At 38.1% G+C, this 57671-nt stretch carries 58 protein-coding genes and 2 tRNA genes (1 of these 60 only partly in view); 40 read left to right on the forward strand and 20 right to left on the reverse strand.

Annotated elements, in window-relative coordinates:
* The 3 genes from BTO21_RS01380 to BTO21_RS01390 all read left to right on the forward strand — a co-directional run.
* The coding region (locus BTO21_RS01380; protein ID WP_105026661.1) for a Crl family RNA polymerase assembly factor at window positions 1–324 on the forward strand (324 nt) is incomplete at its 5' end.
* A 248-nt stretch (window positions 325–572) separates the two neighbouring features.
* Window positions 573–1727, forward strand: coding sequence for a glutamate 5-kinase (proB, locus tag BTO21_RS01385; RefSeq protein WP_045026875.1), 1155 nt, complete (start codon window positions 573–575; stop codon window positions 1725–1727).
* Between the two features lie 61 nt (window positions 1728–1788).
* Window positions 1789–3045, forward strand: coding sequence for a glutamate-5-semialdehyde dehydrogenase (locus BTO21_RS01390; RefSeq protein WP_181314160.1), 1257 nt, complete (start codon window positions 1789–1791; stop codon window positions 3043–3045).
* Window positions 3046–3139: 94 nt separating this feature from the next.
* Here the strand turns inward: BTO21_RS01390 and BTO21_RS01395 are convergent, their stop codons facing one another.
* The 4 genes from BTO21_RS01395 to BTO21_RS01410 form a co-directional block, all read right to left on the reverse strand.
* On the reverse strand, window positions 3140–3682 hold the full coding sequence (locus BTO21_RS01395) for an NUDIX domain-containing protein (protein ID WP_045026878.1): 543 nt from the start codon (window positions 3680–3682) through the stop codon (window positions 3140–3142).
* On the reverse strand, window positions 3675–3887 hold the full coding sequence (locus BTO21_RS01400; RefSeq protein ID WP_065193053.1) for a DUF2897 family protein: 213 nt from the start codon (window positions 3885–3887) through the stop codon (window positions 3675–3677). The genes BTO21_RS01395 and BTO21_RS01400 overlap by 8 nt, the downstream gene beginning before the upstream one ends.
* Window positions 3888–4105: 218 nt before the next feature.
* Complete coding sequence (gene dapE / locus BTO21_RS01405; RefSeq protein WP_045026880.1) at window positions 4106–5236, reverse strand: succinyl-diaminopimelate desuccinylase; 1131 nt, start codon at window positions 5234–5236, stop codon at window positions 4106–4108.
* Between the two features lie 13 nt (window positions 5237–5249).
* Complete coding sequence (locus BTO21_RS01410; RefSeq protein ID WP_045026882.1) at window positions 5250–5603, reverse strand: ArsC family reductase; 354 nt, start codon at window positions 5601–5603, stop codon at window positions 5250–5252.
* A 246-nt stretch (window positions 5604–5849) separates the two neighbouring features.
* Here BTO21_RS01410 and BTO21_RS01415 point away from each other — a divergent pair, with 246 nt between their 5' ends.
* Window positions 5850–6131, forward strand: coding sequence for a winged helix-turn-helix domain-containing protein (locus BTO21_RS01415; RefSeq protein ID WP_045026883.1), 282 nt, complete (start codon window positions 5850–5852; stop codon window positions 6129–6131).
* 116 nt (window positions 6132–6247) lie between these two features.
* Here BTO21_RS01415 and BTO21_RS01420 read toward each other — a convergent pair whose 3' ends face one another.
* Both BTO21_RS01420 and narQ read right to left on the reverse strand, forming a co-directional pair.
* Complete coding sequence (locus BTO21_RS01420) at window positions 6248–6874, reverse strand: response regulator (protein WP_045026885.1); 627 nt, start codon at window positions 6872–6874, stop codon at window positions 6248–6250.
* Between the two features lie 4 nt (window positions 6875–6878).
* Entirely contained in the window at window positions 6879–8573 is a 1695-nt protein-coding gene (gene narQ / locus BTO21_RS01425; protein ID WP_045026886.1) for a nitrate/nitrite two-component system sensor histidine kinase NarQ, read from the reverse strand.
* 306 nt (window positions 8574–8879) lie between these two features.
* Between narQ and napF the strand changes: the two genes are divergently transcribed.
* From napF to BTO21_RS01455, 6 genes are all read left to right on the forward strand, one after another.
* Complete coding sequence (napF, locus tag BTO21_RS01430; protein WP_045026889.1) at window positions 8880–9362, forward strand: ferredoxin-type protein NapF; 483 nt, start codon at window positions 8880–8882, stop codon at window positions 9360–9362.
* A 24-nt stretch (window positions 9363–9386) separates the two neighbouring features.
* Entirely contained in the window at window positions 9387–9659 is a 273-nt protein-coding gene (locus tag BTO21_RS01435; RefSeq protein WP_045026890.1) for a chaperone NapD, read from the forward strand.
* A complete protein-coding gene (napA, locus tag BTO21_RS01440; protein ID WP_045026892.1) occupies window positions 9656–12142 on the forward strand; it encodes a periplasmic nitrate reductase subunit alpha in 2487 nt (828 codons plus the stop codon). The genes BTO21_RS01435 and napA overlap by 4 nt, the downstream gene beginning before the upstream one ends.
* 68 nt (window positions 12143–12210) lie before the next feature.
* Entirely contained in the window at window positions 12211–12729 is a 519-nt protein-coding gene (locus tag BTO21_RS01445) for a nitrate reductase cytochrome c-type subunit (protein ID WP_045026893.1), read from the forward strand.
* Between the two features lie 30 nt (window positions 12730–12759).
* Window positions 12760–13335: a NapC/NirT family cytochrome c gene (locus BTO21_RS01450; protein WP_045026895.1), complete on the forward strand. Its 576-nt coding sequence runs from the start codon at window positions 12760–12762 to the stop codon at window positions 13333–13335.
* 14 nt (window positions 13336–13349) lie between these two features.
* Window positions 13350–13487: a TIGR02808 family protein gene (locus tag BTO21_RS01455; protein ID WP_065193058.1), complete on the forward strand. Its 138-nt coding sequence runs from the start codon at window positions 13350–13352 to the stop codon at window positions 13485–13487.
* A 92-nt stretch (window positions 13488–13579) separates the two neighbouring features.
* Here the strand turns inward: BTO21_RS01455 and BTO21_RS01460 are convergent, their stop codons facing one another.
* Entirely contained in the window at window positions 13580–14050 is a 471-nt protein-coding gene (locus BTO21_RS01460) for a DUF1499 domain-containing protein (RefSeq protein ID WP_232572765.1), read from the reverse strand.
* Window positions 14047–14397: a DUF2956 domain-containing protein gene (locus BTO21_RS01465; protein ID WP_065208612.1), complete on the reverse strand. Its 351-nt coding sequence runs from the start codon at window positions 14395–14397 to the stop codon at window positions 14047–14049. Before BTO21_RS01465 ends, BTO21_RS01460 begins: the two co-directional genes overlap by 4 nt.
* 443 nt (window positions 14398–14840) lie before the next feature.
* Here BTO21_RS01465 and BTO21_RS01470 point away from each other — a divergent pair, with 443 nt between their 5' ends.
* Both BTO21_RS01470 and BTO21_RS01475 read left to right on the forward strand, forming a co-directional pair.
* The gene (locus tag BTO21_RS01470) at window positions 14841–15287 is read left to right on the forward strand and encodes a DUF2919 domain-containing protein (protein ID WP_045026900.1); all 447 of its coding nucleotides are present in this window, start codon (window positions 14841–14843) and stop codon (window positions 15285–15287) included.
* Between the two features lie 19 nt (window positions 15288–15306).
* The gene (locus BTO21_RS01475) at window positions 15307–15723 is read left to right on the forward strand and encodes a hypothetical protein (RefSeq protein WP_232572766.1); all 417 of its coding nucleotides are present in this window, start codon (window positions 15307–15309) and stop codon (window positions 15721–15723) included.
* Window positions 15724–16332: 609 nt separating this feature from the next.
* Here BTO21_RS01475 and crr read toward each other — a convergent pair.
* The 5 genes from crr to cysZ all read right to left on the reverse strand — a co-directional run bounded on the left by crr (window position 16333) and on the right by cysZ (window position 21255).
* Window positions 16333–16842 (reverse strand): PTS glucose transporter subunit IIA, encoded by a 510-nt coding sequence (gene crr, locus BTO21_RS01480; protein ID WP_045026902.1) that lies wholly within the window; start codon window positions 16840–16842, stop codon window positions 16333–16335.
* A 43-nt stretch (window positions 16843–16885) separates the two neighbouring features.
* Complete coding sequence (ptsI, locus tag BTO21_RS01485; protein WP_045026903.1) at window positions 16886–18610, reverse strand: phosphoenolpyruvate-protein phosphotransferase PtsI; 1725 nt, start codon at window positions 18608–18610, stop codon at window positions 16886–16888.
* Window positions 18611–18664: 54 nt separating this feature from the next.
* Window positions 18665–18952 (reverse strand): HPr family phosphocarrier protein, encoded by a 288-nt coding sequence (locus tag BTO21_RS01490; protein ID WP_045026905.1) that lies wholly within the window; start codon window positions 18950–18952, stop codon window positions 18665–18667.
* Window positions 18953–19271: 319 nt separating this feature from the next.
* On the reverse strand, window positions 19272–20240 hold the full coding sequence (gene cysK / locus BTO21_RS01495) for a cysteine synthase A (protein ID WP_045026906.1): 969 nt from the start codon (window positions 20238–20240) through the stop codon (window positions 19272–19274).
* Between the two features lie 253 nt (window positions 20241–20493).
* On the reverse strand, window positions 20494–21255 hold the full coding sequence (gene cysZ / locus BTO21_RS01500; protein ID WP_045026908.1) for a sulfate transporter CysZ: 762 nt from the start codon (window positions 21253–21255) through the stop codon (window positions 20494–20496).
* Window positions 21256–21608: 353 nt separating this feature from the next.
* Between cysZ and zipA the strand changes: the two genes are divergently transcribed.
* The 4 genes from zipA (at window position 21609) to BTO21_RS01520 (ending at window position 27552) form a co-directional block, all read left to right on the forward strand.
* Entirely contained in the window at window positions 21609–23021 is a 1413-nt protein-coding gene (gene zipA, locus BTO21_RS01505) for a cell division protein ZipA (RefSeq protein WP_105026663.1), read from the forward strand.
* A 143-nt stretch (window positions 23022–23164) separates the two neighbouring features.
* Window positions 23165–25180 carry an NAD-dependent DNA ligase LigA gene (ligA, locus tag BTO21_RS01510; RefSeq protein WP_045026911.1) on the forward strand — a complete coding sequence of 672 codons (2016 nt, stop codon included), beginning with the start codon at window positions 23165–23167 and terminating at the stop codon, window positions 25178–25180.
* Between the two features lie 538 nt (window positions 25181–25718).
* On the forward strand, window positions 25719–26783 hold the full coding sequence (locus BTO21_RS01515) for a porin (RefSeq protein WP_045026913.1): 1065 nt from the start codon (window positions 25719–25721) through the stop codon (window positions 26781–26783).
* A gap of 73 nt (window positions 26784–26856) precedes the next feature.
* The gene (locus BTO21_RS01520) at window positions 26857–27552 is read left to right on the forward strand and encodes a DUF2057 family protein (RefSeq protein WP_045026914.1); all 696 of its coding nucleotides are present in this window, start codon (window positions 26857–26859) and stop codon (window positions 27550–27552) included.
* A gap of 85 nt (window positions 27553–27637) precedes the next feature.
* Here the strand turns inward: BTO21_RS01520 and BTO21_RS20010 are convergent, their stop codons facing one another.
* Complete coding sequence (locus BTO21_RS20010; protein WP_170064491.1) at window positions 27638–27808, reverse strand: hypothetical protein; 171 nt, start codon at window positions 27806–27808, stop codon at window positions 27638–27640.
* Between the two features lie 369 nt (window positions 27809–28177).
* Here BTO21_RS20010 and gltX point away from each other — a divergent pair, with 369 nt between their 5' ends.
* Both gltX and BTO21_RS01530 read left to right on the forward strand, forming a co-directional pair.
* The gene (gene gltX / locus BTO21_RS01525; RefSeq protein WP_045026916.1) at window positions 28178–29602 is read left to right on the forward strand and encodes a glutamate--tRNA ligase; all 1425 of its coding nucleotides are present in this window, start codon (window positions 28178–28180) and stop codon (window positions 29600–29602) included.
* 134 nt (window positions 29603–29736) lie between these two features.
* A tRNA-Ala gene (locus tag BTO21_RS01530) sits at window positions 29737–29812 on the forward strand.
* Window positions 29813–29863: 51 nt separating this feature from the next.
* On the opposite strand, the gene BTO21_RS01535 is transcribed toward BTO21_RS01530, so the two are convergent.
* A complete protein-coding gene (locus BTO21_RS01535) occupies window positions 29864–30400 on the reverse strand; it encodes an LA_2272 family surface repeat-containing protein (protein WP_045026918.1) in 537 nt (178 codons plus the stop codon).
* A gap of 881 nt (window positions 30401–31281) precedes the next feature.
* Between BTO21_RS01535 and BTO21_RS01540 the strand changes: the two genes are divergently transcribed.
* The 13 genes from BTO21_RS01540 (at window position 31282) to wecA (ending at window position 47518) form a co-directional block, all read left to right on the forward strand.
* Window positions 31282–33399: a polysaccharide biosynthesis tyrosine autokinase gene (locus tag BTO21_RS01540; RefSeq protein WP_045026919.1), complete on the forward strand. Its 2118-nt coding sequence runs from the start codon at window positions 31282–31284 to the stop codon at window positions 33397–33399.
* Window positions 33400–33468: 69 nt separating this feature from the next.
* On the forward strand, window positions 33469–34368 hold the full coding sequence (locus BTO21_RS01545) for an ATP-grasp fold amidoligase family protein (RefSeq protein ID WP_045026921.1): 900 nt from the start codon (window positions 33469–33471) through the stop codon (window positions 34366–34368).
* A gap of 150 nt (window positions 34369–34518) precedes the next feature.
* Window positions 34519–35730 (forward strand): hypothetical protein, encoded by a 1212-nt coding sequence (locus BTO21_RS01550; RefSeq protein ID WP_146107821.1) that lies wholly within the window; start codon window positions 34519–34521, stop codon window positions 35728–35730.
* An 18-nt stretch (window positions 35731–35748) separates the two neighbouring features.
* On the forward strand, window positions 35749–37137 hold the full coding sequence (locus BTO21_RS01555) for a lipopolysaccharide biosynthesis protein (RefSeq protein WP_065194966.1): 1389 nt from the start codon (window positions 35749–35751) through the stop codon (window positions 37135–37137).
* Between the two features lie 59 nt (window positions 37138–37196).
* On the forward strand, window positions 37197–38264 hold the full coding sequence (locus tag BTO21_RS01560; RefSeq protein ID WP_105026665.1) for a glycosyltransferase: 1068 nt from the start codon (window positions 37197–37199) through the stop codon (window positions 38262–38264).
* A gap of 57 nt (window positions 38265–38321) precedes the next feature.
* On the forward strand, window positions 38322–39476 hold the full coding sequence (locus BTO21_RS01565; protein ID WP_105026666.1) for a glycosyltransferase family 4 protein: 1155 nt from the start codon (window positions 38322–38324) through the stop codon (window positions 39474–39476).
* A gap of 227 nt (window positions 39477–39703) precedes the next feature.
* Window positions 39704–40714, forward strand: a complete 1011-nt coding sequence (locus BTO21_RS01570) for a sugar-transfer associated ATP-grasp domain-containing protein (protein ID WP_045026933.1) — start codon at window positions 39704–39706, stop codon at window positions 40712–40714.
* 374 nt (window positions 40715–41088) lie between these two features.
* Window positions 41089–42102 carry a sugar-transfer associated ATP-grasp domain-containing protein gene (locus BTO21_RS01575; protein WP_105026667.1) on the forward strand — a complete coding sequence of 338 codons (1014 nt, stop codon included), beginning with the start codon at window positions 41089–41091 and terminating at the stop codon, window positions 42100–42102.
* A gap of 9 nt (window positions 42103–42111) precedes the next feature.
* A complete protein-coding gene (locus BTO21_RS01580) occupies window positions 42112–42984 on the forward strand; it encodes an ATP-grasp fold amidoligase family protein (RefSeq protein WP_045026937.1) in 873 nt (290 codons plus the stop codon).
* Complete coding sequence (locus BTO21_RS01585; RefSeq protein ID WP_045026939.1) at window positions 42984–43991, forward strand: NAD-dependent epimerase; 1008 nt, start codon at window positions 42984–42986, stop codon at window positions 43989–43991. The genes BTO21_RS01580 and BTO21_RS01585 overlap by 1 nt, the downstream gene beginning before the upstream one ends.
* A 4-nt stretch (window positions 43992–43995) precedes the next feature.
* Complete coding sequence (locus tag BTO21_RS01590; RefSeq protein ID WP_045026940.1) at window positions 43996–45108, forward strand: glycosyltransferase family 4 protein; 1113 nt, start codon at window positions 43996–43998, stop codon at window positions 45106–45108.
* A 9-nt stretch (window positions 45109–45117) separates the two neighbouring features.
* On the forward strand, window positions 45118–46284 hold the full coding sequence (locus BTO21_RS01595; protein WP_045026942.1) for a nucleotide sugar dehydrogenase: 1167 nt from the start codon (window positions 45118–45120) through the stop codon (window positions 46282–46284).
* A gap of 154 nt (window positions 46285–46438) precedes the next feature.
* Window positions 46439–47518, forward strand: a complete 1080-nt coding sequence (gene wecA, locus BTO21_RS01600) for a UDP-N-acetylglucosamine--undecaprenyl-phosphate N-acetylglucosaminephosphotransferase (protein WP_045026943.1) — start codon at window positions 46439–46441, stop codon at window positions 47516–47518.
* A 200-nt stretch (window positions 47519–47718) separates the two neighbouring features.
* Here the strand turns inward: wecA and BTO21_RS01605 are convergent.
* A tRNA-Arg gene (locus BTO21_RS01605) sits at window positions 47719–47794 on the reverse strand.
* A gap of 134 nt (window positions 47795–47928) precedes the next feature.
* Window positions 47929–49065: a flagella assembly protein FlgT gene (locus tag BTO21_RS01610; RefSeq protein ID WP_045026945.1), complete on the reverse strand. Its 1137-nt coding sequence runs from the start codon at window positions 49063–49065 to the stop codon at window positions 47929–47931.
* Between the two features lie 147 nt (window positions 49066–49212).
* On the opposite strand from BTO21_RS01610, the gene BTO21_RS01615 reads away from it, so the two are divergent.
* Together BTO21_RS01615 and BTO21_RS01620 are read left to right on the forward strand one after the other, a co-directional pair.
* On the forward strand, window positions 49213–49848 hold the full coding sequence (locus tag BTO21_RS01615; protein ID WP_045026946.1) for a FlgO family outer membrane protein: 636 nt from the start codon (window positions 49213–49215) through the stop codon (window positions 49846–49848).
* An 11-nt stretch (window positions 49849–49859) separates the two neighbouring features.
* Window positions 49860–50306, forward strand: coding sequence for an LPP20 family lipoprotein (locus BTO21_RS01620; RefSeq protein ID WP_045026948.1), 447 nt, complete (start codon window positions 49860–49862; stop codon window positions 50304–50306).
* Between the two features lies 1 nt (window position 50307).
* Here the strand turns inward: BTO21_RS01620 and BTO21_RS01625 are convergent, their stop codons facing one another.
* The 3 genes from BTO21_RS01625 to flgA form a co-directional block, all read right to left on the reverse strand.
* A complete protein-coding gene (locus tag BTO21_RS01625; RefSeq protein ID WP_045026950.1) occupies window positions 50308–50736 on the reverse strand; it encodes a flagella synthesis protein FlgN in 429 nt (142 codons plus the stop codon).
* A gap of 107 nt (window positions 50737–50843) precedes the next feature.
* Complete coding sequence (flgM, locus tag BTO21_RS01630) at window positions 50844–51155, reverse strand: flagellar biosynthesis anti-sigma factor FlgM (RefSeq protein ID WP_045026951.1); 312 nt, start codon at window positions 51153–51155, stop codon at window positions 50844–50846.
* 135 nt (window positions 51156–51290) lie between these two features.
* Window positions 51291–51998 (reverse strand): flagellar basal body P-ring formation chaperone FlgA, encoded by a 708-nt coding sequence (flgA, locus tag BTO21_RS01635; RefSeq protein WP_082056772.1) that lies wholly within the window; start codon window positions 51996–51998, stop codon window positions 51291–51293.
* Between the two features lie 120 nt (window positions 51999–52118).
* On the opposite strand from flgA, the gene BTO21_RS01640 reads away from it, so the two are divergent.
* From BTO21_RS01640 to flgF, 7 genes are all read left to right on the forward strand, one after another.
* Window positions 52119–53060 (forward strand): chemotaxis protein, encoded by a 942-nt coding sequence (locus tag BTO21_RS01640; RefSeq protein WP_045026954.1) that lies wholly within the window; start codon window positions 52119–52121, stop codon window positions 53058–53060.
* 50 nt (window positions 53061–53110) lie between these two features.
* Window positions 53111–53938 (forward strand): CheR family methyltransferase, encoded by an 828-nt coding sequence (locus tag BTO21_RS01645; protein WP_045026956.1) that lies wholly within the window; start codon window positions 53111–53113, stop codon window positions 53936–53938.
* 247 nt (window positions 53939–54185) lie between these two features.
* Window positions 54186–54581 carry a flagellar basal body rod protein FlgB gene (flgB, locus tag BTO21_RS01650; RefSeq protein ID WP_045026957.1) on the forward strand — a complete coding sequence of 132 codons (396 nt, stop codon included), beginning with the start codon at window positions 54186–54188 and terminating at the stop codon, window positions 54579–54581.
* Window positions 54582–54584: 3 nt separating this feature from the next.
* Window positions 54585–54995, forward strand: coding sequence for a flagellar basal body rod protein FlgC (gene flgC / locus BTO21_RS01655; RefSeq protein WP_045026959.1), 411 nt, complete (start codon window positions 54585–54587; stop codon window positions 54993–54995).
* Window positions 54996–55012: 17 nt separating this feature from the next.
* Window positions 55013–55759 (forward strand): flagellar hook assembly protein FlgD, encoded by a 747-nt coding sequence (gene flgD, locus BTO21_RS01660; RefSeq protein ID WP_045026963.1) that lies wholly within the window; start codon window positions 55013–55015, stop codon window positions 55757–55759.
* An 8-nt stretch (window positions 55760–55767) separates the two neighbouring features.
* On the forward strand, window positions 55768–57120 hold the full coding sequence (gene flgE / locus BTO21_RS01665) for a flagellar hook protein FlgE (RefSeq protein WP_105026668.1): 1353 nt from the start codon (window positions 55768–55770) through the stop codon (window positions 57118–57120).
* Between the two features lie 160 nt (window positions 57121–57280).
* Window positions 57281–57671 carry the 5' portion of a flagellar basal-body rod protein FlgF gene (gene flgF / locus BTO21_RS01670; protein ID WP_045026965.1) on the forward strand. The gene runs 359 nt beyond the window's last position, so 391 of the gene's 750 nt are visible here — the first part of the coding sequence; the start codon lies at window positions 57281–57283; its stop codon lies beyond the right edge, outside the window.

A 57671-nucleotide genomic window follows, 5' to 3' on the forward strand; every position in this document is an offset into this window, starting at 1 on the left:
ACGCCACAACGGTTCTTTTTTGATTGTCTAGCCAGTTGTGTTAATGCTGAAAAAGACCCTGAACTGCGTGAATTTTGGGGCTGGTGGTTGGTAATGACAGCCACAGAAACGGGCTATGAATATGAATATGATTTTGGTCGTTTTAACGCAGCAGGTGAGTGGGCTAATGGTAAGTTACCCGCTAAACATCGTGATGCGGTATTAAAAACCTTGGTTGATTTCTACCCTAAACTGACCCCCTTTATTGTGGATGAGTGTGAGTTAACATTAGTACCAGCAGCAACCTTAACGCAAACACCACTTGCTGAATTATTAGCGAAATAAAACAATTTTTGCCTAAAAATAGATGTCATTACCACTAGCGACATTGGATTGTGATTTTATTGAATTACAATAAATAAGTCGTAATATTGTCGCTATGTGGTGGTGTGATTATTAATTTTGAGTGTTTATGCCTCAACAACCCGCTAAAGCCCATTAATATTGATTTTGTCATTGTTTTTTTCTTGTGCTTTCCGGTAGGGATTGATACAACAAAGGACATTTATTATTTCAATCTATTGTTTGATCCCATGGCTGATTCAAAAAAATCTAATGCTCAAAAGCAAGACGTTGCCGCTGGTGCAGCAACCCATACAATTGTTGTCAAACTAGGTACTAGCGTGCTAACAGGTGGCACACTAAAACTTGATCGTGCTCATATGGTTGAGTTAGTGCGTCAATGCGCTATGTTACGTAGTCAAGGGCATAAAATTATTATTGTTACTTCTGGCGCAATTGCTGCTGGTCGTGAGCATTTAGGTTACCCCGAACTACCCAAAACCATGGCGAGTAAGCAACTACTTGCTGCTGTTGGACAAGGACGCTTAATTCAAGAGTGGGAAACCTTGTTTGGCATTTATGGGATCAACATTGGTCAAATGCTATTAACCCGCGCTGATTTAAACGATCGTGAGCGTTATTTAAACGCGCGCGATATGTTAGTGGCATTATTAGATAATGGTATTGTTCCGGTTGTAAATGAAAACGATGCCGTAGCAACCACAGAAATTAAAGTCGGTGATAATGATAATCTATCTGCACTCGTGGGTATTTTAGGCGGTGCTGACAAACTATTATTAATGACTGATCAAGCTGGCTTATTTACAGCAGATCCACGTAGTAACCCTGATGCTGAATTGATCCATGAAGTGCATACCATTGATGATAAATTACGTAAATTAGCTGGCGGTACCGTTGGCGGTTTAGGTACGGGTGGTATGGCAACCAAGCTACAGGCCGCTGAAGTGGCTTGTCGTGCTGGCATTGAAGTGATTATCGCAGCTGGACGTCGAGTTGATGTGATTGTTGATCTTGCGGCAGGTAAAGCAGTGGGTACACGTTTTCTACCATTAGAATCACCGCTTGAAGGTCGTAAACAATGGATCCTTGCCGGTCCTCCGCCAGCAGGCGATATTGTGATTGATAATGGTGCAGCTATTGCGGTACAACAAAAAGGCAGTAGCTTACTTGCTAAGGGTATCACACAGGTTAAAGGCACATTTGAACGTGGCGAAGTTGTGCGAATCTTTGATGACAAAAATGTATTACTAGCACGTGGTATTAGCCGTTATTCAAGTGATGATATGATTAAAATTTCGGGTAAGCATAGTCATGATATTCATCATATTTTAGGTTATGAATATGGTCATGCCGCGATTCACCGTGATGATATGGTTGTTATTTAATAGCTGTGGTAAGTCACATCGTTAACTCATCAGTCGATTCGAATTTAAGTAAGGAATTATTGTGAATCTTGAAATAATGGGACAAGCGGCGCAGCAGGCTGCGTTTGAATTAGCTACCACAGCAACGGCAGTAAAAAATACTGCATTGGCGATTATTGCGGATGAATTAGAAGCGAATCAAGCGACGATTCTTGCGGCAAATAAACAAGACATTGATGCGGCTATTGCAAGTGGTATGTCAGATGCGTTAATTGATCGTTTATTACTCAATGATGATCGCATCAGTGCGATTGCCAATGATGTCCGTAATGTGATTAATTTAAATGATCCCGTTGGTGCTGAACTCGATAGCCGTGTACTTGAAAATGGCATGCGTTTAAGTCGTCGTCGAGTGCCATTAGGTGTTGTTGGTGTGATTTATGAAGCGCGTCCTAATGTAACCATTGATATTGCAGCACTCTGTCTTAAAACAGGTAACGCGAGTATTTTACGTGGTGGTCGTGAGACTTTCCATTCCAATATGGCATTAGTTAAAGTGATTCAAGCGGCATTGGCTAAAGCGGGTTTACCTGCGGCATCAGTGCAATATATTGAACAACCTGATCGTGAATACGTATCGCAGTTATTAAAGTTAGATCAATACGTTGATATGATTATCCCTCGTGGTGGCGCTGGCTTACATAAGATGTGTAAAGAAAATAGCACTATTCCAGTGATCATTGGTGGCTTTGGTATTAGCCATATGTATGTTGATGACAGTGCGGATTTATCACGCTCGTTAGATGTGGTTGAAAACGCGAAAGTGCAACGTCCTTCTGCATGTAATTCATTGGATACATTGCTGGTTAACGAGCAAATTGCTGCGACATTCTTATCACGTTTAGTTGAATGTATGAATAAAGCTCAAGTGACATTAGTGGCTGATGATGCTGCGTTTAATTTACTTGAAGGTAAAGCAAGCCTGTTACGTAAAGCGGAAGCGGGTGATTTTGATACCGAATGGCTAAGTTATACGTTAGGCGTGAAAGTGGTTGCGAACGTCGATGAAGCTATTTTCCATATGCGTAAACATAATGCTAGCCATTCAGATTCGATCTTAACCAATAATTTGCAAGCAGCAGAGCGGTTTGTGAATGCAGCAGGCTCAGCAGCGGTATACGTTAACGCATCAACTCGTTTTACTGATGGTGCGCAATTTGGTTTAGGTGCAGAAGTGGCGGTTTCAACGCAAAAACTGCATGCTCGCGGCCCTATGGGCTTAGAAGAATTGACCAGTTATAAGTGGGTCGGTATTGCTGATTACCTAAGCCGCCCGTAACGAATACCAGAAGCGAATAAATATCAAAAAAGCTGCCGATAAAATGGCAGCTTTTTTATTGTTTTTTGATTGGCGTAGATTAACGTTTAATCACTTAGATCACTTGTTTAAGTTTTGCAAGCCCATACGCGGCAATCGTAACGCAGTCTTTTAATTCGCCATTGATGATCATTGCTTCAAAGTCGGCAATAGCAAAAGATTGGCTGATCAAATCTTCTTCTTCAACATCTCGGTGTTGCTCAGGCGCAGTATGTAATTGGGTTGCTAAATAGATATGGCAGGTTTGGTTTAAAAAACCATAAGCAATAAATTGGTTACCTAAATAGGTCATTTCATCTGCGACTAATCCCGTTTCTTCTTGCAATTCGCCTTTGGCAAGATCAAGGTGATCGGCATCAGGATTTGCCTCCCAAGCACCTTGTGGAATTTCCCAGCATCGTTGTTGAATGCTATAGCGAAATTGTTGTACCAAATGAATATAGCCATTATCAATGGCTAAAATAGCGGCACAATCAGGTTTTTCTACTACCCCATAAATACCTTCGGCACCACTTTGACGCTGGATTTTATCTTCGCGTACTGTCATCCATTTATTTTGATACACAATACGACTGTCTAGTGTTTTGATATCAGTCATTTTTATCCTGCGAGTTATTTTTATCTAACGTATGGTTATTGTCAGCGCTTTTTGATGGTAGAGACTCATCACGTGGTGGCTGTTGCTGGCGTCTTTTTTTGAGTCCGGTACGCATGTAAGCGGTATATTTTAACGCTAATATATTACTGGCAACCACTGCAACTATAATTACACAGATAACCCAAGGGTTAAAAAGCCATTCCATATTCACCTCACAACAATAATCATTATCTCAACACACTGGATGCAATAAGTGTGATTGATTATGAGCCTAAACCATAATAATAGAGTATCAATAATATGCGTTAGCTGCGATGAGTTAGTCATCACAACAATGCATAATTATCTACCAACTATCGCATTATTAGCTGTTCAATAGGGTTACTTGAACAGCTATTCTGTGGATAAAAAATGCGAGCGTGATTATAAGATATTACTCAGAATACGCTGATACATGTCAGTCAGTTTTTCAAGATCAGTGACTTTCACGCATTCATTCACTTTGTGGATCGTCGCATTGACCGGTCCTAGTTCAACCACTTGTGCGCCTGTGCGTGCGATAAAACGCCCATCAGACGTACCGCCAGTCGTGAGTAATTGTGGTGGTGTATGGTTTATCTCAGTGATCGCAGCCACGACTGCATCAACTAACGTACCACTGCCTGTTAAAAACGGATGACCGCTTAAAGTCCATGTTAAATCATAGTCTAAGCCATGCGCATCCAGTATCGAATGAACGCGACGTTTAATATCGGCGTCGGTTAATTCTGTGCTAAAACGGAAATTAAACTGCACCTCAAATTGACCGGGAATGACATTTGATGCGCCAGTCCCTGCGGCGACATTAGGAATTTGAAAACTCGTCGGTGGAAAGAAGTCATTCCCATTATCCCAATGCGTTGTTGCTAACTCAGCCAGAGCGGGCAGTGCTTTATGAATTGGATTATTGGCTAAATGTGGGTAGGCAACATGACCTTGAATCCCTTTGACAATCAGATCGCCAGTAATTGAACCACGACGACCATTTTTAACAATGTCACCCACAGCATGGGTGCTTGATGGCTCACCGACAATACACATGTCTATTTTTTCATTACGCGCTTCAAGTGTATCAATAACGCGAGTGGTACCATTAATGAAAGGACCTTCTTCATCAGAAGTAATTAATAGTGCAATCGAACCGTTATGATTGGGATTTTGTGCGATAAAACGCTCAATCGCCACCACCATACACGCCAGTGAACCTTTCATATCAGCAGCCCCTCGTCCATGCAGGTAGCCATCAATAATAGTCGGTTCAAAAGGAGGGGTATGCCATTGTTCTACAGGGCCAGAAGGCACAACATCAGTATGGCCTGCAAACACAAATAGTGGTGCTTGTGTACCACGGCGCGCCCATAAATTAGTGGTATCTTCATATACCATTGTTTCAATAACGAACCCTAACGCTTGTAAGCGCTCGATCATTACGGTTTGGCAGCCAGCATCTTCAGGGGTCACTGAAGGGCGGCTCATTAAGTCTTTTGCTAGTGTAATAACGGGACTGTCAGACATCCTTGTATCCTTGTTATTTAGTAAGAAAAATAGCGTGGTATTGATCAGGCTTAAAACCTAAGGCGTAATGATCATTGTGTTGCAATAATGGGCGTTTAATCATGGCGGGTTGTTCCAACATTAATTGCAATGCTGTTTCACGGTTTAAGTCGGCTTTTTGTTCTGTGGTTAATTGGCGGAAAGTGGTGCCACGTTTATTGACCATCGCCTCCCAACCTAATGCTGCTTCAAAGGTTTCAAGTAACGTCAGATTAATACCATCGGTGCGGTAATCATGAAATTGATACGCAATATTTTCAGTGGCGAACCATTGCTTCATCTTTTTGATGGTGTCGCAATTTTTTATACCGTAAGCAATTGTAGTCATATTTAGGCCGGCTTTTTTTATAATAAGTAGTGGTCTTTTATAGCGAGATTATTAGGTTATCGCAACCATTGCCCTTTATTGGTAGTTATTTAGCGTAAGTAATAATAATGATGATTATCATAAAAATGAGGTCAAACTCGCTTTTATACGTATTAATAACGATTAAACCGAATGTCTCGTTGATCAAACGCAACATCCTTGTTTAAGAACTGGCAATAATAGACACAGTATATTATGGAGGCCCCAATGGAACTGAATCCAGTTTTTGCCCGTAGACTTTATCTGGCGTTACTTGTTGAACATACAGAACGCCCTAATGTTCCTCGTTTAATTGAGCAAACAGGTTGGCCGCGACGGACAATTCAAGATGTATTAAAAGCCCTACCAGGGTTAGGGATTGAATTGACCTTTATTCAAGATGGACGCCGTCATAATGATGGCTATTATAAATTAAGTGATTGGGGACCTTTTGATCTGCAATGGGTCGAGTCACGAGAGCAGGATTTAATGGCTTCTTTAGCGTTGTAAGCCAGCGCAATGGCAGCGCAAGAGTAATACTGACCGCAGTGTGTTTTTAACTAGAAATAGATCGGTCGCACTGCGGTTTTTTATGGCGTTAGTCATCGACTATTAGTAACGTCATATTAATAACCTAACGTTTGTAAATAAAGTACCGTTGCTGCAGTGCGTGATTTTACTTGTAGCTTACGCAATAAACTTTTCATATGCACTTTGACCGTTGATTCTGAAATAAATAATGATTCAGCAATAACTCTATTACTGTAACCTTTAGCAACTTCTTGTAATATCTGCTTTTCTCTGTCTGTCAGGCTCGAAAAAATCGTATCATTCGTACCGTTATTACTTAAAAAATCCGTTACTACATCACTGTATGCTTTACCGCCAGTTAAGGCATTTTTTAATAATGCCACGAGTTCATCAGGCTCTGTATCTTTAAGTAAATAGCCATCAGCCCCTGCATCAATAAGCGTTTTAATATCGGCATGATTATCTGAAACTGTCAGAATAACAATACAAGCATCAATGGCTTCATTACGTAGCATTATTAGAGTGTCTAAACCTGACATTCCCTTCATGTTGAGATCTAATAAAATTAGGTCTACGGGTTTTTTGTGAGCAAGTGCAATCGCTTCATTACCATTACTTGCTTCACTAACCACATCAAATGCAGTATCAAAACTCAGTAACTGGCCAATGCCTCTGCGCATTAAAGGATGATCGTCAACGATCATTACTTTCCAAGGTGTCATCTTTTTATCCTTCTGATAATGCGAATTGCAACTTAACTTGGCAGCCAAGGCCGATTTGAGAATGAATGATTAATTCCCCTTTTAAGCGAGAGGCTCGTTCTTGCATAATATTTAAGCCATAGTGATTGAGTTTTGAATTTGAAGGATCAAACCCAATTCCATCATCAGCAATTTCAACATTAATGACGTTTTGTTGTTGGTGACAAGCTATTTTAATGTGGCTGGCATCGGCATGCTTGATGGCATTTAATACCGCTTCACGAATAATTTGTAGTAAATGGACTTGATTATGGGCAATCAATGCCATTGAGGGTAATTGGTTATCAACCTGAAATTGCGCCGAGGTTTGATCTTGTAATGACGTCAATAATTGATTGAGTGCCTCACTAAAATTAGCCTCTTTAATGGTTAATCTAAATGTGCTTAATAATTCTCGTAATTGGGTATAAGCATTAGAGAGTTCTTCATCAATGACTTGTACTGTTTGTTGCTGGTTATCATTGGTATTGGTATTGAGTTGCCGTTTTAATATCGTTAATTGGATTTTTAAATACGATAATGATTGTGCCAGAGAATCATGCAGTTCTCGAGCAATAGTGGCACGCTCTTCCATTAACAGTAATTGTTCGGTTTGTTTTTGGGTGCGATTGTAATAAATACCGCGACTTAAAATATTGGCGATATTTTCGATCAAAGCCAGATCAGGGCAGGGTAATTGGTATTGCCACCATAACTGACCCATCATTTCGCCATCAATCAGTAATGGCTGCTGATGCCAAGCTGTTGACTGGTACTCACCCACGGTGATTTTTGTGGTGGTGTCATTGGATTCTTCAATAATCAGTTTGGCTGCCGTTAAACCATCAATGGCAATTAATGTTTCTAGCATATGCTGAAAATGTTGATGTGTTAAACGACTAACGGATAACTGTTGTGAGCAATTGTAGAGTACTTTTAGTGATTCATTCGCATGGCGTAGCCGATGGGTTTTTTCACTAACACTCTGTTCTAGATCTGAATAAAAGTTATCTAGATCCACCGCCATTTGCGTAAATGTACGCGCAAGAATACCGAGCTCATTGTCACTTTTATTATTAATCGTTAAGGCAAACTGATGCTGTTTAATCTGTTTACATCCCGCCATTAATTGATTGAGCGGCACCACTATTTTTCGCTGTGTGAACTGAATCGTAAATAACACCACCATTAAAATCAGCAATAACCCCACCGCACTAATTAATGCCAATAGATACAATTTATTTTCGGATGATTGTTGTAATTCAAACACAAACTGATCAATCCGCTCAACAAACGGCGCGACTTGAGTTAAATATCCATTTTTATCCATTTGATCTAACTGTGAGCGCACCGCCTGCCAAGTAAGAAGTAATTCAGTGTAATGATCCTGTATTTTCTGCGGCACATACCAATGATGCAATGCTTGCATGGTGGGTGATGTTAAGGATTGTTCAAACTCAAGAGTATGAAGGTTAAGTCGCGGTGATTGGGTTTCAATATCAAATGCTAATCGATAACTTTGCATTCTTAACGAGCCCGCAGTATTGATGGCGGCAGCATCGTTAAGGCTCGAAACTAACATGCATAACGCTAAGCTACTCGTGGCAGAAACTAAAAATAGAATGGCCACCATTGAACGACCAATTGTAGTGGTAACCGAATTGACTTTTTGTTGTTGCATTGTGGATTAGCGACCTGTGTATGTGAAAAATTATTAATAGAATGGAGTGGCGGTGATTATTTTTTAGTGTCATTTCTATCATATTAATTTTTCAATGGTGAATTAAGCGATTTTTTTTAGCAAATATTAGCCATTACTGCGTATGTTTTATTGATCCTGATCAATGTATGAAGGCAATTACCCCTTTGTGGGTATGTTCGCAGTTATGACGATATTTAAAAATAACGTAAAAGAACATTAATAGAAAGTGAATGGTGTGAGAGCGATGATTTGTCACTATTTACTGTACGCATGAAGGAGAGGGCTGTGATTAATCGTTCGCGTCGAAGTTTATTTACTCGTCAACAGCCATCCCAACAGCAACGTTTACCTTGGATAAAGAATGACAACACTTTTACTGATCATTGTCAGCGTTGCAATGCTTGTGTTGATGCTTGCCAAACTAACGTCATCGTTAAAGGCGATGGTGGCTTCCCTGTGGTGGACTTTAATCATGGTGAAGGAGAGTGCAGCTTTTGTTATCAATGCGCAGAAGTGTGCCCTGAACCTTTATTTGAACCACAGTACCAATTGCCATGGACACATATAGCGACCATTAATTCATCGTGTATTGCACTGAATAATATTGAATGCCGCAGTTGCGGTGACCAATGTGAAATTCAAGCCATCACTTTTGCATTGCAAGTGGGGAAGGTTGCACAACCGATAATCAATACGGTTGATTGCAGTGGTTGTGGTGCTTGCATAAGTGGCTGTCCGGTGGCTGCAATTGAAATGATAACGCCTTAAATTTAAACATTATAGAGAGTAAACATGACATTACATGAAGTGCATACCTCAAGCCTTATCGTTCACGTTAAGCCACAATATCTCGCCGCGATCAGCCAACAAATTTTAGCTATACCGAATACTGAAATTCCTGCGACAAGTGAAGAAGGTAAAATTATCGTAGTACTTGAGACAGAGAACCAAGGCTACGTAACTGATGCAATTGATAAAATTAACAATTTAGACCACGTGTTAATCACTTTTTTGGTCTATCACCATATTGAGCACTACGATACACACGCTGAGGGTAAGCTATGAAAATGACAAGAAGAGCATTTGTGAAAGCAAATGCTGCAGCGTCTGCTGCTGCGGTAGCGGGTATTTCGTTACCTGCATCAGCGACGAATTTAATTGTGAGTTCTGATGAAACCAACATTAAATGGGATAAAGCGCCTTGTCGTTTTTGTGGCACTGGCTGTTCAGTTTTAGTGGGTACTAAAAATGGACGGGTGGTTGCAACTCAAGGCGATCCTCAAGCTCCGGTAAATAAAGGCCTCAACTGTATTAAAGGCTATTTTTTATCGAAAATAATGTACGGTAAAGATCGCTTACAAACCCCATTATTACGCATGAAAGATGGCCAATACCATAAAGAGGGCGAGTTTACGCCTGTTTCATGGGATCACGCCTTTGATGTCATGGCCGAGAAGTGGAAAGCGGCATTGAAAAAGCAAGGTCCATCGGGTGTCGGTATGTTTGGCTCTGGTCAATGGACAGTAATGGAAGGCTATGCTGCTTCTAAAATGATGAAGGCAGGTTTTCGATCTAATAACATTGATCCTAATGCCCGTCATTGTATGGCATCTGCAGTCGTCGGTTTTATGCGTACTTTTGGTATTGATGAACCAATGGGGTGTTATGACGATTTAGAACATGCGGATGTGTTTGTGCTGTGGGGCTCAAACATGGCTGAAATGCACCCGGTGTTGTGGACCCGATTGACTGATCGTCGTTTGAGTCATCCTCATGTCAAAGTCAATGTATTATCGACTTATGAGCATCGTTCGTTTGAACTTGCTGATAACGGCATGATCTTCCACCCACAAACTGATTTAGTGATTGCTAACTATATTGCCAATTACATTATTGAAAATGATGCAGTGAATTGGGACTTTGTGAATAAACATACCCATTTCAAACGTGCTCAAACAGATATCGGTTATGGTCTGCGTGATGATAACCCATTACAAAAGCAAGCGGCTAACCCTAACTCTGGCGATTTATTCCCGATGACGTTTGAGGAATATAAAGCGTCAGTGGCTGATTATACTCTTGAAAAAGCATCCCAAATGTCTGGGGTTGAGCCTGAAAAGTTAGTTGAATTAGCGAAGTATTACGCTGATCCTAATCTCAAGGTAATGTCACTGTGGACTATGGGTATGAACCAACATACTCGTGGTGTGTGGATGCAAAGCTTGGTTTATAACTTGCATTTATTAACCGGTAAAATATCAACTCCAGGGAATAGCCCATTTTCATTAACGGGCCAGCCTTCTGCGTGTGGTACTGCCCGTGAAGTGGGTACTTTTGCTCACCGTTTACCAGCAGATTTAGTGGTCACTAATCCTAAGCATCGCGCTATTGCTGAAAACATTTGGAAGCTTCCTGAAGGCACGATCCCACCTAAACCTGGGTATCACGCTGTACAGCAAGATCGAATGCTAAATGACGGTAAGTTAAATGCTTATTGGGTGATGTGTAATAACAACATGCAAGCGGGCCCAAATATTAATGAGGAACGCTTACCAGGTTATCGTAATCCTGATAACTTTATCGTGTGTTCAGACCCTTATCCGACCGTTACAGCGCAAGCATCTGACTTGATTTTACCAACCGCAATGTGGGTAGAAAAAGAAGGGGCTTACGGTAATGCTGAACGTCGTACTCAAGTGTGGTATCAGCAAGTTAAAGCGCCGGGTGAAGCGAAATCTGATTTATGGCAGATCATGGAGTTCTCCAAGCGGTTTAAGGTTGAAGAAGTTTGGGATGAAGCGCTGCTTAATAAGATGCCGCAATACCGTGGCAAAACCATGTATGACATTTTGTTCCGCAATGGCCAAGTTGATAAGTACCCATTAACGCAAGCGCAACCATTAAATGATGATGCACAAGCGCAAGATTGTTATGTTCAAAAAGGCTTATTTGAAGAATATGCCACATTTGGACGTGGGCATGGACATGATCTTGCCCCTTATGAAACCTACCATAAAGTACGTGGTTTACGTTGGCCGGTTGTCGATGGTAAAGAAACCCAATGGCGCTTTAAAGAAGGCTCTGATCCGTATGCTAAAAAAGGATCAGGTTGGGACTTCTATGGCAAGCCTGATGGAAAAGCATTTATTATTTCAGCACCCTATGAAGCGCCACCAGAAGTGCCTGATAAAGATTATGATATGTGGCTGTGTACTGGGCGAGTGCTAGAGCATTGGCATACTGGCACCATGACCCGCCGTGTACCTGAATTATATAAAGCAGTGCCTGATGCGTGGTGTTATATCAATCCTCAAGATGCAAAAGCCCGTAATCTTCGTCGTGGCGATGAGGTGTTATTAGCTTCTCGTCGTGGTGAAGTGCGTTGTCGAGTTGAAACCCGTGGTCGTAATCGCCCTCCAGTAGGATTGGTTTTTGTACCGTTTTTTGATGCCAATATTTTAGTTAATAAATTGATTTTGGATGCGACGGATCCATTGTCGAAACAGACAGATTTTAAAAAGTGTCCTATTAAGATCACCAAGATCTAATCAATTAATTCAGCGAACGATTGTTGTCGTTCGCTGTGACTAGAATATGCCTAGTAACGGAGAACAGCATGAAACGATTATTTTTTGCCGCATTAGTCGCAGGGCTAATGCTGACCGGAATTGCTCATAGTGATGATAGTGATTCGGCAGCAGCAACCGCAACCGCCGCAAATATTGCAGCGGCAGCTAAACTGGATAACCCTGGTGGTATCGGCGGCGTTGAGTCGTTACGAGGAATGGTTGAGTTAGAGACAACACGTCCAGCGGATCCAATGAAACACTACCCTAAAGATCAAGGCCTTATTGATAGTGACTATGTTTATCAGCCACCATTGATCCCTCATAGCATTCGTCATTATGAAGTGTCGCTCAATGCCAATAAATGTTTAGCGTGCCATAGCTGGAAAAACGCTAAAGAAATGGGTGCGACCAAGATCAGCGTTACTCACTATGTGTCACCACAGCAAGGCCAAGTGTTATCTGATGTTTCACCAAGTCGTTATTTTTGCTTGCAGTGTCATGTGCCACAAGCGGATGCAAAACCCTTGGTTGAAAATGATTTCAAGCGTGTCAATGCACTACGTTAATCGTGACTGAATAGTAAAAAGGGTTTACCTATGAAGTTGTTAAAAACATTTTGGTTACGACTAAAAACACCCAGTAAAGTGGCGGTTGGATTAGTGCTTTTTATGGGATTTATGGGCGGGTTATTATTCTGGGGCGGGTTTAATACCGTGATGGAAAAAACCAACTCTGAAGAATTTTGTGCGGGATGTCATGCGCCAATCGTTAAAGAAATTCAAGAAACCATACATTTTTCAAACCGTTCTGGCGTGAGAGCGATTTGTTCAGATTGTCATGTGCCGCACAATTGGACCGATAAAATTGTGCGTAAGGTACAGGCATCAAAAGAGATTTTCTCGCACATGATGGGCACGATTGATACTCCTGAAAAATTCAATGCTCGCCGTGGTCACCTTGCCGAGCGAGAATGGCAACGAATGAAGAATAATGATTCTCAAGAATGCCGTAATTGTCATCAGTTCAATTATATGGATTTTTCTGAGCAAGCCCCGCGTAGTGCTAAGCAACATTCAACCGCATTAGCCTCCGGTGATAAAACCTGTGTTGATTGCCATAAAGGGATTGCTCACAAGTTGCCTGACATGAAAGATGTAGCTGGATGGCAATAAGCTAAGGAGAAACGATGAGTACGCTAGAATCGGTAATTTGGCATACGCTGGGTTATATCGCGATGCCAATGATTATTTTGTCTGGTTTTGTGGCTGTAGCTGCGGTAAGCGTGTGGCTGTTGTCGTTAGGTAAAGATAAAAAACTGGATTAAATCGTCATAACAGTATGATTGTTAAGCCATGGTTGCCATAGTGAATACTAAGGTGACCATGGCTTTTTGTTATGTTCATTGTGGTTAGCAAATCAGTTGCTGGTGGATGTATCATGGATCAGCTGTTGCTCGACCAATAACGTTCTAAATTGTTGAGCACGTTTACGATTTACGCCAAAATCAGAGTAGCCACTACGGGAAATAGATCTTACTTGGAGTTGCTGGGCTTGTTGTTTAACTTCAAAATCATCAATGAATCCAAATACCGCACTGCGAACTTCTATATGAAAATAATGCTCATCTTGCTCGATCAGTTTTGCTCCCGGCAATGTTTGCGCAAGAGCAACAATATCTGACCACTTTTGTATACCTTTAGGAGTAAGCGTAAAAGGGGCTAGCTTAAATTTTTCACGCTGTTCGATAGTTGATACACAATGGGATTTATTATCGCATGGGGTGTCTATTTGACGCTGCCATGGCGTTGATTGTGGATCAGCGCAACCACTGATTAACCCACTTAATGCTGTTATAAAGCCAACAATCTTCATATTTGCTCTCATCATAGTACGTTGCTATACGCTAAATAAGCACCAAAACCAATCCAAGAAGCCACAATAATCCCCCATGGTAGCCAATGTTGCTTATAGATAATTTGTGGGGCGGGTAGTGGATTATCGATAGTCTCTGACTGATTATTTTTAGATTGGGTTGTTTTTTTCTTTAATTTATCACGATCTCTGGCTTTGGATTTTTGTTGTTTTTTATATTGCTCAATCCCTTTCTGAATTCCTTGTGCGATCAGTTTAGTTTGTTCCTTGGTTTGGCCTTCTTTTTGCGTAGCCTTAGCCACTCTCAATGCTTCTATTTGTGTTTCTGCAGAGGGAGTAGCATTTTTTTTGATGGTCGCCATGCGCACTATTGACCTTAATAGATGAATGATAGGTAAATGTTAGTATATCTGATTACTTAATCTTAGCAGTAGCGATGTCATCAATGAGGTTATTGTCATATGTGTGTTTTTTTATATAGATTGTTATTTTTGTATGAAAGTTTCAGATTTAAATGAATAATCTGTTAATACTATATTCATAATGTAACTTTATGATTAGAAAGAATTTAGTTTGATGCTTTTGGCGGTGTTGTTGATTGATAAATGACCATAACTTGTTGGTATTAGATCAAAAAACGTGACTTGTGCGGCAATATAAATAAATGAAAAGTGCGGTGTTCCACAAAAATAACGCTTAAATAGTACTTAATATGCAGTGATCGATTAGAGTCGAATTAAGCCATAGTGTGCTGATGCTATCGAGATTGATGCGTATTAAGTTGAACAAGTGTGAGGGAAGTTGTTTGCTTTATCCTATCAATGCCTACGATGAGCATGGGCAGTTAAAATTAAATAAGATGTTATGGCTTACGTTGATTTTTAATGCGAAAGCACTGGTGATTTTTGTCATGGCAGGGGTTAGTCGAACACAAGGTGGGCAACTACTTGAATTGATTTATCCGCTGCGAGACACACTTTATATCGGCATGGTGTTGGGAAGCCCAGCCTTATTATTAATGTGGTTATCAGGTCAGCGTAGTAGCACTAATAAAGTTATACATTATCTGTGGCAGCATGGAAAAAAATTATTAATAGCTGCTTACAGTATCGATTTTGCTTTGCAAATATATCATCTCGTGTTGAGTCAAGGTGCATTTTCTTGGGTCCGTGCATTAACCTTGTTATTAACCGTTTGGCTTGGATTGTATTTAGTTCGAAGCTCACGAGTGAAGGATGTATTTGCACATTAGCTTGTAAGAGGTAGTCGTAATGGAAATGTTCGGAATGGGTAAAGGGCAATTATTTCTTAGTACATTATTGAGCCCATTAGCTATGGCTGATTGGTTGCTCGATATTAGTTTTGAAATGCACAGTGCTTGTCGCTTGCGTCAAATGGTCAATACATCATTGTCTTTATTACCCGGTGAAGAAACCATTTTTTTTGAAGGTTTGAGTCAGGATAATCATCATTCATACCGTGAAGTCGTGGGTAAAGCACAACTGTTAGACGTTTCAGCAGATAGTGTGAGTATTGCATTTAAAGTACAAGAACGATTAGATGACGGTGGCTGGCGGACTATTTTGGCACAAACATTATCGACTGGATTAAATATGCCAATGTTATTTGAATCAGGTGAGCCAAATTGTGAGCATGTTAAATTGCAGGTTGAGGTGATGACTGCATAAGCCATCAATTGATAATTTATGACAATTATACTTAAGAAACGCGACTATTTTTTAGTGGCGTTTTTTTATGACTGGTTGTTTATTATCAGAATGCCACTCAATCTTTGATCTGCTGATTAATCCTATTTCGTTATTGCTTGCCGTGATGTATTTCCTTCTAATATAACCAATCAACCAATCAACCAATCAACCAATCAACCAATCAACCAATCAACCAATCAACCAACCAACCAACCAACCAATCAACTAACTAACTAACTAACTAACTAACTAACTAATACTAATCCCATTAATTAAGTGGTCATCTTTCAAAAGCATTAGATTCCCTATCGCCCTCGCGGGCATTCACTGTAGGGAATGACGAAAGAGGACATTCAATGAAGTCAGAAACTTATTGTGATTGGTATAACCAACCAATTAAGAGTATTGATACAATCGCGCCATAGTCTCGCTGACTCACATATTCGTTATTATTGATGTCATGGTATTAAATTGGATAGTTAACGCGTGTCAGGGGATATAGGGTGGGCTACTAGATGCTGATTAGGATTTTTAGACATAAAAAAACGCAGCTAGAAAGCTGCGTTTTTTATTAAGATATTAACAATCTTATTTCTTGATGCGTAGTACTGGTGTTTCACCAACGTTTACAGCACCAGATAGCTTGATTAACTCTTTGATCTCATCCATGTTAGAGATAACTACAGGCGTCAATGTTGACTTAGCTTTCTCTTCTAGAAGTGCAAGATCGAATTCGATGATAGTGTCGCCAACTTTAACAGTTTGGCCTTCTTCAGCGATGCGAGTAAAACCTTCGCCTTTAAGTTCAACAGTATCAATACCGAAGTGAACAAAAAGCTCGATGCCATCGTCAGACTCAATAGAGAATGCGTGGTTAGTTTCAAAAATCTTACCGATAGTACCGTTTACTGGTGCAACCATTTTGTTGCCAGTTGGGCGGATAGCGATACCATCACCAACGATTTTTTCAGCAAATACTACATCAGGCACATCTTCGATGTTAACGATTTCACCAGAAAGAGGTGCAATAATTTCAATAATACCAGCTTCGCTGCTGTCGTCAGAAACCATTTTCTTTAATTTGTCAAACAGGCCCATATCGTTGCTCCTAAGCGTTGTTATTTTATCAGCTGCTATATTATTAGCAGATGGTTTTTTCTGCGATGAATTTTTCTACGTGCTCTTCAATCTCAGCAGCAGTTGGAAGAGTTAATGCATACTCTGCCATTGCTTTAACGTCAGCAAAGTTAGCGTTACGGATAACTTTCTTAACGCGAGGGATAGAAATCGCACTCATGCTGAACTCGTCAAGACCCATACCTAATAGCAGTAGGGTAGCACGTTCGTCGCCAGCAAGCTCGCCACACATACCTGTCCACTTACCTTCAGCGTGAGAAGCATCAATAACTTGCTTGATCACAGTAAGTACAGCAGGCGATAGCGGGTTGTAGAGATGAGAAATAAGCTCATTACCACGGTCAACTGCTAGAGTATACTGGGTTAAATCGTTGGTACCAATACTAAAGAAAGAAACTTCTTTTGCTAAATGGTGCGCAATCGCTGCAGCTGCTGGTGTTTCAACCATAACACCGATCTCGATGTTAACGTCAAACGCCAAGCCTTCAGCGGTTAATTCAACCTTAAACTCTTCAATTGCTGCTTTTAATGTACGTACTTCTTCAACCGAAATAATCATCGGGAACATGATACGAACTTTACCGTGAGCTGATGCACGCAAGATAGCACGGAATTGAGCACGAAGAATTTCAGGGCGATCTAAGCTGATGCGAATTGCACGCCAACCCAAGAATGGGTTCATTTCCTTAGGAAGATCTAAATAAGGTAGATCTTTATCACCACCGATATCCATAGTACGGATAATCACTGGCTCGCCATGCATTGCTTCGGCAACTTCTTTGTATGCTTGGTACTGTTCTTCTTCTGTAGGCAAAGAATCACGGTCCATAAACAAGAATTCAGTGCGGTATAGACCAACGCCTTCACCGCCATTACGGTTAACGCCGTTACAGTCTTTAACTGTACCTACGTTACCGCAGACTTCAACTTGCTTGCCATCAAGTGTAATAGCAGGAAGATCTTTTAGCTTCGCTAATTCTTCTTGCTCTGCTTTATCAGCATCACGAATAGCTTTAAATTTGTTTAGTTCATCTTCACTTGGATTGATAACAACCTGATTATTGATTGCATCAAGAACTAACATATCGCCGTTCTTAACTAAAGATGTAATGTTATTAGTACCTACAATAGCAGGGATTTCTAGTGAACGGGCCATGATAGAGGTGTGTGAAGTACGACCACCGATATCAGTAATGAAGCCAAGAACGAACTCTAGATTAATTTGTGCTGTTTCTGATGGTGTTAGGTCATTAGCGACCAAAATCACTTGCTCATTAATAGCACTTAAATTAATAACATTAATGCCTAATGCATTCTTAACAAAACGGCTACCGATATCACGAATATCACTTGCACGTTCTTTTAAGTATTCATCATCAAGAGATTCAAGGGTTTGTGCTTGTTCTTCAATGATCGAATAAATCGCATAATCAGCTGATTGCTTATCTTTAATAAGGGCTATAATTTCTTCTTCTAGCTCCTCATCTTCAAGCAACATGATGTGACCTTCAAAGATGGCTTCTTTCTCTTCACCAAAGGTGATACGTGCTTTTTCTTTGATAACTTCAAGTTGCTCAGCAGATTTTTTTCGAGCGTCGAAGAAACGTTGAATTTCGTTATCGATCTGGTCTGCAGCGATTGGAGTTTTGTTTAAAACAATCTCTTCTTCTTGCAATAGCAATGCTTTACCGAAAGCAATACCAGGAGATGCCAGGATACCTGAAATCATAGCCTTACCTTTAATTAACTAAAAACGTGGAACTCGTTTGTATACAAACTTAGTTTAGATTTCGCGGAACATTGCGATATCAGCACCGTCGTGTAGCTCTGTAAGAGTTACTAGCTTATCAACTGCTTCTTGAGCTTGTGCGCCTTCAGCTGCGATAGTAATAACTGCGCCTTTAACTAGGCCAAGAGTTTGAAGCTTAAATAGGCTCTTAGCACTTGCGCTTTTACCGTTTGAAGTTACTGTGATGTCAGCTTCAAATGATTTTGCATCTTTAACGAACTGTGCCGCTGGACGAGTGTGTAGGCCGTTTGGTGCAGTGATTTCAACTTGCTTCTGATACATATTTCACCCCAATTTAGATATAGTCGTTATATTAATAGTTTGCTTTATGAGCTATAACCTATGTGATTATAAGTCTCAGCATATTTGTTCAAGTAGTATAAACTACCTAATAACATGTTGTCTTAGCTTTAATCCAAGTCAAAGTTTTATGAGAAACTTTTTTAGATTAATCAAAATTGACTAATAATTGTCCTTTTATTTTGATGCTAAAAATAAAGCGCATCAGCTTTATAGTAAAGCTGAGAATAAAATGCAACAAAAAAGCCCACAAAGGGCCTTTTTGGGGGGCGATATGCCTATCTAACATCACAAAATGTGATCACTGTTGGGTTTCTTTTTCTGTAAATATACCAGCAAAAAGCGCGGTTGATAGGTAACGTTCACCTGAACTTGGCAAAATAACGACAATGTTTTTATCTGCAAATTCTGGTCGTGCAGCAATATTATTGGCAGCCACAACAGCAGCACCTGATGAGATCCCAGCCAGAATACCTTCTTCATCCATTAAGCGACGGGCCATTTCGATGGCGTCATCAGAACTGACTTGTTCAATTTCATCGATAAGGGCTAAATCAAGGTTGCCAGGAATAAAGCCAGCACCGATACCTTGAATTTTATGTGGTCCTGGTTTAACTGTTTCACCATTGACAGTTTGAGTGATCACTGGGGATTCTGTTGGTTCAACGGCAACAACAGTAATGGCTTTTCCTTGTTGTTGTTTAATGTAACGGCTAACTCCGGTAATGGTACCACCAGTACCTACACCCGAAACGAAAACATCAATTTCACCATCGGTTGCATCCCAGATTTCTGGTCCCGTGGTTTTTTCATGAATAGCCGGATTCGCCGGGTTATTAAACTGTTGCAGCAGTAAATATTTACTTGGGTTTGAGCCAACGATCTCTTCTGCTTTATCAATAGCGCCTTTCATGCCTTTTGCCGCTTCAGTTAGTACAAGGTTTGCACCAAGGGCTTTTAGTAATTTACGGCGTTCAAGGCTCATGCTTTCTGGCATGGTTAGTGTGAGTTTATAACCACGAGCTGCGGCCACAAAAGCAAGTGCAATACCAGTATTACCACTGGTTGGCTCTACAAGTTCAATCCCTTCTTTTAGAAGGCCATTTTTTTCTGCTTCCCACACCATATTGGCGCCGATACGGCATTTAACACTGAAACTAGGATTACGGGCTTCAATTTTTGCAAGCACCTTACCATTACTGACACGATTAAGACGTACCAGCGGGGTGTTACCAATCGTGAGAGAATTATCTTCGTATATTTTGCTCATACTTCGTTCCTTCGTGACAAATTAGACTCAATGTTGAATAGATTAAGCATATACCTGTCTCGATATTTGCAAAGTAATTAATGGTTATATCTTATTGTTATTATGTGACAGTTGAAACTTATTTTGATCTTTAATGTGTAATTGATTGCGTTTTTTTTGTTACTTTTTTGGTGTTTTCTTGTGGGGATAATAATAAAGGTCAATAGGGCTGAGATTATTGACCTTTATGTTATGTCGTAATTTAGGTTATTACTTAGTATCGTTTAAATTGGCTGCGATAATGATCTACCCACATTGCAGTTGCACCACAAACGGCAATCGGCATTACAAATAAGTTAACAATGGGAACCATGGTTAATAGCATCACTACGGCACCAAAACTTAATGCCTGACCACGCTTTTGTTTGAGGGCGTCTCGCATATCAGGAAACGGTACTTTATGATTATCAAACGGGTAATCAACATATTGAATTGCCATCATCCAAGCGTTGAATAAAAACCATAGTATTGGCGCAACAGTTTGGCCAATCGCAGGGATCCACATTAAAATGAGTAATCCAATCGCTTTAGGTAGATAATACTTAAGTTTAGTCCATTCACGACCCATGGTTCGAGGCAGATCCTTGACTAATGCTTTGAAGCTATCATCGGGTGGTGTTTGCCCTGTGAGTTTGGCTTCAAGGTATTCAGCTAACAAGCCGTTAAATGGCGCGGCAATCCAGTTAGCAATTGTGCTGAAAAAATATGAAAATGAAACTAACGCGGCAATAGCTAATAATGGCCATAAAAGATAAGAAAGCCAGTCAAGCCAGCTAGGTAAATAACTTAGCCAATGGTTAATCCACCCATTAAGATGGCTTAATAGTGTCGCAAAAGCACTCCCAAGTAACACAATGTTTATGAGTAAAGGTATAAGGACAAAACGGCGAGTACCTGGTTGAGAGGCAAGCTGTAGGCCTTGGAAAAAATAACCAGCACCACTGGTTGTTGACTTTGTATTATGCGGTTGTGGCATTATTTCTCTCCTGAACATGCATTTTTTAGCGTTTTACTGTTCATCTGTTTAGATTTCTTTTATAGATATTAATGGTCGAGGTAGAATGGAATCAATGAACAAAATTGTTGTCACTACGTTGACGATAAAATAAAAATGACGAGTAACAATACAAAAATGATTTAAATTTGTACAAAAATTACTAAGCTTACACTATCTTGGTTGAATCTCGATATTCACCCTCTCATTGTCAAGTGAGTTTTGGTACAGTAAGTCATTCGGTGAGAAATTCTAACTAGATACTAAGTTTCCTAGTAGATTTTTTTCTATTATTAACCCCGTAAAGGGATAACGAGTTAATTTAGAGTATTCATATGCAGGAATTGCGTCTGGTTCTTATTATTGTTGGTGCGTTAGCTATTGCAGCGCTTCTTTTTCATGGTCTATGGACTAGCAGAAAAGAAAAGCCAGCTAAATTTGGTGAGAAACCACTAAGTAAAATAGATGAAGTCAATCTTGATAGTCAAGATATTGTCCAAGAGAGTGTTAGTGACGTCCGTGTTGTGAATAGTACACCGGAAGTGACAGAAGCTAAGTCAAATCAACCTGACGTTACTGCGACAAAACCAGTGTCTAAACGTAAAGAACCTGGTTTTAGTTTTGGTGAACGTCCTCAACATGATCCATTATTGGGTGAAACTGCAGCTCCAAGTGTGAATACCGCACCGAAAGTTGCGACTCACGAACGTATTGAGCCACAGATGCACATTGGATCTGCGCCTCAACCAGCAGTTGCACCTCAACCAACTGTTGCTGTTCAGTCAGTAGCTGCGCCTCAACCAATCGTTGCCGCTCAGCCAGTTGTTGCACCTCAAGCAACTGTTGCCGCTCAGCCAGTTGTTGCGCCTCAACCAACCGTTGCCGCTCAGCCAGTAGCTGCGCCTCAACCAACCGCTGCCGCTCAGCCAGTTGTTGCGCCTCAACCAACCGTTGCCGCTCAGCCAGTAGCTGCGCCTCAACCAATCGTTGCTGCTCAGCCAGTAGCTGCGCCTCAACCAATCGTTGCTGCTCAGCCAGTAGCTGCGCCTCAACCAATCGTTGCCGCTCAGCCAGTTGTTGCGCCTCAACCAACCGTTGCCGCTCAGCCAGTAGTTGCGCCTCAACCCGTTGCTGCGCCCCAACCAATCGTTGCCGCTCAATCTGTTCCAACACCTATTTTTACGCCTGTTGTTGAAGATGATGTGAAGCCGCAAGAGCCTGTTACTAAAGCTGCTATAATTGAGACTGTGACAACAATAATACCTGAGCCAGAAATTACTCCAGAACCTGAAGTGATCCTTGAGCCTGAGGTATTACCAGAGCCAGAGCCTCTACCGCCAACCTACTTATCTGTTTGTGTACATGCACGTAAAGGTAAGGTACTACGTGGACCTTCATTGTTTGCGTGTTTAGAACGTAATGGTTTGATTTTTGGTGAAAACTCAGTTTTCCACCGTCATGCGGATTTAGCGGGTACTGAACCTGTTATTTTCTCTGTGACTAACTTGCTTAATCCCGGTACATTTCCTGAAACAAATTACCAGCATTTTGAAACCCCAGGTATTGGCTTTTTCTTAATGTTGCCATGTTATGGTAAAGCGTCGAGTAACTTTAATATGATGTTACAAACCGCCCAGCAAATTGCCGATCAACTTAATGCGGATGTGATGGATCAAGATCGTGTCATGATCACCCCTAATCGTATCGCCGCATATCGAGAGAAATCAGTAAAATATAATCAATGTTAATCTAATCGATTATTATTACTGCTTACCATTCAGGCTCCTTCGGGGGCCTGAATTTTATTGTATCTATTGTAGTAACCATAATGATTTGAAGTTTTGTTAATAATAAAGTTATTAATCGACATCTTCTTCAGGTAGGAATTGAAATGAGCACCGATCTTCAGCAACAACTTGCCAGCTTAAAACAACAATTAGATTATCATGGTTATCGTTATTATGTTGAAGATGATCCTGAGATTCCAGATGCTGAATATGATCGTCTAATGCAACAATTATTGGCGATCGAAGCTGAGCATCCACAATGGATAACCAATGACTCACCGAGTCAACGTGTTGGTGGAAGTGCGCTTGATGGCTTTACTCAAGTTACCCATGAGATTGCGATGTTGTCATTAGGCAATGCGTTTAATGATGATGATTTACGTGATTTCCAAAAGCGCCTTCAAGATCGATTACGTGATAACAACAGTATTAGTTACTGTTGTGAGCCCAAATTAGATGGCTTAGCCGTTAGCTTAATGTATGAGAATGGGGTGCTTGTTCAAGCTGCAACCCGTGGTGACGGCGCAACGGGTGAGAATATTACCCATAACGTGCGTACGATTGGGGCTATTCCATTACGATTGCGTGGTGACGATTGGCCGCAGCGTTTAGAAGTCCGCGGTGAAGTTTTTATGCCTAAAAAAGGCTTTGATGAACTTAACGCTAAAGCACTTAAAAAAGGCCTTAAAACTTTTGCTAACCCACGTAATGCCGCTGCTGGTAGTTTACGTCAGCTTGATCCTAAGATTACTGCAACTCGTCCGTTAAGTTTTTATGCCTATGCGGTGGGTGTAGTAGAAGGGCGAGAGTTGGCCGATACACAATACCAACGTCTATGCGAGCTTAAAGCATGGGGTCTACCTATGTGCCCAGAAATTAGAATGGTAGACAGTATTGAAGCGGTGATTGAATATCATCAAATGATCGGTGAAAAACGCCAATCGTTAGGCTATGAAATTGACGGGGTGGTGATCAAGGTTGATCGTCTTGATTTGCAACAGCAACTTGGATTTGTTGCTCGAGCTCCTCGATGGGCGATTGCCTATAAGTTCCCCGCCCAAGAAGAAATGACCATTTTAAACAATGTTGAGTTTCAAGTAGGACGCACTGGCGCAATAACCCCTGTAGCCAAACTCGAACCGGTATTTGTCGGCGGCGTTACTGTTAGCAATGCGACCCTACATAATGCTGATGAAGTATCACGTTTAGGCGTAATGATTGGTGATACCGTCATTATTCGTCGTGCTGGCGATGTGATCCCTCAAATTGCTGCGGTGGTTGAGTCCCGTCGTCCTGCTGATGCGGTTGCGATAGTATTTCCGACAGAATGCCCTGTGTGCCAATCTAAAGTTGAACGAGTCGAAGGTGAGGCGGTTGCGCGTTGTTCTGGCGGCTTATTCTGCCAAGCACAACGTAAAGAAGCACTAAAGCACTTTGTGTCACGCAAAGCGTTAGATGTTGATGGCTGTGGTGAAAAAGTAATAGAACAGTTGGTTGATCGTGAAATGGTTTCAACGCCCGCCGATTTGTTTAAGTTCAGTGCTGGAGAAGTAACGGTACTTGAACGTATGGGACCTAAATCAGCCCAAAAATTAATTGATGCGCTGGCTGCATCAAAACAAACCACGTTAGCGCGATTTATTTATTCATTGGGCATTCGTGAAGTCGGTGAAGCGACAGCTGCCAATGTGGCCAATTATTTTGAAACCTTAGACGCGATCAGTCAGGCATCTAAAGAACAATTAATTAAAGTGCCTGATGTCGGTGAAGTGGTTGCAGCACATTTGTTTAATTTCTTCCGTGAACCACATAACACCATTGTTATTGATGATTTATTAGCACAAGGTATTCATTGGCCTGCTATTGAGAAACCTCAAGCAGGGGTTGAGTTACCGTTAGAGGGCAAAGTTGTGGTACTAACGGGGTCATTATCACAATTAACCCGTGGTGACGCTAAAGCAGCATTACAGGCACTTGGTGCTAAAGTGACGGGCAGTGTGTCTAAAAAAACTGATTTATTAGTTGCAGGTGAAGCGGCAGGATCTAAATTAGCCAAAGCCCAAGAGCTGAATATTGAAGTTTGGGATGAGCAACAGTTGGTTGATTTGATCAATAAGTAATAAAAATAACCCGATTTAATATTGAAGCCTCACACTTGTGAGGTTTTTTTTTGTCGTTATTTGGTCAATGGCTGGAGCTGTTATTAAAAATGAACTTAATTTTTGATGTTTATTTAATGGTGATAATGAAAAATATTTTAGATTGACATCCATAGCCGATTATTTTTGAGCTTGCTAATGGCGCTATTCTAAAAACACGACACTGTTCACAATAACAAATGATATATTATCTAACATGTTGTTTATTAATGGTTATTTTTTTGTTTTTATCCTGAGGGTAAAAACATATGACATTGATCACGATAGCGCCAAAAGTTTGCACTCAATCATAGTTTCACTATTAAAAAGTAAGTTCTTATTGATGTTTTGCGCTGCGAAAGTAGTCTTAGTACCGAAGTTACTTAAAAGTTCAATTTAAAACGAAATAATATGAATTGGTTGAAATGATTCGACCGACATATAGGAGATTTACTTGCCACCTTCGGCGGCCAACCTTTCAGGGGCAAGTAAACAGCTAATATCTTTTAGGAGTTATTCCATGGAAAACATGTTCAAACGTACGCTACTTGGCGCTGCAATCGCAACAGCAGCAATGGCTTCAACGGGAGCAAACGCAGCAATCGATCTACTTGACGGCAAAGTACAGATGTACGGTCAGGCAGCTGGTTTTGTTCAATACGGTATGCCAAAAGCGGATAAATCAGATGATACAGTAAGTGCTGTTATTGAATCACGTATCGGTTTCCGTGGCGCAGTTGAATTTGATAACTTTGCTCCAACGCTACTATGGCAAATTGAAGGCGGTAATGCTGATAACGGCGGTTACGATCCAAACGAGTCATGGAAACACCCAAATAACGGTGCACTAGGTGCACGTGATACTTTCCTTGGTTTCCAATTTGATGGCATCGGTTCTATCAAATACGGTCGTCAATTAGTTGCTGCATATAACTACGTTGACTGGCCACACTCAAACCCAGGTCTAGGTAATGTATTTGACTGGAACCAAGATATTGGCGCATCATTTGAAGATCGTACCAACAACAACCTTCGTTTTGATTCTGCAAACTTTGGTGGCTTTAACGTTCAAGCAACGTTAAGCAACATGGCAACATCTACTGATAATGTAGCATACAGTATTGCAGCATCTTACTCTGCAGATATGTTCTCTGTACATGCGGGTTACTACGATAACTCTGCTGAAGCAGCGAATACTGATACATTCTTGGCAAATACTGGTTCACAATATTCAATCGTTGGTGGTTCTGTATTCCTTGGTAATGTTACGCTAACTGCTGCTGGTAAGTATATGACAACTGATGTTGCTCTAGGTACTAACAGTCAGTGGGCATGGTCTACAACGGCGCAATATGTTCACAATGGTCAGTGGGTGTACAAAGTTGGTTACGCAGGTACTGCTGAAGCTGATATCGCTGGTAAAGGTAAGCAAGCAGATACTGAAGATACAGCAATTACAGCACGTCTAGGTTACTTACTACCAAGTGCATACCTATTTACAGACGTTCGTCATTACAATATGAATGGCGGTACGGAAGGCGGTGACTCAACTAACCTACTTATGGGTGTTGAATACTACTTCTAATTTGTACCTAAATTAGAATGTTTTAGAACGAGCATTGATTATCAATGCTCGTTTTTTATAGGGAGATATAAAGATGAAATTAGGTAAAAATTTATTATTAGCAAGCGCAATGATGATGGCTCATGGTGCAAATGCGGCTGTTGAAGTGTCGTTTGCTCCAGATGTTGAAACTGTGATTGTTAACGGCAACAAAACCCTTAATCTCCTAGAAAAAACAGAAGATTTAACGCTAAATAATGGTCTAAATCAAATTGTGGTTCGCGTATCTAAATTAGTCGAAGGCCAAGGGCAATTAGAAAAATACCGTTCAGAGCCGATTGTCATTACTCTAACAGCAAACGATAAACAATTTAAAGTTGTACCTGGTGCGCGTGTTGTTAGTTCAATCGATGTACGTAATTTTGATGCGAATCCGACAGTGAAGCTTATTGCATCAAACGGTGATGTTATTAACGCTAAAATGGGTGTACTACCAAAAAATAATAGTGGTGATTCAGCGACCCTTTTCGGCCGTGATTATTTAAAAGATTTGGCTTACTATAATCAATCACAAGGTTATGCTTTTGCAGGTGAAAAGCCGCTTGTTGAGCTTAAGAAAAAACCTAAACAATTAGTTAAAATCGAATCTCCAGCAGCTACCGCAGTAGAACCGGTTGCTATTGTTCAACCGACAAAAATCGTCGCTGCAGAGCAAGAGCTTAAAAACATCTATTCACAGTTAACGCCACAGCAGCGCAAAGCATTCTTAGGCTGGGCGGTAACACAATAATTTATTCTGTAATCAATTATTGATAAATATTATTAGAAGCGTAGGAATAGAGTGATTCCTACGCTTTAATTTTATGTGTCATCATTTAATAATGATATTTACCTTTCTTTATCTCGCAAAACATAGCTGGTATAAATTCGACATTACCATTTTGTAGTTGGCACTCAACGAAAGGGCCTGTGGGTGAATTTTCCGCTTGCAGAGTAAATGGCATCATCAAAAGTGCTCCAGCGCAAAGTCCTAAAAGTTTTTTCATGTTTAGTTCCTTTTTTTTGAGAAGTTGATAGCAAATTTACACTTTTATTTTGGTTTAACACTTGTATTTTCGCAAGTTAAAGTAGTGAACTTTCCTGTTTAAATTTGTTATCTCTTTTTATTTCCTTCCCTCCAATATAATTATTATCGCTATTCTCTTTTTGTTGCTATTTATCATAGTGGGCATGTAGGGCTATTTATGGCGAATAAAGAGCTGATCCCAGGCTAGTTCTTAATAATAACCAGATTGAATATCTGCTTGTGAAACAGATCAAAGATTGTAGATCTTGGTTACAGTGCTAAAATACTCAGCAATAGATTTAGCACAGTAGCTTTTACTGTGTCGTCCATCATTCATAAGGTAATCTCAATGACGGTTAAAACTCGCTTTGCACCAAGCCCAACTGGCTTTTTGCACGTTGGTGGTGCACGTACAGCACTGTATTCATGGCTATTTGCGAAGCACATGGGTGGCGAATTCGTATTACGTATCGAAGACACGGATATCGAACGCTCAACTCAAGAAGCGATTGATGCGATTATGGAAGGCATGGAATGGTTAGAGTTAAATTGGGATGAAGGTCCTTACTACCAGACTAAGCGTTTTGATCGTTACAATGAAGTGGTTGATCAACTGTTAACAGAAGATAAAGCTTACAAATGTTACTGTCCAAAAGCACTGCTTGATGAAATTCGTGAGCAACAAATGGCAGATGGCGTTAAGCCGCGTTATGATGCTAATCATCCAAAAATTATCGCAGCTAATGCAGCAGCGACAGCAGATTCTCCATTCTGTATTCGTTTCCGTAATCCTAAAGAAGGCACAGTGATCTTTGATGATAAGATCCGTGGTCACATCGAAATTTCAAATAGTGAATTAGATGATCTGATCATTCGTCGTACTGACGGTAGCCCAACGTACAATTTCTGTGTTGTTATTGATGACTGGGACATGGGTATTACGCAAGTTGTTCGTGGTGAAGATCACATCAACAATACCCCTCGTCAAATTAATATTTATAAAGCATTAGGTGCTCCAGTACCTGAGTTTGCACACTGTGCAATGATCCTTGGTGATGATGGCGCTAAGCTTTCTAAACGTCATGGCGCTGTTGGTGTAATGCAATACCGTGATGATGGTTTCCTACCTCATGCATTACTTAACTACTTAGTTCGTTTAGGTTGGTCTCATGGCGACCAAGAGATCTTCTCACTACAAGAGATGATTGATTGCTTTACGCTTGAGTCAGTGAGCAAATCAGCGTCAGCATTTAATACTGATAAGCTACTATGGCTTAACAACCATTACATTAAAACAGCAGCGCCTGAATATGTTGCTAAATACCTGCAATGGCATTTAGATCAAAAACAAATTTCAATTGAAAATGGTCCTGCAATCACTGAAGTGATCTCGTTAGTGGGTGAGCGCTGTCATACTTTGATTGAATTAGCTGAGCAATCACGCTACTTCTACCAAGATTTCAGTGAGTTTGAAGCGGGTGCGGCTAAGAAGCATTTACGTCCTGTCGCTAAAGACGCATTAGCATTAGCACTTGCAAAAGTTGAAGCGCTTGAAGAGTGGACAACTGAAAATTTACACGCAGTAACAACACAAGTGTGTGAAGAGCTTGAGCTAGGTATGGGCAAAGTGGGTATGCCACTACGCGTAGCGGTTACTGGTCAGGGTCAATCACCATCGGTTGATGCTGTAATGCACTTGATTGGTAAAGAGCGTGTGGTAGCACGCATTAAGATGGCACTTGATTATATTGCCACTCGTGAAGCTAACGCATAAGCATTAGATTTACTAAAAAAAGCGGAAACATGATGTATGTTTCCGCTTTTTTATTACTAGCGTAAAGTTGATCACACTTTTCGTTTTACAATGGTGACATTATTTAAAAATATCAATACTATAGTCAACATATTGGGGCTATAGCTCAGCTGGGAGAGCGCTTCGCTGGCAGCGAAGAGGTCATCGGTTCGATCCCGTTTAGCTCCACCAAATTTTAAAGCTCGTCAGTTAACTGGCGAGCTTTTTTGCGTTTTATAGCGATTAGAAGCGAGCGTTAATAATTGGGAAAATCGGAAGGTTTTTGCTAACAAAGGTACCTGATTTGTCATAGTTAATTAAACCAATCTGGACACCTTTATTAATATGATCTGTCGCGTTCACTAAACCAAACTGAAGCCCGTTAAGAGAACCGGCATAGTTAAAGGTACCAAACTGAGCACCAGTGAAATTGCCACCAGTGTAGTTAACCAAACCAAAATCAGCGCCTTTAGCGGTATTGTTATTCCAGTTAGCTAAGCCGAATTCTAAACCTGTCATGCTTGATGTCGTATGGTTGACACCAAAGGCTAAACCAAAGTTAAGACCGGTAAAGTTATCAATAGTTGATAAACCTAATAATGAAAAGTTTACGCCTTTGACTTGGCTTGTTTGCCCGTAAAGTACGCTTAAACGTGCACCAGAGACATTACCAGCAGGTAGGTTAACGGATGGTAGTGAAAGTTGTACAGGTGTCGCAGCCATGGCCATAGGTGATAAAATAGCCGTCGTTAATACAACTGTTGCGAGAGTTAACTTCATATAAAATCTCAAATAATCTGTTATTAATATTTTAAAAAAACAATATATTAAATGATGATGAATATATATAGTAATATCTAACAAATAAATAGAAATAAGCTTTTAATATTGATTTAATTAATGGTTGATATAATAAGGTTTTTATTTTTTATCATGGTTTATATAAGTAAATGTATTATTAAGTATTAAATTACAACCAATAAGTATAAGTATTTATTATTGCTGTTATATGTATTTCTTTTTCATTAGATTAATATTGATTAAGGTCTGTGTAACAATGCATTTGTCTTGTGAATGTGTATTGGTCTATATATATTATTGCTTGTGTTTACGATTATTTTTAGTACTTAAAATATTTTTTTTATTTTAATTTTTTTTTTGATTTTAATTTATTGTTAGTGATTACTATCCTTTATTTTATTGTTTTTATTGGTTTTTATTTTTTATTTTGATTTTTCGGGTTAATTCAAAAGATTTAAATGGTGTTGGTTTATTATTTTCTTTACTGTAGACATGTTTAAAAACAATTGTATGAGTGGAAATTAATTAACCATTAAACGTTTATTGGTTAATGAATTTTATTATTAAATGTAATTGTTAATTAAGTGCCATATATACATCTTTAATTTCGATGGTTTTTATATGGTTATAAATAGATTTAACACGGAAAAATAAAAGGTGAGATAAGGTAAAGCAAATGAGGGGCTGTAACCTTAGGGCGGTAGCGTATTTAATCATTAGTATATATCTTAATTATTTGTCTGTATGACTGCTCATCGTAAAAGTAAATAATGACTTAGGCGTAATTAGATACTCTTATTGTTTACTCAAAAAATTTTCAAAATTTCCTTTTAGTTAACCATATCGGATTGAAATGATTCATGACTGCCATTAGTAATAAACAAGTAAAACCCACTTCGACAGCGAATGAAGAAATCGACTTAGGTAAGATTTTTGGTGTTTTGCGAGATAGTAAAAAATCTATTCTTGCCATTACCATTGTCTTTACTTTACTAGGTCTGATTTATTCTGTTTTTGCTACTCCTATTTATAGATCTGATGTATTGATTCAAGTTGACTCTAAAACCGATGGCTCTTCTACGTTTGGAGAGGCAATGACAACAGAGTTCTCTACTGAATCATCAGCAGTTACTGAAATGGAGTTAATTAAGTCTCGTCGAGTGATCGGTAAAGCTGTCGACAAACTAAATTTAACTACCTCTGTTGCTCCAGATTACTTACCGCTTATTGGTAAAGGATTAGCACGGTTAACGCATAGTCAGAGTAATGCAACAGTTGCACATTTTACTATGCCAGAGGATGCACAAAATAATATTTATCAGTTGAAAATTATCAATGTAGATACTGGTGAATTTGTAGTTACTGATGAAGATAATAGTAATATCAAGCTGAAGGGCTTTGTTGGACAAGCTATTAAAGATCAAGGTTACAGTTTATTAGTAACAGCGTTAACAGGTGCTAATAATGATACCTTTACGGTGAAAAAGCTGCCTCGCTTTGATGTTATTGCTTACTACCAAAAATCGTTAGCGGTGGCTGAAGAAGGTAAAGATACTGGTATCATTGAGGTGTCATTAAAAGGTCAAGATCGATTAAAGACACAAAAGATTCTCAATAGTATCAGTGAAAGTTACTACAAAATGAATGCTGATCGTGCAGCAGCAAGCGCAGATAAGAGCTTAGAGTTTTTAAATGCACGGCTGCCTAAAATAAAAGCAGAATTAACCAGTGCCGAAGATAAGCTTAATAAGTACCGTGAAGCTAATCAATCAGTTAACATAGAAATGCAAGCGAAGTCATCACTTGATGAGCTAGTTGCTTTAAATGGTCAAATTAATGAATTAAGCTTCCAAGAAGCTGATATTTCACGTAGTTACACCAAAGAGAATCCACTTTACAAAACATTAATTGAAAAACGTAATGATTTACGAGCTCAAAAAGTACGCTTAACGCAAAAAATTGATCAAATGCCAGAAAAGCAACGTGAAATTATTCGTTTAACACGTCATGTTGATGTTAACCAACAGACATACATGCAGATTCTTAATAAGATTCAAGAGCTTGATATTGTTAAAGCAAGTAGCTCTGCAAGCGTACAAATTATTGATACAGCATCTAGTAGCATTAAACCTGTTGCACCTAATCGCATCATGTTGGTTATTGCACCTGCAATTTTAGGTTTAATTCTGAGTGTATTAATCGCTTTATTCCGCGTTATTTTAAATAATACTGTCGTTGATCCTCAGCAACTAAAAGCAATAGGTCTTCCTGTTTTTGCTTTGGTACCAAAAACACCAAAAGCAAAGAAAGTATCAAAGACTATTTTGGCTGAAATGGAGTCAGGCGATGTTTCAATAGAAGCACTGCGTACGCTACGTAATCGTATATTATTAGCAATGAATAATGCGAATAACAATACAGCGTTATTCACAAGTGCGAGTTCAAGCACTCATTCAGGTAAAACATTTGTAATTACTAACGTTGCGGCATTAATGGCTGAAGCGGGTAAGCGAGTATTAATTATCGATGCTGATATGCGTAAAGGTAAAATTGCATCAGCACTTAATGGTAAGCAAGCAAATGGGTTATCTGAATTACTGAGTGGTAAAAATGATCTTAAAGCAGTAGTAAAAACATCATTAATTACTAACCTTGATTATATCTCTGGTGGTGAAACTTCAGATTCACCGGCTGAATTGTTAATGCATAATGAATTTAAAACACTCTTAGCCTGGGCGAGTGAACATTACGATGTTGTAATTGTGAATTCAGCGCCAATATTATCTGTTGTTGATGCTTCGATTGTGGGTGCTGCAGTTGGTACTACGGTAATGGTTGGTTGTTATGGTGCTGATACGTTAAAAGATGTCGAACAAGCAAAACAAAAGTTTGAAGATAATGATGTTGAAGTTGATGGCTTTGTTTTGAACAATGTTATTAAGAAGACAAGTAATCAAGAAATTTTTAAAAAATATTAATTTGTAGCTAAATAATAGTTATAACACATTGTTGTTATAACTATTATTCATTAAATTATGAAGTGAATTATGAGAAAAATAATAAATTTTATTTGTCGACACTGTAAATTTGCACGCGACTTAAGATATAACATTGGTTTTATACGTGCAAATAGATATATACCATGCTTTAAAAACCCACAAACATTTAATGAAAAAATAAACTACAGAAAGAATCATCCTAAAAATGAATTGTTTAGTGTTTGTGCTGATAAAATAAAAGCAAAGGAATATGTTGCTGATAAATTATCTTCAGATTACGTAATAGAAAATTATTATGTAGGCGATAATATTACCACTGAGAAAATTAAAGAAATTTTAGTTGAAAAAGGTGACCTGTTATTAAAAGCAAATCATAATTCTGGGCCTGTTTATCTCATTAAAGTTGATGCAACAGATGATGAGATTCAACGTAAAGTTGATGATGTAAATAATCAACTTAAAAAAGATTACGGTAAGCAGCTTAATGAACCTTGGTATAGTGATATAACCCCAAGGGTATTAGTTGAGAAAAGGTTATCACCTCAAGAAGGTGAAACGGATATTCGAGATTATAAGTTCCATGTTTTTAAACAAAATGATGGTAGCTTTGAAATTATCTTACAAATAGATTTTGATCGTAGTGGTCATCATTCTCGTTCTTTCTTTGATGATGAGTTAAATTGGCTCCCATTCTATACGGTATATAATGATACTGGTGTTTGTATTAAAACATCAATTGAAAAGCCTAAGAATTATGATGTAATGTTAAATGCTGCCAAAACATTAGCTGAACCTTTTGGTTATGTACGTGTTGATTTTTATAATGTTGATGGCGTTATTTATTTTGGAGAGCTAACGTTTGCTCAAGGAAGTGGGCGTTCTAGACTTACTAATAGAGCTTATGACCTTTGGTTAGGGCGTTTATGGCAAGTTGATCCATCATACTAAAATTTATATTTAATAAATATAAGGTTAAAATAGCTAGAGCGCTTTTTTCATTATATTTTTGAATGTAAATATAAATAATACATTGCTAAATTTGAATTCAAATTTGGCAATGTATTGTGCTAGTTAACTTTATACTGTGATTAAATAAATATGATATCAAAGACTAAAGTAAGCCAAGTTTTATTTTGGATATCTGTCGCAATTGTATCCATTGGTTTTATGGAAAATATTAATGCGTTAAGATATAACCTGATGGTACCTTTATTAGGACTTGGATGGGTATTACACTTTTTTTATAGTGATAATAAAATTGATAGAAACAGTACGAAGTCATTTATTTTGGTTTCATTACTCATTGCACTTATTGCGTTACCTTCACTTTTAAAAATATACCCCCACGCACATAACTTAGTGAAATATACTTATTATAGTTTTGTCGTTGGTATGATGGTAAAGATTTTTTCCGCATACAGTATCTTTGTCTTCCTTAAAGGAGATATTAATAAATTAGAAAAAATGATCAAATATGTCATTATTTTTAATTTATCAATGTTTTTTCTACAATTTGTCGTCGTGTTCCCTACCGGGTATTACATTGATCCATTAAGAGCAATAACGGGTGAGCCGTCACGTTATGGTGGTGGTATAGTTATTCCTGTTATTGGTCAAGTTTATCGTTGTACTGGTTTCTTTGAAGAACCATCAACTTATGCTGGATTTATCGTTGTTCTTTTAGCATCTAAACTTTATTTAAATCCAAAAGTTGATAAGGTTGTACTGGTCGCTGCTGCATCAATTATTCTTTCATTTTCAGTTGCTGCGATTGCTTATGGCTTAATTGTTATTGGTTATTTCTTTTTAAGAAGTAAGCCTAGTTACTTAAAATATATCTTATTTATATTATCTCCTGTACTTGTAGCTGCGGTTATTAGTATTGCACTTGATCGTTTAACCTCTCAAGGAGGTAATGCTCAAGATATTCGTGATAACTTAAATACGATGGTGTTTGCTCAGCAGTTACCGATTTTAATTTTTGGTAATGGAGCACTAGGTATTATGCCTGCTGCTGCTTATGTGATGAATAGTACTGGAGCTATCTATCAACTAGGTATCGCATCATTAAATGATAACGGCATGTGGTTGTTTTTTATCATTAAATTTGGTTTTTTTGGACTTGTAGCGATAACGTCTTATTTGTTTTTTAAAACCAAATCGACGCTGAACCGAATTATGTTATTCGTTATATTATTAACTAAACTAAGTTTTCTATATTTTGGGTTTGTATTCTATTTCTTCTTAATATTTAACAATAAACCGGTGTTAGAAGATGATCAAAGTAACATCGAAAGTGATGTTGATTAAATAAAGGAAGCTATTTTTGTGAATATTCGAGAGTTCAAGGCTTTTTTTTGGAGCTTTGTCGATGGTGTTGGCTCTCAAGGAAGCCAATTAATTATTACGATCATGTTAGCTCGGTTACTTACCCCTGCTGATTTTGGTGTGATTGGTTTAATTTCAGTCGTAGTCTATTTGTCTAATGTTATTGGTAATGGTGGCTTAAATAATAGTTTAATTAGAAAGGCCAAAGTTTCGGCTGATGATTTCACTTCTGTTTTTGTCTTTAATATTACTGTTGGTATATTGCTTTATGCAATTATCTTTTTCTCATCAGGTTTTTTAGCGCATTTTTTAAAATTACCAGAAGCAGAAGTTTATCTTAAGGTTTATGCGTTAAGTATTATATTTACGTCCTTTGAACAAATTCAACGGGTGACATTAACATTAGATCTTAATTTTAGAACACAAGCTAAAATCACCTTGTTTTCAGTGATCTTTAGTGGTGTTATTGCGTTAATTTTAGCTCATTCTGGCTTTGGTGTGTGGGCGCTGATCATTCAAACTGTTGTATTATCATCGGTTCGATGTGTTATTTTTTGGTGTGTTATTCGTTGGAAACCAACAGGACAATTTAAATGGCCATTATTACTAGAGCATCTTAATTTTGGTTATAAGTTGTTACTCGGTAATTTTGTTGATGTTGCATATCGATATATGTTTAATTTAGGTATTGGTAAATTTTATTCTGTTACTGATCTTGGTTTTTATAATCAAGCGACTAAATTGACAGAAGTACCATCAATGACTATAACGTCTGTTGTTCGTCGTGTTAATTACCCTATCATCAGTAAATTAAGACATAATAATAAATGTTATTTTGGTAACCTAATTAATATTGCTTCTTATATTATAAGTGTTTATTTACCTGTTTCATTATGGTTATCATTTAATTCACATGATATTATTTTAAAACTACTCGGTGAACGATGGGTTGGCGCTAGTTTATTTTTATCAATATTATCTCTAGCTTTTTTTGTTGTGCCATTATCAAACTTATTTGGTAATATATTATCAGTTGAAGGACGTACTGATTTATATTTAAAAATAAGATTATCGGTTAAGTTAATTCTTGGTATAATGTTTGTTCTGATTCATTCTTATGGTATTCATGTGGTTTTATACTTCATAATATTTGCAACCGTATTCGAATGGTTTGTTAACATTGTTATTTCTCATAAGTATTTTAAATTCCCTGTTTTAAAGTATATAAAAAGAATGGTTTTAATTATGGTTCCTATCATAATTTCAAGTGTATTAATTAACTATTCTATTAATATAAATTCAATTGTTGGGGGTTTAGCTGTGAAGTTAATATTAAGTATGATTGTACCTGCTGGTATTTTATTCTTATTATCAAAAGAAAAAGTTTAATCATAACGATTATTTATTATTTATTATTTATTATTTATTATTTCCCTCATGGTTTTATTATGACACAAAAAAGTATAGATTTATTTATTGATGCAATAAGAAAAGGTGGTGCTGAACGAGTTTGTGTTAACTATGCAAACTATTTAGCAGATAATAACTATAGAGTACGTATTGTTCTTTTTCGAGAGTATGAAGATTCTTACATTAACCTGTTAGATGACCGTATAGAATTAGTATATTTACATTGTCATAATGCATCTTCGATGCTGAAAAAAATAAAAGCCACAAACTTTGTATTTGCTAGTACTGTGATTACATTTAATCATCAAATATCAATTGCATTGTGGTTTTATGATCGATTTATCGATAAGACTAAATTTAAATTAATTGCTCGTAATGTCAATTTTCTTAGTCGAGATTTACATATTAGAAAAAACTCGATCAAGAAGTTTGTGACAATATTATTGACAAAATTAGTCTATAAAAAAATCGATTATTTTATTGCACAATGTAATGATATGAAAGATGACATGGTAAGTTACCTTTCTATTCCTGAGAGTAAGATTACGGTTATTTACAATCCTGTTTCAACCAGTATTTATAAACAACCAGATGCTAAAAAAGATATTGACCTATTATTTGTTGGTCGTATACAAAAACAAAAAGGTCTTGATTACCTAGCTAATGTACTCGATCTCGTTTCTCAAAAACGTCAGATTAAAGTGTGCATTATAGGTACCGGCGATCTTGAAACAGAACTTCAGAAAAAGTTAGATGAGATAACAAAACGTAATAATATTGAGGTTGAGCGCATATTAGCGACTGATGATGTAAACAGCTATTATAATCGTTCACGTATTACAATTTTAACCTCATTATATGAAGGTTTTCCTAATGTATTAGCTGAATCGTTAACAGTAGGTACACCTGTTGTTTCTTTTGATTGTCCAAGTGGTCCTGCTGAAATCATTAATAATGGTATTAATGGTTATTTAGTTCCATGCTTTGACTGTGATGATTTTTCTAATAAAGTTATATCACTTTTAGATGATAATCAACTATCTGATATTAGGTACTTTAATAGCGAAAAGAGTTTTAACTTACTTGAAAAAGTAATAAAAAACTAACGCCATATTTAAATTTAAAAATCCTATAAATATAGTTTAGAACTAAATGAGAATAACATGAAGAAAGTTGTAATATTTGAGTTTTTTACAGGCAATATAGCAGGAGCACAAAAAGTCACATTAAATATCATTCCGATGTTGAAGAAGAAATATGATGTTGTCATCTTTCAACGTCTAAATAATACTTTGTACAGTGATACTGTAAAAGAGTTTGGTGACACTAAAAAAATCCCATGTGAATCGTTGTTTACTAAGGTGTTTGGTACTGGTCGATTTGAGGGAACTAAAAAAACGCTAATGGATAAAGTTTATTTTATCCTTAATGTTTTATTCTTTAATGTGTTTTCTCTTTTTCATGTAATTAAAGAAAAGCCTGATTATACGTATACATACGATCCTCGTGGTTTTGTATTATCTTGTTTATTACTTAAATTGACTAAAACTAAAGTTATTTGGCATCTACATAGTAAGTTAAGTTGTTCTGATAAAGTATCTAAAATAATGATGTCTTTTGTTGATGAAATTATTGTCCCATCGCAAAATATTAAAGATTCTTTACCCGATAATGATAAAGTAAAGGTCATTTATAATGGCTTTGATCTTAAACGAGTAATAGAAAAAAATCCGAATGACGATGTGTTAAATTTATCATTCGTTGGCAGCTTAGTTGCTCATAAAGGTCTTCATAACATATTATTGGCTTTAAAAGACATTAACCATCCAAATGTTAAACTTCACGTTTATGGTTCATATTCTCATTCTAATCCATTATTAAATTATGAGGACTATATTAATAGTATAATTACTGACCTCTCTCTACAAGATAAAGTTATATTTCATGGCTGGTGTTCCGATGTTATACCTGAAATAATGAAGTCTGATTTATTAATTTTCCCATCAGTGATAAACCAAACATTATCATTTAAAGGGGAATCAATGAAGGTTAATTCAAGTGAAGCATTACCAACAATAGTGATTGAAGCACTTAGTGTTGAAACTCCTGTAGTTGCGGTAAATACACCTGGTATATCAGAAATTGTAGTTGAAAAATCAGATGGTATCATTATTAATGAATCAGAACCGACATTGATAGCTGATGCCGTGAATAAAATTTTGGATAATAACGATTTTTATCATCCTGATAGTAGTTTAATTATTAATAAATTTAGTTTAGAAGAAATGCAACAACATATATATGGCACGTTTAAGTAATATAATATCTAACACCTAGTTAATTATATAAATTAGCAAATTATTGAATTAATTAAAATAATCACTGTGTCTTTAATATAAGCAGTAATAATTCAATGAGACAGGTTTATGATATTAGATTTATTATATTTAATCAGTATGTAGATGCAACTTAAGTACTGATGATTTTTAATCATATAACTTTATTTTACTACAATTATTTGTGTTTAATAAAGAAAGGTTTTTTAATGAAAAATAGTTTTTTACGACGTCGAGTTTTTGATCTTCGTGTAGGAGTAAAAGATTTACTTTGGGGAATAAAAAACCCTGAATCGTTTAAACGGAAAAATAATCTTAGCCCTATCATGGGTAGATTTTCATCCTATAAATTTGAGCTTCTTTCTGGTGTAAAGTCAGATGATTATCTTTCTGATAGTTTTTATTTTAACCGTGTTGAGGGTAAAATAAACAACTTTGAGTTGAGTGATTATTTTAACCATAAAGGTTATTTACCTAGTATTTTACAATCTAATGCTATTCCATTATTGATCAATTCTATCTCAGGTGTTGTTTATGATGCTGACGATAAGGTCATTGATGTCAGCGCTGTTGTAGATAGACTGCGTAACGATCCTGTTAATGATGAATTTGTTATTAAGAGAAGTGTCGGTACTGGCGGTGGTGAAAGTGTTGAAATTGGTAACGCTGATAAAATTATTCCATTTTTCAATCTTTACTATCAGAAGAAATATGATTTTGTTATTCAGCCGCTAGTGAATCAACATGATAAGTTAGCTGAGTTTAATCCTACATCACTTAATACTGTACGTATTATGACATTAGCTTATGGTGGCAATGTTCATCATGTTTCAAGTATGGTGAAGATGGGGGGACTAGGTGGCAGAATTGATAATGTCAGTGCTGGCGGTTTATGTATTGGTATTAAAAATGATGGCTCATTAACAAGCTTTGGCTTTGACTGCTATTTGAATAAAACTACCCGTCATCCGCAAACTAATCTTGAGTTTCCAGATCATTATGAAGTGCCTTACTTTCATGAAATGATTGATGTTGTTAAAGCAAAACATCAATTATTTAAGAGTCACGGTATTATCTCATGGGATGTTAGTGTTGATAATGATGGTTACGTTACAATTGTCGAATGCAATACAGCATGGAGCGGTTTAGAGTCACATCAAGCATTCCATGGGCCGGTATTTGAAGATCACATGGAATATATAAATAATATTAACTCATAGTATTAGATTATTTTATTATATAGCATGTAAATTATCTTTTTTGATAAACATTTAGGCTTAATATTATTTATTTATTCTGAATTTAGATATTAGATGAAATTATTAGTTAATTTATTGGGAACTAAATGCTTATAATAGTAATAAATAATGTTGAGTTATTATTGTGTTTGTCGATATTTAAAGGCATTAAAAAATTGATGTAAATAACGCTTATAGGTTTTCTTTTTTTTATTCGTTTTTTATATATTATGATAGTGTCATTGTTTTCATACTTTAATCCAATAGTAATGTTGATATATTAATTAATAACTACCTGTGTATAATGCAGTGTTTTTCATTACATTAATAATAAAATTTTTATATAAGGTTTAAGAATGAAAGATAGCTTTGCTCGTCGCTTTGCTTATGAGGTTTTGGCTAATGTCAGGTTTATTAAATATGGCATAAAAAATCCAAAATCACTAAAATGTAAAAATATGCTCAGTCCATTAACTGGACGCTTTTGGAATTACCGCTATCAAAGTGTTTGTGGTATTGAATCAGATAAATATTTATCTGAACCTTATTTTTACAATAAATTAGAAGCAAAAGTTAACGATTTTGGTTTGAATAAATTTTTTGACCACAAAGGCTATCTTTCAAATATCTTAAATAGTAATACTATACCAACAATTGCAAATTGTATTGCTGGAACTATTTATGACAATGACAATGAAGTTATTGTCTTTAATGATTTAGTTTTATTGCTGGAGCAGCTGCCATTGAATTCTGAATTTGTTATCAAACGAAGTATTGGTACAGGTGGTGGCAATAGTGTTGAAATTGGTGTTGCAAATCATATAGTTCCATTTTTGAAAACGTATTTTAATGCTAAATATGATTTTGTAATTCAACCAGTTATAACTCAGCATGATGATCTTGCTATTTTTAACCCATCATCGATTAATACTGTAAGGGTAATGAGCTTTGCTTATCAAGGTAATGTTTATCCTGTTTCAACAGTATTAAGAATGGGTAATGGTGGTCGTATAGATAATTCTGCTGCAGGTGGTATATCTATTGGTGTCGATAATACTGGTAAGTTGCGTGATTTTGCTATTGATCACGATTTTAAAAAATATTATCAACATCCAGCAACAGCAACAGCAACTAAATTTTCAGATGGCTATTTTATTCCTTATTTTAATGAGCTATTAGATCTTGTTAAAGATAAGCATAGATGTTTAAAAAGCCACGGTATTGTTTCATGGGATCTTACAGTAGATAATGACGGAAATATGTCAATTATTGAATATAATGCGGGGTGGGGAGAAATTAACTTTCACCAAGCAAATAATGGTCCTATATTTGAAAACCATATTAAACATATAAAAAGTATTAATAAGTGAGGGTGTAAAGTGGAAAGTCTAGAATTTAGATTGTTCTCAAAGATCATCTCTAAAATACCAATTAAAACACGATTACAGATTTTGTTTTTTCGTAAATTTAAACGATTTATCAATTTTGATAATCCTCGGACATATAACGAAAAAATTCAGTGTAAAAAGATTGCAGATCGAAGTGAATTATTAACGATTGGTGCTGATAAAATAAAAGCTAAAGATTTCGTTAAAGAGATTGTACCTGAATTATATTTACCCAAAATGCTATGGGTAGGAGATTCACCTGAGTCACTTGATGATTTAGATTTATCAACATTACCTCAGGACTATGTATATAAAGCTAATCATACCAGTCAGACGATTGAAATTATTCGTCATGGTAATCATCTTGATAAATCTAAGATGAAAGATTTAGCAAAAGATTGGTTGAAAAAAGATCAGTCTGGAGCATTAGGTGAGTGGGCATATGAAAATATACCACCACGGGTATTTATTGAAGAATATCTTGAGTTTAATGGTCATGAACCAGATGATTACAAACTCTATGTTTTCAATGGTAAAGTCGGTTTTATTCAGTTAGATTCTGGTCGTTTTACCAGTATGACTCGTAACCTTTATGATGCAAACTGGGAAGAACTTGGATTTGAATATCATCATCCTCGTTGTCATCCGGCTCCACCAAAGCCAGAGTATATTGATGAAATGATCCGTATTGCCGAAAAGATTGGTCAACAATACGATTTTGTTCGGGTTGATTTGTATTTTTACGACGGAAAAGTAACGTTCAGTGAACTGACAATGTATTCAGCATCTGGATTTTTAACGATGCCTGATGATTGGGATCTAAAAATCGGTGATCTGTGGACACAAAATTATAAGGTGAAATAATGAAATATTTAGTGACTGGTGCTGCAGGTTTTATTGGCGCAAAAGTAAGTGAAGAACTATTAAAAAAAGGTCATGATGTTATTGGTATTGATATCATCAATGATTACTACGACGTAGCATTAAAAGAAGCACGTTTAGCACCACTGTTAAAAGACAGTAAGTTTGTCTTCAAGAAAATCGATATTGCTCATTCACAAGATGTGCTAGATCTATTTGCTGAGGAAAAATTTGATCGTGTTGTTCATCTTGCAGCTCAAGCGGGTGTGCGTTACTCGATTGAAAATCCAATGGCATACGCTGATAGTAACCTTGTCGGTCATCTTAATATTTTAGAAGGTTGCCGTCATAATAATGTTGGCCATCTAGTTTATGCGTCATCAAGCTCTGTCTATGGCCTTAATGCTAAAACACCATTCGCAACCTCAGATAGCGTGGATCACCCAGTATCATTGTATGCTGCAACTAAAAAATCTAATGAGTTAATGGCGCATTCGTATTCACATTTATACAATATGCCAACGACAGGATTACGTTTCTTTACCGTGTATGGGCCTTGTGGTCGTCCTGATATGGCACCTTATATTTTCACTAAGAAAATTTTGGATGGCGAGACAATTGATATTAACAACAATGGTGATATGTGGCGCGACTTTACCTACATTGATGACATTGTTGAAGGTGTGATTCGTATTGCTGATGTTGTGCCTGTTCGTAACGATGAGTGGACTGTTGAAGCCGGTACACCAGCATCAAGCTCTGCACCATACAGCATTTATAACATCGGTCACGGTAGTCCAATTAACTTAATGGATTTTATTAAAGCCATTGAAGCAGAATTAGGCATTGAAGCGACTAAAAACTTCCGCGGTATGCAACCTGGCGACGTTTATCAAACGTATGCTGATACTCAAGACTTATTTAAAGTAACCGGCTATACCCCTAAAGTCGGCGTTAAAGAAGGCGTTGCGAACCTCGTTCGTTGGTATAAAGAATTTTATAATAAGTGATCCCATGGCAAAGATAGCTATATCAGCCAATACGAGTTGGTATTTATTTAACTTTAGAAAGAACACTATATTAGCGTTAATCGAAGCGGGTCATACTGTGACTGCAATTTCTCCTCGAGATGATTATTCAATAAAACTTGAACAATTAGGGGCGCGATTTATTCACATTGATATTGATCAAGGTGGTACAAACCCGGTTAACGATGCTAAAACTTATTTCGCTTTTAATGCTATTTTTAAGGCTGAAAAGTTTGATGTTGTATTAAACTTTACGCCTAAAAATAACATTTATGCCACTGTGGCAGCGTCAAAAAATGGTACTAAAGTCATTAATAATATCGCTGGTTTAGGTATTATCTTTATTAATGAAAATATAACTGCGAAAATTGCTCGAGGTTTATATAAGTTTAGTCAACGTCGTGCTGATAAAATCTTCTTTCAAAATGAAGATGATCGCGGCCTATTCATCGACAATAAGTTGGCGGATATTTCAAAGACGGATCGTTTACCTGGTTCAGGTGCTGATCTCTCGCGTTTTGCAATATCACCAGCAACTGACGATGGTGTGGTAAGTTTTCTGTTAGTTGCACGTATGCTGTATGACAAAGGTATTGGTCATTATGTTGAAGCTGCTCGCGAATTGAAGCAACGTTATGGCGATAAAGTACAATTTAATTTACTTGGCTTTCTAGATGTTAATAATCCTTCAGCAGTATCAAGAGCTGAAATGAAAGTATGGGTTGATGAAGGTATCGTTAATTATCTTGGTTTTTCAGACACTGTTGAAGAAGAGATAGCTAAAGTAGATTGTATGGTATTACCTTCTTTTTATCGTGAAGGTGTACCTAAGTCATTACTTGAAGCGGGCGCTATGGGTAAACCGATTGTGACTACCGACAATGTTGGTTGCCGCGAAACCGTTGATCATGGTGTTAATGGCTATCTTTGCCAAACACGTTCAACAGCAAGCCTAGTGGAAATGCTGACTAAAATGATTGAGCACACTCATCAAGAACGTCTTGATATGGGTTTAGCGAGTCGACAAAAAATCGAAAATGAATTCGATGAAAAAATTATAATCAATAAATACCTAATGGCTATTGAAAGCATTATCTAGAGAGATTTCATGAAAATTACTATTGCAGGTACAGGCTATGTAGGTCTGTCAAATGCCATGTTATTGGCACAAAATAACGAAGTTATTGCTGTCGACATTATCGAAGAAAAAATAAAGCTTCTTAATAATAAAAAATCACCGATTGTTGACCGTGAAATTGAATATTTCTTAGAAAATAAAGAACTTAACTTTGTTGCAACACTTGATAAGCAAATGGCTTATAAAGATGCAGAGTATGTCATTATTGCAACACCGACTGATTACGATACCGTTCATAACTATTTTAATACTTCTTCTGTAGAAGCGGTAATTCAAGATGTATTAGCGATTAATCCTAATGCTGTAATGGTTATTAAATCAACAGTACCAGTGGGTTACACTAAAGAAGTTAAAGAGAAATTTGGTTGTGATAATATCATGTTCTCACCTGAATTCTTACGTGAAGGTCGTGCATTGTACGATAACTTATACCCATCACGTATTATCGTTGGTGAGAAAAGTGAACGTGCTGAAGTATTTGCTGGGTTATTACAGCAAGGCGCGATTAAAGAAGATATTGATGTACTGTTTACTGATTCAACAGAAGCTGAAGCGGTTAAATTGTTCTCAAATACTTATTTAGCAATGCGTGTTGCTTACTTTAATGAGCTAGATACTTACGCTGAAACAAATAACTTGAATGCTCGTCAAATTATTGAAGGTGTAGGCTTAGACCCTCGTATTGGTAATCACTACAATAACCCATCATTTGGCTACGGCGGTTACTGCTTACCGAAAGATACCAAGCAATTACGTGCTAACTACCGTGACGTACCAAATAGTATTATTGGCGCTATTGTTGATGCGAATACCACCCGTAAAGACTTTATTGCTGATTCAATTATCAGTCGTCATCCAAAGCGTGTTGGTGTCTATCGTTTGATCATGAAGTCTGGTTCGGATAATTTCCGCGCTTCAAGTATTCAAGGTATTATGAAGCGTATTAAAGCGAAAGGTATTGAAGTTGTTATTTACGAACCAGTACTAACAGAAGATGAATTCTTCCACTCAAAAGTCATTAAAGATTTAAATCAATTTAAACAAGAGTGTGATGTTATTGTTTCTAATCGTATGGCTGAAGAATTGAGTGATGTCGCTGAAAAAGTTTACACTCGCGATATATTCCAAGAAGATTAATCATAAGAGTAATCAATGTGATTGTATTTAATATAATCTTAATTGATTAATGATCGTAAATAATTGAAACAATAGTGCAGTAATATTTCTTTATTATATTCACTATTGTTTCTTTTTATTTGCTGAATGTATACGATTTAAAAAAGTGTTTGTTATGTTTACTGGATATTGTTTTATCTTTATCTTGTCATTGATTTTTTTATTTATGATGAGAGTTATAGCAAAAAGAGTGGGTTTAGTTGATAAACCTAATGCACGAAAACACCATAAAGGTGCGATCCCATTAGTGGGTGGTATATCTATTTTTGCTGCTATATCAGTTACCTTTTTATCATTTCTACCTCACACTCGTGATTTATATTTATATTTAAGCTGTGCTTTAGTGCTGATTGTTCTTGGGGCATTTGATGATCGTTTAGATATAAGTTTTAAAATACGCTTAATTGTCCAAGCTGGTATTTCTATTGCAATGATTGTGATTGGAGGCCATAGCTTACATAATCTTGGTTTTTTAATGGGCAGTGAAACGATTCAACTATCGGTTTTCTCTAGCTACATTATTACTATTATTGGTGTTATTGGTGCGATTAACGCATTTAATATGGTTGATGGTATTGATGGATTATTAGGTGGCTTAGCTGCTGTTACTATTGGTTCGATGGGCGTTGTGTTCTACTTATCAGGAAATACTTACCTGGGTACAATGTGTGGCTTGATTGTGACCGCAATTATTCCTTACATCATGCTTAACCTTGGTATTCCGTTTGGCACGAAAGCAAAAGTCTTTATGGGTGATGCGGGAAGTATGTTTATTGGCTTTACCGTTGTATGGCTATTGATTAAAGCAACCCAAGATCCAGAATCATATGCTTTCAAGCCTGTAACCGCATTATGGTTAATTGCGATTCCACTTATGGATATGGCAACAATTATGATCCGTCGTATTCGTAAAGGCCAATCGCCATTTAAGCCAGATCGTGAGCATTTACACCATATTTTTCAACGCATTGGATTATCGTCTCGTCAAACATTATTGACTATTTGTGCTATGGCATTGACTTGTTCTGTGATTGGTTTGTGGAGTGATTATGCGGGTATTGCTGAATCAACAATGTTTGTTGCTTTCTTGGTGATGTTTGTTTGTTACTTTGCCACTATTAGTCATATTTTCCGTATTGTTACTTTTGTACGTAATATCTTAGGGATTAAGACGAGTAAAGTTAGCACTGATTAATCATATTATATGATTCCAGAAACAATAAAGGCTTAGTAATCGATGATTACTAAGCCTTTTTTATATGTGTTAGTTGTCGATGTGAGCGGGCATTCTGAATAGATTTAGTCTAGTAGGGTTTATTGAGTAAGTTTCGAAAGCTGTTTTAAGATGATTTTTTGATGTAAAAAAATCAGCACAGAGGCTGACTTTTTAGAATGTGGTGTCCCCTACAGGATTCGAACCTGTGTCTAAGACTTAGGAGGTCCTTGTTCTATCCAGCTGAACTAAGGGGACAAGGTAGTAAACGCTCGTTACTGATTAACGCTGTCAGATAAGTTATCTGCTGGTTAATGTGACACTATTTATCTAAATGAAATAGGTCAGAGGCACAGTATACGCGAAAATCAGCAGAGGTTAAGAAAATAGTGTTATTGATTCAATTGCTTGGTCAGTAAATCACCAGGTTGAATGCTAGAAGCCAGTTGTAACTGGTTAACGCTAAGTTCTGCCGACTTTTCATAGACTCGATTCACGGTCAATGTAATCGCCGTTTCAACCATTCGGTTACGTGGAATGCCTTTTTGATCAATGAACCCTGCACTATGCCATAATTTAAGTTGATCACCATTGCGGACTCCGTGTACTCGGCCGACATTGATTTGAGCAATACCCTGATGAATATTAATTATTTCAGGTAAGCTGGCACGACACGAAAGTGCACTTTCAATATCAAGCATCATATTTTGAGCCATGCGTTGAATGCTTTGTCCATATGGCGATACCCAAAAACGCGCTGTTTTAGTATCAACATGGCTAGTACGGGCAAAAGGCCATAAACCGATATCACGGTAGCTATTTTGATAGATCATTTCACCTGTTTTACCATCCATAATATCTAAGGTGACCGCAAATTGACGATTAATGGTATTGGGTTGCAATGCGTGATCATCAACGGTTGCTGAAAGATCTGTGATCTCACCACTGACTAAATATTGGGCGTCATTATCTTCCGCTAACATCATCATTGCATCTGCATGGTTGGCGCTAAAAGGGACTTTTGTGACGCCAGTGACTAAAAAACTTTGTGAACGTTGCTGAATGTTTTTTTGTAAGACTTTTGAGAAATCTTCACCTAATTGATAAATACTGCCCATTGCCGCTTGTTGTGGTACTGCCAGTGAAAACTTCCCCAGTAATAATCCCTTTTTATATTGTACCTTGTGGCAACTTTTTGCCGATGGGTAAATATCTATTCTGGCAGTGACATACATTTTGCCGCCAGCATCTTTCTGTTCTAGCACACTAATATGTCGAATTTCATTGCCACTAAAGCGGTATTGTTGCCGATCTTCTTGTAAATAGGTTTTGAGCTGCGGTAGGCTGGCGATCTCGCCTCCGGTAAATGTCATGGCTTGGAGTACCGCATTTTCTAAGGCATTGACTCGTGCTGTTGCTTTACTTTCAAGAATGGTCGCCTCACCTGTCACTTGTACCCACTGTGCATTGCTGGAGTATGAAACGAGCAGGCATAACGCACTCAAACAGATTAATATTTTTTTATTCATAAAAGACCAGTTTAGGTATGTTTTTTGCTTTAATCGAGATATAGCCACAATGGAATGCAAAGAGTGTTCCCAATTGGTGTTTATCATTAAAGAAATTGCATTAGTGAGCGATATATTCTTTATCACACGTAGCTAGAGTGGCAAAAAATGAACAATATTATACTGGTGATGTGCGTGCTGTTATTAACGGCCTGTGCTGCACCCCAAGTTTATAACGGTAAACAACAGTTTTCCTCTGCAGGGTATTCATTAACAACACCACCACGGCATACGGTTGATTATTTTGTTGAAGGTCTTACTAATCAGTTAATTGAATCAAACCAATATCTAACCGCGAGTACACCTTTAGCGGTGACATCGTTTGTGGATTTACAAGACATGGGGGCAACCAATTGGCTCGGTAATGTTGTCAGTGAAAACTTCATGTTTCAAATGCAGCAACGAGGATTCACTGTGGTTGATTACAAGTCAACAGGGGTGATTAAAGTGACTCGGAATGGTGATTTTAGTATTAGCCGTAATTGGCAAGAGCTATCTTCGCAACAACCGGTTGATTATGTATTAACCGGCACTATGCTACGTCAAAGCGGTGGGGTGTTAGTGAATGCCCGTATTATTGGAATGCGCTCGCATGTTGTGATTGCCACCGCGCAAGGTTTTTTACCCGCAGAGCGTATTGGACGTGATTTAGATTTTATGAATAAGATTCAAATTCGTAATGGTGTGATTATGCGTACTGAACAACAACAGCCAACCACCAATAACGTGGTACTACGACCTTAAGGATAAGCCTCATGACAAAATGGTTAACAGTGATGTTATTGGTAGCAATATCAGGATGTTCAGCCTCAAACGGTGCGCTTACCCCTGATTTAACCAACAGTAATGAAATGGTATTTGCCGTTGGCTATGCGTCAATCAGTGAACAGAATGGCCGTACACAAGAAGAAAAAAGTTTACGTGCAATGCGCGCCTCAAAACTCGATGCTTATCGTGAACTGTCTGAGCAAATTTATGGTCTACGCATCTCAGCCACAACCTCGTTATCAAATCAGCAATTAGGGCCAGAAAATACCGATGGTGCCGTTGATGGGGTGATTCGTGGTGCGAAAGTGACCCGCAGTTATCCTGTTGGTGATAGCTATGTAACTGAAATGGAATTAAATCTAGGTTTGATGGAGCGCATGAAACAACACGGTGAAGTGTTTCATGTACCGAATAATCAGCAAGTGATGTTTTAATCTAGGCTTTAAGGTTGGTGCCTAATGAGCGAACATTTTGCGCCTTACCATCACAATTATAGGTCATTTGATGGCGACCACGGCTTTGTTGGAACAGGTTATTGAGTTTATGAAAACTTAATTGAGCCCGTTGTAATACTTCGCCATTGATATCATTGCGCTGTTTACATAGCGTCACTAGTTGCTGGATCTCATTCACATGTTGGCTGAGTAGTTGGTCATCTTGCAATTGTTGCCGTTGCGGGTGATTAGCAAGTAAGTAGTCATGTTGTTGAATACTATTGATCAGCGTGAGTTTTTCTTTGGCAAATTGTTCTATTTCTAATGCACGTCGATGAGCGATAGCTGTTTTTTCTTGGTTGAGTAATTCAGCAAGTGATACCAAAGCTGTATGTTGAAGCTCAAGCAATTGCTCAATAGTGTGTTTCATAACCAAGATCCTTACAGTGAATGCACAATAACAATTAGTTAGTCTTTAATAACATTACTCTTAATAGTATTAGCTGTTACTAATATCAGAGGTTAATGACATCAGTATTAAAGGCCCTGAAGTTCATCTTCAAATTTAATCATGTTATTGGCAAGTTTATCGGCATCAATAGTATAACTGCCATTTGCGATGGCTTGTTTTATTTCAGCTACTTTTGCGGAGTCAAAGCTCGTTTCAGCCGCTAATTGTTGATGAATTTGGCCTACAGCTTTACCTTGAGAGCTTAACGATACCGCATCGTGTTGTGGTTCTACCGTTGTTGCTGTTACTGGCGTATTTTCTGTCGCTGTTTTAGTGTGATTAAGCGTACGGTTTGTATTCAGTGGTTGTCCACCACGTAGATGATCAATGCTTGTCATAATATTGTACCTGTCGATGTCAATGGTTATAGTCAGTTATCGACGTATAGACTATAAACTTTAGCTTTTTTTAGTCACTAACGCCAAAATATTATGGCTTATGGTGCTGCGCTTAATAAGTGTATTTTTGAGAAATTAATATTTGACCGATACTTCACCAACCGCAGTAATGACCCCATCAATAATACGTTTTGATTTACTGTTTTGCACGCGAATCTCATCGCCGATTGCCCCATCGGATAATGCCTTTCCTGTGGTCACAATCGCTAACCCTGACTGACCTGCACGAATTAACACACTGTCATTACGGCAGACGAGACAGATATCATTCGCTTGAATCACATCACCTGCTTTAACTGCCCGTTTTACTTTTGAACCAATGATTTGTTGTGGATCATTAAAGCTTACACCTCGTTGAAAACGGCTTTCTACCATCACAATTTTTAAGTTGGCAATACTGAGTAAAGCACCTCGTCCTAAATGGGTCGTAGCGATCACTTGTGGCAATGTTTGTTGGACACTAACCGGGACATATAACTGCCAATTTTGACTCTCACAGCGCACTAAGACGGTGACATTGCCCGATAATGTTTGTTTACCTGGCGTAGAGGTGAGGAGAGGGGTGCTGCATGGGGGAAATCGTAACCGTGAATCTAACTTAGCGGCAGTAACCTTAATGCTGCCAAAATCTGGCTTGATTAGCGCTTGTTTTATGTGATCTGCTGCCGTTTTTTGAATCAGACTTGGTTGTGATTGCGGCATTGCATAACTATTTAGACTAAAGCTTAGCAATAGCGTGCCGATAATCATGCAAACTAGATGTAAATATTGATGAGTGATCACTGCATTATGCTCTCTTGTCGGTGTTAGAACGTTGGTCGTTAAGTGACATATCATAAGTAATTATTCATAAAATTGCTTGTATTGGTCACGTTAATATTCTTAGGCAGGGAGCTGTTTTATATGTCAGGCATTCTAGATTCCGTTAATCAACGCACGCAGTTGGTTGGCCAAAATCGGTTAGAGTTACTTACTTTTCGACTTAATCGACGTCAGCGATATGGGATTAATGTCTTTAAAGTGAAAGAGGTTTTACAGTGCCCGAAATTAACATCAATGCCGAATTTACATCCTTTTGTTAAAGGGATTGCTTATATTCGAGGTCAAACAATTTCAGTGATAGATATGAGTCTTGCCACTGGTGGTCGGCCTGTCGAAGATATCACTAATTGTTTTATTATCATTTCTGAATTTAACCGTTCAGTGCAGGGCTTTTTAGTTTCAGCGGTAGAGCGAATTGTTAATATAAATTGGGAGGCGATTTTACCGCCGCCACAAGGTGCAGGACGAAATAATTATCTTACTGCCGTCACTGAAATAGATAATGAACTGGTAGAAATCCTTGATGTAGAAAAGATTCTTGATCAAATTTCACCAGTAGATACGCGATTATCGAATGAATTACTTGATGAAATTAGCTTAATAACACCGCTCGTGAAAACGGTACTCGTCGCTGATGATTCAATGGTCGCGCGTAAGCAAGTGCAACGTGCGATTGAATCTATCGGTTGTGATTGTATTTGTGTGAAAGACGGTAAAGAAGCCTTTAGAACCCTGCAAAAAATGGCTGAAAAGGGCAGTATTTATCAACAATTAGCCTTAGTGATATCAGATATTGAAATGCCTGAAATGGATGGTTATACCTTAACGGCTGCGATCCGTAACGATCCAACGTTAAAAGATCTGCATGTTATTTTACATACTTCACTGAGTGGGGTGTTTAATCAGGCGATGGTTGAACGTGTGGGGGCGAATGCATTTATTCCTAAATTTAACCCTGATGAGCTAGGACGGGCAGTAAAAAATGCAATGATCCCTGCGGCTGCGGTTAACATTAGTTCTTAAATATAAATATATTTGACGTGTCAGACTATAAAAATAAGAAAGAGTAATTGATGACAACAGTAACGGTAAATGATCAAGATTATTATGATTTTTGTCTTTTTCTTGAAGCGCAATGTGGGATTGTTTTGGGGGACAATAAGCAATATTTAGTACGTAGCCGTCTCAGCCCATTAATTAGACGTTTTGGGTTGCAATCGTTGTCTGATTTATTGCAACTAACCCTTACTGGGCGCAATCGTGAATTACGGGTTGCAGCGATAGACGCGATGACAACCAATGAAACATTATGGTTTCGGGATACTTATCCTTATACGGTGTTAGCGGAGAAAGTATTGCCTGAATTAGCTGCAAATAGGCGTCCATTAAAAATATGGTCAGCGGCAAGTTCATCAGGGCAAGAACCGTATTCAATCGCAATGACTATTTTAGAGCAGCAACTGAAGCGACCGGGGTTATTACCAAATATTCAGATTACGGCGACGGATATCTCACAAACCATGCTCGATATGTGTCGAGAAGGAGTATATGACCAGCTTGCGTTAAGTCGCGGCTTATCTCCTGATCGTCGAAAAATGTTTTTTGAGTCGCACCTCAGCGGTGGCATGCAAGTTAATCAACGGGTGAAGCAACTGGTGAAGTTTCGTCCGCAAAACTTAAAAGATAGTTATGTATTATTGGGTAAATTTGACGTGATATTTTGCCGTAATGTATTGATTTACTTTTCTGCTGAAACCAAAATTAAAGTGCTTAATCAATTAGCGGCGAGCTTAAACCCCGGTGGTTATTTATTCCTTGGCGCATCAGAGTCGTTAACGGGATTATGTGATCGATTTGAAATGGTACGTTGTAACCCCGGTATTATTTACAAATTAAAATAAGAGCAACAGCAGGTCGTTTAGGGACGAGGGTTCAAGGTTTCGATATTCGAGGTTTAAACCCTAACTGGAAAGATTGGTCTACATTGTTAGCTATCAAGCTCTTATTCTCGTCACCTGCTCTTCCTCGTAACTCGCTCCTTTCCTCTGCTTTCCCTCTTTATTTCCTCCCCCTCTTTTCCATCTTGGCATTGTCCTTGCTTTATTGTTGCTGTCATTGTGACTGTGAATTACACCGTAGAGGCAAAGCATGTCGATTTCTTTTGATAAAGCATTAGGTATTCATCAGCATACCGTTGGTACTCGTGCAACCCGCGCTGAAACATTGGCGAGCAACTTAGCCAATGTCAATACTCCAGGCTTTAAGGCAAAAGATGTCGATTTTAGTCGTGTCCTACAATCGGCAACCACAGGGGCAAACGTTGGCCTTAATCGTACCAATGGGCGGCATATTACTGCCTCAGGTGCCGCCAGTGGCGAACAGTTATATCGTGTCCCAACCCAACCTGATACTGGTGATGGCAATACGGTTGATGCGCAATTAGAACAAAACTTATTTATGCAAAACAGCATTGAATATCAAGCATCGTTGGATTTTTTAGGGTCTAAATTTAAGAACTTAACCAAGGCATTGAAAGGGGAATAATGGATGAGTTTATTTAATATTTTTAATGTTACAGGCTCTGCCATGAGTGCAGAATCGGTACGACTGAATACCACCTCAAGTAACCTTGCCAATGCCAATAGTGTTAGTAGTTCTGCCCAAGAAACCTACAAAGCCCGTCATCCTATCTTTGCTGCAGCACTTGATAGTGCTCAAGGCAGTGCCAGTGTACCAGTACAACTACAAGGCATTGTTGAAAGTAACGAGCCATTAAGTGCCGAATATAATCCAGAACATCCATTGGCGAACAGTGCGGGTTATATTTACAAATCCAACGTTAATGTGATGGAAGAAATGGCGAATATGATTTCCGCATCACGCTCTTACCAAAACAATGTTCAAGTCGCTGATGCCAGTAAGCAAATGCTGATGAAAACCTTGCAGATGGGCAAATAAGTTAAGGAGTTTGTGTTATGACAACCATTAATGGTACCGGGCAATCTCTTTCTTATCTTGACCAGCTAAAAGGTATGCAAGAAAAGAAGATTGCGCAAGAACAGCCAACAACAGGCACCAATCAATTAAAACAAGACGATTTTTTATCGTTGTTAACCAAGCAATTAGCCCAACAAGATCCGTTTAAGCCCGTGGGTAACGATCAGATGATTGCTCAAATGGCGTCTTTTGCGACCGTTGATGGCATCAATAAAATGAATGAACAATTTGGTTCACTCAATAGTGCTATGACATCTAACCAAGCACTGCAAGCATCATCACTGGTAGGCCAAGATGTATTAATCCCAAGTGCTTCAGCGCTTAAAAGCCATGATGGTGAAATGGTGGGTATGGTACGGATGCAGCAAGGGGTCGATAACGCCATTCTACGGGTTGAAAATGAGCAAGGGGTATTAGTGAAAACCGTTACCTTGGGCGCGAAATCAGCTGGTGAACACCCGTTTGCATGGGATGGTAAGGACGATGCTGGCAATGTGATGCCGCAGGGTAAATATAACTTCTCGGTATCGGGAACCGTTGGCGGTGAAAGTCAGCAATTTGAAGTATTAACACATGCCAATGTAAATAGCGTTTTACTCGGTAATAGTGATGGCAAGGTAATGTTAAATCTGGCTGGGGTAACTAAACCTGTCAATTTAGCGGAAGTTTTACAAATTGGTAAAAGTGCACAATCAGCATCACCACTTAGTACACAACAAGGATAATTGAACTAATGAGCATGAATATCGCATTAAGTGGCTTGGGTGCTGCGCAAAAGGACTTAAATACCACCAGTAATAACATTGCCAACGCTAATACCTTTGGTTTTAAAGAGTCACGCGCAGAGTTTGGTGATGTGTACTCAAATTCAATTTTCTCTAATGCTAAAACCACCACTGGTGGCGGTGTCCAAACCTCAACCGTAGCGCAACAGTTTCATGAAGGTTCAAGTATTTATACTAATAATCCGTTGGATTTACGGGTATCAGGTGCGGGTTTTTTTGCGGTGGCAGATAATAAAAATGAAGCGGCAAACAGTAATTTAACTCGTAATGGTGCGTTTCAATTAAACAATGAAAATGAGTTAGTAAACTCTGAAGGTAAATTTTTATTGGGTTATCCCGTTAACCAAGATTCAAATACTGTTGCTTCTTATGAGGCAAAATCATTAAAAATTGATGATATTTTTGGACAGCCAACAGCATCTAAAAATATTACGGTTTCACTTAATCTACCCAATAAAGAAACAGTGCCAAAAAGTCAGCCATTTGATTTCACGAATACTGACTCATTCAGTCGATCTACATCGTCGACTATTTATGATTCATTGGGTAAGCCGTACAAAATGACCACTTATTATGTGGCAAAGTATGATCCTAATGCTATTGCTCCTGATTCAACGAATGCTAATACGTGGGATGTTTTTCAGACAATAACTGATAATAATGGTAAAGAAAAAGCATTAGATGCAAAAGTTCAGGGAGCATTACCTAATGACAATTCTGCGGCTGGCACCAATGGGCATATGGGCTATGTACTAAAGTTTGATGCTAATGGACAACCATTAAATACAACGCCATTAAATATTCAAATGGAAAGTTTTGCCGAGGCTGAGATTGAGGTTGGTGGTGCTGATATGGCTCAAGCTTTGATCATGAATTATGATGATCCAACCCAGTATGCGTCGGCGTTTGAAGTACGTAAATTTCAAGATGTTGATGGTGCATCGACAGGCTATTTATCTAAAGTAGATATCGATCCCGATGGTAATATCATGGCGTCTTATTCTAACGGTAAAGATTTGGTTGTTGGTCGGGTAGCAATGGCACGGGTTGCCAATGAGCAAGGGCTAACGCAACTTGGCGGTTCGTTATGGAATGCTACCCAAGAATCTGGTGAAGTGGTGTGGGGTGATGCATCACAAGGCTCATTTGGTGCTATCAAAAGCGGTACTTTAGAGCAATCAAATATTGATATGACTCAAGAACTGGTGGACTTGATCAGTGCGCAGCGTAACTTCCAAGCCAGTTCACGAGCCTTGGATGTCAATAATCAACTCCAACAAAACATTCTTCAAATTCGTTAATTTCAGATGCGTTAATTATTATTGTGAGTTGAACAACGCCACCTGCATCGGTGGCGTTTTTGTTTCTCCAGTTCTCATTTCTTTCCCGTTGCTATTCTTTATTCACATCTTGGCGTAATTTTTGCTTTAAATCGGTGAATAAACAAAGGAGTGTCAAAAAATGGATCGGGCGCTGTTTCTCGCTATGAGCGGGGCAAAACAAGATATGCAAGGCATGCGTGTTCATGCCAACAACCTTGCTAACGTTAGCACAACAGGCTTTCGTGCTGACTTACAACAAGCACGTAGTATGCAGGTGTTCGGTGAAGGCACTCCGAGTCGTGTGTTTACTATGGCTGAACGTACAGGTAATGATTTTGCGCAAGGCTCTGTGATCAATACTGGGCGAGATCTCGATGTTGCCATTCAGGGTGACGGTTGGCTAACGGTGCAAGATGCTAGTGGTCAAGAAGGCTATACTCGCGCAGGTCATCTGAAAGTTGATCAAATGGGGATGCTGCAAAACAGCAATGGTCAGCTTGTGCTAGGGCGAAACGACAGTCCCATTTTTA

Source organism: Photobacterium phosphoreum, assembly GCF_002954725.1.
Classification (GTDB): domain Bacteria; phylum Pseudomonadota; class Gammaproteobacteria; order Enterobacterales; family Vibrionaceae; genus Photobacterium; species Photobacterium phosphoreum.

Bases quoted from the DNA above. Each gene is read 5' to 3' on its own strand.
- zipA (WP_105026663.1), top strand. From the start codon at position 21,609: ATGCAGGAATTGCGTCTGGTTCTTATTATTGTTGGTGCGTTAGCTATT.
- flgC (WP_045026959.1), top strand. From the start codon at position 54,585: ATGAGTTTATTTAATATTTTTAATGTTACAGGCTCTGCCATGAGTGCA.
- wecA (WP_045026943.1), top strand. From the start codon at position 46,439: ATGTTTACTGGATATTGTTTTATCTTTATCTTGTCATTGATTTTTTTA.
- BTO21_RS01625 (WP_045026950.1), bottom strand. From the start codon at position 50,736: ATGAAACACACTATTGAGCAATTGCTTGAGCTTCAACATACAGCTTTG.
- BTO21_RS01565 (WP_105026666.1), top strand. From the start codon at position 38,322: ATGAAGAAAGTTGTAATATTTGAGTTTTTTACAGGCAATATAGCAGGA.
- napA (WP_045026892.1), top strand. From the start codon at position 9,656: ATGAAAATGACAAGAAGAGCATTTGTGAAAGCAAATGCTGCAGCGTCT.
- BTO21_RS01515 (WP_045026913.1), top strand. From the start codon at position 25,719: ATGGAAAACATGTTCAAACGTACGCTACTTGGCGCTGCAATCGCAACA.
- BTO21_RS01400 (WP_065193053.1), bottom strand. From the start codon at position 3,887: ATGGAATGGCTTTTTAACCCTTGGGTTATCTGTGTAATTATAGTTGCA.
- BTO21_RS01545 (WP_045026921.1), top strand. From the start codon at position 33,469: ATGAGAAAAATAATAAATTTTATTTGTCGACACTGTAAATTTGCACGC.
- narQ (WP_045026886.1), bottom strand. From the start codon at position 8,573: ATGCAACAACAAAAAGTCAATTCGGTTACCACTACAATTGGTCGTTCA.
- crr (WP_045026902.1), bottom strand. From the start codon at position 16,842: ATGGGCCTGTTTGACAAATTAAAGAAAATGGTTTCTGACGACAGCAGC.
- BTO21_RS01570 (WP_045026933.1), top strand. From the start codon at position 39,704: ATGAAAAATAGTTTTTTACGACGTCGAGTTTTTGATCTTCGTGTAGGA.
- BTO21_RS01640 (WP_045026954.1), top strand. From the start codon at position 52,119: ATGTCAGGCATTCTAGATTCCGTTAATCAACGCACGCAGTTGGTTGGC.
- BTO21_RS01590 (WP_045026940.1), top strand. From the start codon at position 43,996: ATGGCAAAGATAGCTATATCAGCCAATACGAGTTGGTATTTATTTAAC.
- cysK (WP_045026906.1), bottom strand. From the start codon at position 20,240: ATGAGCAAAATATACGAAGATAATTCTCTCACGATTGGTAACACCCCG.
- BTO21_RS01445 (WP_045026893.1), top strand. From the start codon at position 12,211: ATGAAACGATTATTTTTTGCCGCATTAGTCGCAGGGCTAATGCTGACC.
- cysZ (WP_045026908.1), bottom strand. From the start codon at position 21,255: ATGCCACAACCGCATAATACAAAGTCAACAACCAGTGGTGCTGGTTAT.
- BTO21_RS01465 (WP_065208612.1), bottom strand. From the start codon at position 14,397: ATGGCGACCATCAAAAAAAATGCTACTCCCTCTGCAGAAACACAAATA.
- BTO21_RS01585 (WP_045026939.1), top strand. From the start codon at position 42,984: ATGAAATATTTAGTGACTGGTGCTGCAGGTTTTATTGGCGCAAAAGTA.
- dapE (WP_045026880.1), bottom strand. From the start codon at position 5,236: ATGTCTGACAGTCCCGTTATTACACTAGCAAAAGACTTAATGAGCCGC.
- BTO21_RS01395 (WP_045026878.1), bottom strand. From the start codon at position 3,682: ATGACTGATATCAAAACACTAGACAGTCGTATTGTGTATCAAAATAAA.
- BTO21_RS01415 (WP_045026883.1), top strand. From the start codon at position 5,850: ATGGAACTGAATCCAGTTTTTGCCCGTAGACTTTATCTGGCGTTACTT.
- proB (WP_045026875.1), top strand. From the start codon at position 573: ATGGCTGATTCAAAAAAATCTAATGCTCAAAAGCAAGACGTTGCCGCT.
- BTO21_RS01560 (WP_105026665.1), top strand. From the start codon at position 37,197: ATGACACAAAAAAGTATAGATTTATTTATTGATGCAATAAGAAAAGGT.
- BTO21_RS01450 (WP_045026895.1), top strand. From the start codon at position 12,760: ATGAAGTTGTTAAAAACATTTTGGTTACGACTAAAAACACCCAGTAAA.
- flgM (WP_045026951.1), bottom strand. From the start codon at position 51,155: ATGACAAGCATTGATCATCTACGTGGTGGACAACCACTGAATACAAAC.
- BTO21_RS01520 (WP_045026914.1), top strand. From the start codon at position 26,857: ATGAAATTAGGTAAAAATTTATTATTAGCAAGCGCAATGATGATGGCT.
- BTO21_RS01490 (WP_045026905.1), bottom strand. From the start codon at position 18,952: ATGTATCAGAAGCAAGTTGAAATCACTGCACCAAACGGCCTACACACT.
- BTO21_RS01435 (WP_045026890.1), top strand. From the start codon at position 9,387: ATGACATTACATGAAGTGCATACCTCAAGCCTTATCGTTCACGTTAAG.
- BTO21_RS01610 (WP_045026945.1), bottom strand. From the start codon at position 49,065: ATGAATAAAAAAATATTAATCTGTTTGAGTGCGTTATGCCTGCTCGTT.
- flgD (WP_045026963.1), top strand. From the start codon at position 55,013: ATGACAACCATTAATGGTACCGGGCAATCTCTTTCTTATCTTGACCAG.
- BTO21_RS20010 (WP_170064491.1), bottom strand. From the start codon at position 27,808: ATGAAAAAACTTTTAGGACTTTGCGCTGGAGCACTTTTGATGATGCCA.
- BTO21_RS01615 (WP_045026946.1), top strand. From the start codon at position 49,213: ATGAACAATATTATACTGGTGATGTGCGTGCTGTTATTAACGGCCTGT.
- BTO21_RS01645 (WP_045026956.1), top strand. From the start codon at position 53,111: ATGACAACAGTAACGGTAAATGATCAAGATTATTATGATTTTTGTCTT.
- BTO21_RS01455 (WP_065193058.1), top strand. From the start codon at position 13,350: ATGAGTACGCTAGAATCGGTAATTTGGCATACGCTGGGTTATATCGCG.
- BTO21_RS01550 (WP_146107821.1), top strand. From the start codon at position 34,519: ATGATATCAAAGACTAAAGTAAGCCAAGTTTTATTTTGGATATCTGTC.
- BTO21_RS01620 (WP_045026948.1), top strand. From the start codon at position 49,860: ATGACAAAATGGTTAACAGTGATGTTATTGGTAGCAATATCAGGATGT.
- BTO21_RS01475 (WP_232572766.1), top strand. From the start codon at position 15,307: ATGGAAATGTTCGGAATGGGTAAAGGGCAATTATTTCTTAGTACATTA.
- ptsI (WP_045026903.1), bottom strand. From the start codon at position 18,610: ATGATTTCAGGTATCCTGGCATCTCCTGGTATTGCTTTCGGTAAAGCA.
- ligA (WP_045026911.1), top strand. From the start codon at position 23,165: ATGAGCACCGATCTTCAGCAACAACTTGCCAGCTTAAAACAACAATTA.
- BTO21_RS01540 (WP_045026919.1), top strand. From the start codon at position 31,282: ATGACTGCCATTAGTAATAAACAAGTAAAACCCACTTCGACAGCGAAT.
- flgB (WP_045026957.1), top strand. From the start codon at position 54,186: ATGTCGATTTCTTTTGATAAAGCATTAGGTATTCATCAGCATACCGTT.
- flgE (WP_105026668.1), top strand. From the start codon at position 55,768: ATGAGCATGAATATCGCATTAAGTGGCTTGGGTGCTGCGCAAAAGGAC.
- BTO21_RS01460 (WP_232572765.1), bottom strand. From the start codon at position 14,050: ATGATGAGAGCAAATATGAAGATTGTTGGCTTTATAACAGCATTAAGT.
- BTO21_RS01595 (WP_045026942.1), top strand. From the start codon at position 45,118: ATGAAAATTACTATTGCAGGTACAGGCTATGTAGGTCTGTCAAATGCC.
- BTO21_RS01535 (WP_045026918.1), bottom strand. From the start codon at position 30,400: ATGAAGTTAACTCTCGCAACAGTTGTATTAACGACGGCTATTTTATCA.
- BTO21_RS01420 (WP_045026885.1), bottom strand. From the start codon at position 6,874: ATGACACCTTGGAAAGTAATGATCGTTGACGATCATCCTTTAATGCGC.
- gltX (WP_045026916.1), top strand. From the start codon at position 28,178: ATGACGGTTAAAACTCGCTTTGCACCAAGCCCAACTGGCTTTTTGCAC.
- BTO21_RS01410 (WP_045026882.1), bottom strand. From the start codon at position 5,603: ATGACTACAATTGCTTACGGTATAAAAAATTGCGACACCATCAAAAAG.
- BTO21_RS01575 (WP_105026667.1), top strand. From the start codon at position 41,089: ATGAAAGATAGCTTTGCTCGTCGCTTTGCTTATGAGGTTTTGGCTAAT.